The 54,257-nt window shown below is 72.0% G+C and carries 56 protein-coding genes, 1 tRNA gene and 2 pseudogenes (1 of these 59 running past the window's edge); 21 read left to right on the plus strand and 38 right to left on the minus strand.

What is annotated here, in order from left to right:
• Positions 1–849 precede the first annotated feature (849 nt).
• Positions 850–1,755, plus strand: coding sequence for an outer membrane protein (locus tag WDW90_RS16110; protein ID WP_336488481.1), 906 nt, complete (start codon positions 850–852; stop codon positions 1,753–1,755).
• 112 nt (positions 1,756–1,867) lie between these two features.
• Here the strand turns inward: WDW90_RS16110 and WDW90_RS16115 are convergent, their stop codons facing one another.
• The 5 genes from WDW90_RS16115 to cyoA all read right to left on the minus strand — a co-directional run bounded on the left by WDW90_RS16115 (position 1,868) and on the right by cyoA (position 6,941).
• On the minus strand, positions 1,868–2,623 hold the full coding sequence (locus WDW90_RS16115; RefSeq protein ID WP_431311051.1) for an SURF1 family protein: 756 nt from the start codon (positions 2,621–2,623) through the stop codon (positions 1,868–1,870).
• A gap of 66 nt (positions 2,624–2,689) precedes the next feature.
• On the minus strand, positions 2,690–3,097 hold the full coding sequence (gene cyoD / locus WDW90_RS16120) for a cytochrome o ubiquinol oxidase subunit IV (RefSeq protein WP_336488417.1): 408 nt from the start codon (positions 3,095–3,097) through the stop codon (positions 2,690–2,692).
• A complete protein-coding gene (gene cyoC, locus WDW90_RS16125) occupies positions 3,094–3,720 on the minus strand; it encodes a cytochrome o ubiquinol oxidase subunit III (protein WP_336488418.1) in 627 nt (208 codons plus the stop codon). Before cyoC ends, cyoD begins: the two co-directional genes overlap by 4 nt.
• 5 nt (positions 3,721–3,725) lie before the next feature.
• A complete protein-coding gene (gene cyoB / locus WDW90_RS16130; protein WP_336488419.1) occupies positions 3,726–5,729 on the minus strand; it encodes a cytochrome o ubiquinol oxidase subunit I in 2,004 nt (667 codons plus the stop codon).
• 45 nt (positions 5,730–5,774) lie between these two features.
• Entirely contained in the window at positions 5,775–6,941 is a 1,167-nt protein-coding gene (gene cyoA, locus WDW90_RS16135) for a ubiquinol oxidase subunit II (protein WP_336488420.1), read from the minus strand.
• Between the two features lie 348 nt (positions 6,942–7,289).
• On the opposite strand from cyoA, the gene WDW90_RS16140 reads away from it, so the two are divergent.
• Positions 7,290–8,624, plus strand: coding sequence for an MFS transporter (locus WDW90_RS16140; protein ID WP_336488421.1), 1,335 nt, complete (start codon positions 7,290–7,292; stop codon positions 8,622–8,624).
• Between the two features lie 70 nt (positions 8,625–8,694).
• Complete coding sequence (bla, locus tag WDW90_RS16145) at positions 8,695–9,741, plus strand: class A beta-lactamase (RefSeq protein WP_431311052.1); 1,047 nt, start codon at positions 8,695–8,697, stop codon at positions 9,739–9,741.
• Positions 9,742–10,164: 423 nt separating this feature from the next.
• Here bla and WDW90_RS16155 read toward each other — a convergent pair whose 3' ends face one another.
• The 6 genes from WDW90_RS16155 to WDW90_RS16180 form a co-directional block, all read right to left on the minus strand.
• Positions 10,165–10,407 carry a hypothetical protein gene (locus tag WDW90_RS16155; RefSeq protein WP_336488423.1) on the minus strand — a complete coding sequence of 81 codons (243 nt, stop codon included), beginning with the start codon at positions 10,405–10,407 and terminating at the stop codon, positions 10,165–10,167.
• Positions 10,408–10,702: 295 nt separating this feature from the next.
• Entirely contained in the window at positions 10,703–10,930 is a 228-nt protein-coding gene (locus WDW90_RS16160; protein WP_336488424.1) for a hypothetical protein, read from the minus strand.
• Positions 10,930–11,112 (minus strand): hypothetical protein, encoded by a 183-nt coding sequence (locus WDW90_RS16165; RefSeq protein WP_336488425.1) that lies wholly within the window; start codon positions 11,110–11,112, stop codon positions 10,930–10,932. Before WDW90_RS16165 ends, WDW90_RS16160 begins: the two co-directional genes overlap by 1 nt.
• Before the next feature lie 168 nt (positions 11,113–11,280).
• Positions 11,281–11,496, minus strand: a complete 216-nt coding sequence (locus WDW90_RS16170) for a hypothetical protein (RefSeq protein ID WP_336488426.1) — start codon at positions 11,494–11,496, stop codon at positions 11,281–11,283.
• Positions 11,497–11,623: 127 nt separating this feature from the next.
• Positions 11,624–12,040, minus strand: a complete 417-nt coding sequence (locus WDW90_RS16175; RefSeq protein ID WP_336488427.1) for a response regulator — start codon at positions 12,038–12,040, stop codon at positions 11,624–11,626.
• Positions 12,041–12,426: 386 nt separating this feature from the next.
• Positions 12,427–12,903 carry a CYTH domain-containing protein gene (locus WDW90_RS16180; protein ID WP_336488428.1) on the minus strand — a complete coding sequence of 159 codons (477 nt, stop codon included), beginning with the start codon at positions 12,901–12,903 and terminating at the stop codon, positions 12,427–12,429.
• A 314-nt stretch (positions 12,904–13,217) separates the two neighbouring features.
• Between WDW90_RS16180 and WDW90_RS16185 the strand changes: the two genes are divergently transcribed.
• The 4 genes and pseudogenes from WDW90_RS16185 to WDW90_RS16195 all read left to right on the plus strand — a co-directional run.
• Positions 13,218–13,484 carry a hypothetical protein gene (locus WDW90_RS16185; RefSeq protein WP_336488429.1) on the plus strand — a complete coding sequence of 89 codons (267 nt, stop codon included), beginning with the start codon at positions 13,218–13,220 and terminating at the stop codon, positions 13,482–13,484.
• A gap of 76 nt (positions 13,485–13,560) precedes the next feature.
• Positions 13,561–13,935: a hypothetical protein gene (locus tag WDW90_RS16190; RefSeq protein ID WP_336488430.1), complete on the plus strand. Its 375-nt coding sequence runs from the start codon at positions 13,561–13,563 to the stop codon at positions 13,933–13,935.
• Positions 13,936–14,334: 399 nt separating this feature from the next.
• Positions 14,335–14,670 carry a molybdopterin-dependent oxidoreductase gene (locus WDW90_RS40740; RefSeq protein ID WP_431311053.1) on the plus strand — a complete coding sequence of 112 codons (336 nt, stop codon included), beginning with the start codon at positions 14,335–14,337 and terminating at the stop codon, positions 14,668–14,670.
• A pseudogene (locus tag WDW90_RS16195) lies at positions 14,669–15,325 on the plus strand (molybdopterin dinucleotide binding domain-containing protein); the annotation flags it as partial. The gene WDW90_RS40740 and the pseudogene WDW90_RS16195, both read left to right, overlap by 2 nt.
• 143 nt (positions 15,326–15,468) lie before the next feature.
• On the opposite strand, the gene ada reads toward WDW90_RS16195, so the two are convergent.
• The 5 genes from ada to WDW90_RS16220 form a co-directional block, all read right to left on the minus strand.
• Positions 15,469–16,563, minus strand: a complete 1,095-nt coding sequence (gene ada, locus WDW90_RS16200) for a bifunctional DNA-binding transcriptional regulator/O6-methylguanine-DNA methyltransferase Ada (protein ID WP_336488431.1) — start codon at positions 16,561–16,563, stop codon at positions 15,469–15,471.
• 47 nt (positions 16,564–16,610) lie between these two features.
• Complete coding sequence (locus WDW90_RS16205) at positions 16,611–17,603, minus strand: DNA-3-methyladenine glycosylase family protein (protein ID WP_336488432.1); 993 nt, start codon at positions 17,601–17,603, stop codon at positions 16,611–16,613.
• A 35-nt stretch (positions 17,604–17,638) separates the two neighbouring features.
• Positions 17,639–18,691: a histone deacetylase family protein gene (locus tag WDW90_RS16210; protein WP_336488433.1), complete on the minus strand. Its 1,053-nt coding sequence runs from the start codon at positions 18,689–18,691 to the stop codon at positions 17,639–17,641.
• On the minus strand, positions 18,688–19,170 hold the full coding sequence (locus WDW90_RS16215; RefSeq protein ID WP_336488434.1) for a DUF3617 domain-containing protein: 483 nt from the start codon (positions 19,168–19,170) through the stop codon (positions 18,688–18,690). Before WDW90_RS16215 ends, WDW90_RS16210 begins: the two co-directional genes overlap by 4 nt.
• Positions 19,171–19,327: 157 nt before the next feature.
• The gene (locus WDW90_RS16220; protein ID WP_336488435.1) at positions 19,328–21,097 is read right to left on the minus strand and encodes a cache domain-containing protein; all 1,770 of its coding nucleotides are present in this window, start codon (positions 21,095–21,097) and stop codon (positions 19,328–19,330) included.
• Between the two features lie 380 nt (positions 21,098–21,477).
• Here WDW90_RS16220 and WDW90_RS16225 point away from each other — a divergent pair, with 380 nt between their 5' ends.
• The 3 genes from WDW90_RS16225 to WDW90_RS16235 all read left to right on the plus strand — a co-directional run bounded on the left by WDW90_RS16225 (position 21,478) and on the right by WDW90_RS16235 (position 23,147).
• Entirely contained in the window at positions 21,478–21,633 is a 156-nt protein-coding gene (locus WDW90_RS16225; RefSeq protein WP_336488436.1) for a hypothetical protein, read from the plus strand.
• Positions 21,634–21,874: 241 nt separating this feature from the next.
• A complete protein-coding gene (locus WDW90_RS16230; protein WP_336488483.1) occupies positions 21,875–22,855 on the plus strand; it encodes an ABC transporter substrate-binding protein in 981 nt (326 codons plus the stop codon).
• Between the two features lie 76 nt (positions 22,856–22,931).
• Positions 22,932–23,147: a DUF1127 domain-containing protein gene (locus WDW90_RS16235; RefSeq protein ID WP_336488437.1), complete on the plus strand. Its 216-nt coding sequence runs from the start codon at positions 22,932–22,934 to the stop codon at positions 23,145–23,147.
• An 81-nt stretch (positions 23,148–23,228) separates the two neighbouring features.
• Here the strand turns inward: WDW90_RS16235 and WDW90_RS16240 are convergent, their stop codons facing one another.
• Positions 23,229–23,465, minus strand: coding sequence for an isocitrate lyase/phosphoenolpyruvate mutase family protein (locus WDW90_RS16240; protein WP_336488438.1), 237 nt, complete (start codon positions 23,463–23,465; stop codon positions 23,229–23,231).
• Between the two features lie 80 nt (positions 23,466–23,545).
• Positions 23,546–24,292, minus strand: a pseudogene (locus tag WDW90_RS16245) (isocitrate lyase/phosphoenolpyruvate mutase family protein); the annotation flags it as partial.
• Between the two features lie 359 nt (positions 24,293–24,651).
• Here WDW90_RS16245 and WDW90_RS16250 point away from each other — a divergent pair.
• The 3 genes from WDW90_RS16250 (at position 24,652) to WDW90_RS16260 (ending at position 25,554) form a co-directional block, all read left to right on the plus strand.
• Positions 24,652–24,909: a hypothetical protein gene (locus WDW90_RS16250; RefSeq protein WP_336488439.1), complete on the plus strand. Its 258-nt coding sequence runs from the start codon at positions 24,652–24,654 to the stop codon at positions 24,907–24,909.
• 84 nt (positions 24,910–24,993) lie between these two features.
• Positions 24,994–25,239 (plus strand): hypothetical protein, encoded by a 246-nt coding sequence (locus WDW90_RS16255; RefSeq protein WP_336488440.1) that lies wholly within the window; start codon positions 24,994–24,996, stop codon positions 25,237–25,239.
• A 120-nt stretch (positions 25,240–25,359) separates the two neighbouring features.
• Positions 25,360–25,554, plus strand: coding sequence for a hypothetical protein (locus WDW90_RS16260; RefSeq protein ID WP_336488441.1), 195 nt, complete (start codon positions 25,360–25,362; stop codon positions 25,552–25,554).
• Between the two features lie 132 nt (positions 25,555–25,686).
• On the opposite strand, the gene WDW90_RS16265 is transcribed toward WDW90_RS16260, so the two are convergent.
• Positions 25,687–27,243, minus strand: coding sequence for a GGDEF domain-containing protein (locus WDW90_RS16265; RefSeq protein ID WP_336488442.1), 1,557 nt, complete (start codon positions 27,241–27,243; stop codon positions 25,687–25,689).
• 308 nt (positions 27,244–27,551) lie between these two features.
• Here WDW90_RS16265 and WDW90_RS16270 point away from each other — a divergent pair, with 308 nt between their 5' ends.
• Positions 27,552–27,848: a DUF6894 family protein gene (locus tag WDW90_RS16270; RefSeq protein WP_336488443.1), complete on the plus strand. Its 297-nt coding sequence runs from the start codon at positions 27,552–27,554 to the stop codon at positions 27,846–27,848.
• Positions 27,849–28,185: 337 nt separating this feature from the next.
• Here the strand turns inward: WDW90_RS16270 and WDW90_RS16275 are convergent.
• The 16 genes from WDW90_RS16275 to WDW90_RS16350 form a co-directional block, all read right to left on the minus strand.
• Positions 28,186–28,262, minus strand: a tRNA-Met gene (locus WDW90_RS16275).
• Between the two features lie 187 nt (positions 28,263–28,449).
• Positions 28,450–29,691 carry a tryptophan synthase subunit beta gene (gene trpB / locus WDW90_RS16280; protein WP_336488444.1) on the minus strand — a complete coding sequence of 414 codons (1,242 nt, stop codon included), beginning with the start codon at positions 29,689–29,691 and terminating at the stop codon, positions 28,450–28,452.
• A 135-nt stretch (positions 29,692–29,826) separates the two neighbouring features.
• Positions 29,827–30,477 (minus strand): phosphoribosylanthranilate isomerase, encoded by a 651-nt coding sequence (locus tag WDW90_RS16285; RefSeq protein ID WP_336488445.1) that lies wholly within the window; start codon positions 30,475–30,477, stop codon positions 29,827–29,829.
• Between the two features lie 16 nt (positions 30,478–30,493).
• Positions 30,494–30,859 (minus strand): lipopolysaccharide assembly protein LapA domain-containing protein, encoded by a 366-nt coding sequence (locus WDW90_RS16290; protein ID WP_336488446.1) that lies wholly within the window; start codon positions 30,857–30,859, stop codon positions 30,494–30,496.
• 19 nt (positions 30,860–30,878) lie between these two features.
• A complete protein-coding gene (gene ihfB, locus WDW90_RS16295; protein WP_336488447.1) occupies positions 30,879–31,187 on the minus strand; it encodes an integration host factor subunit beta in 309 nt (102 codons plus the stop codon).
• Positions 31,188–31,264: 77 nt separating this feature from the next.
• Positions 31,265–32,251, minus strand: a complete 987-nt coding sequence (gene sppA / locus WDW90_RS16300; protein ID WP_336488448.1) for a signal peptide peptidase SppA — start codon at positions 32,249–32,251, stop codon at positions 31,265–31,267.
• A gap of 336 nt (positions 32,252–32,587) precedes the next feature.
• Positions 32,588–34,303, minus strand: coding sequence for a 30S ribosomal protein S1 (rpsA, locus tag WDW90_RS16305; RefSeq protein ID WP_336488449.1), 1,716 nt, complete (start codon positions 34,301–34,303; stop codon positions 32,588–32,590).
• 396 nt (positions 34,304–34,699) lie between these two features.
• A complete protein-coding gene (locus WDW90_RS16310; protein ID WP_336488450.1) occupies positions 34,700–37,873 on the minus strand; it encodes an alkaline phosphatase in 3,174 nt (1,057 codons plus the stop codon).
• A gap of 462 nt (positions 37,874–38,335) precedes the next feature.
• Positions 38,336–38,863: a hypothetical protein gene (locus WDW90_RS16315; protein WP_336488451.1), complete on the minus strand. Its 528-nt coding sequence runs from the start codon at positions 38,861–38,863 to the stop codon at positions 38,336–38,338.
• Between the two features lie 114 nt (positions 38,864–38,977).
• Entirely contained in the window at positions 38,978–39,694 is a 717-nt protein-coding gene (locus WDW90_RS16320) for a DUF1013 domain-containing protein (RefSeq protein ID WP_336488452.1), read from the minus strand.
• Between the two features lie 190 nt (positions 39,695–39,884).
• Entirely contained in the window at positions 39,885–40,742 is an 858-nt protein-coding gene (locus WDW90_RS16325) for a lipase family protein (protein ID WP_336488453.1), read from the minus strand.
• Positions 40,743–40,846: 104 nt separating this feature from the next.
• A complete protein-coding gene (locus WDW90_RS16330) occupies positions 40,847–41,791 on the minus strand; it encodes a ribose-phosphate pyrophosphokinase (protein WP_336488454.1) in 945 nt (314 codons plus the stop codon).
• A 164-nt stretch (positions 41,792–41,955) separates the two neighbouring features.
• Complete coding sequence (locus tag WDW90_RS16335; RefSeq protein WP_336488455.1) at positions 41,956–42,183, minus strand: DUF4170 domain-containing protein; 228 nt, start codon at positions 42,181–42,183, stop codon at positions 41,956–41,958.
• Between the two features lie 142 nt (positions 42,184–42,325).
• Complete coding sequence (locus tag WDW90_RS16340) at positions 42,326–42,538, minus strand: TOBE domain-containing protein (RefSeq protein WP_336488456.1); 213 nt, start codon at positions 42,536–42,538, stop codon at positions 42,326–42,328.
• A 105-nt stretch (positions 42,539–42,643) separates the two neighbouring features.
• A complete protein-coding gene (gene xseA / locus WDW90_RS16345; RefSeq protein WP_336488484.1) occupies positions 42,644–44,167 on the minus strand; it encodes an exodeoxyribonuclease VII large subunit in 1,524 nt (507 codons plus the stop codon).
• A gap of 71 nt (positions 44,168–44,238) precedes the next feature.
• Positions 44,239–44,964: a hypothetical protein gene (locus tag WDW90_RS16350; RefSeq protein WP_336488457.1), complete on the minus strand. Its 726-nt coding sequence runs from the start codon at positions 44,962–44,964 to the stop codon at positions 44,239–44,241.
• Positions 44,965–45,089: 125 nt separating this feature from the next.
• On the opposite strand from WDW90_RS16350, the gene purD reads away from it, so the two are divergent.
• Positions 45,090–46,373 (plus strand): phosphoribosylamine--glycine ligase, encoded by a 1,284-nt coding sequence (gene purD, locus WDW90_RS16355; protein WP_336488458.1) that lies wholly within the window; start codon positions 45,090–45,092, stop codon positions 46,371–46,373.
• A gap of 273 nt (positions 46,374–46,646) precedes the next feature.
• Positions 46,647–46,787: a hypothetical protein gene (locus tag WDW90_RS16360; RefSeq protein WP_336488459.1), complete on the plus strand. Its 141-nt coding sequence runs from the start codon at positions 46,647–46,649 to the stop codon at positions 46,785–46,787.
• Positions 46,788–46,821: 34 nt separating this feature from the next.
• Here the strand turns inward: WDW90_RS16360 and WDW90_RS16365 are convergent, their stop codons facing one another.
• Positions 46,822–48,921, minus strand: a complete 2,100-nt coding sequence (locus WDW90_RS16365; protein ID WP_336488460.1) for a sensor domain-containing protein — start codon at positions 48,919–48,921, stop codon at positions 46,822–46,824.
• A gap of 168 nt (positions 48,922–49,089) precedes the next feature.
• On the opposite strand from WDW90_RS16365, the gene WDW90_RS16370 reads away from it, so the two are divergent.
• On the plus strand, positions 49,090–50,016 hold the full coding sequence (locus tag WDW90_RS16370) for an alpha/beta fold hydrolase (RefSeq protein ID WP_336488461.1): 927 nt from the start codon (positions 49,090–49,092) through the stop codon (positions 50,014–50,016).
• 57 nt (positions 50,017–50,073) lie between these two features.
• Here the strand turns inward: WDW90_RS16370 and WDW90_RS16375 are convergent, their stop codons facing one another.
• Positions 50,074–50,778 (minus strand): SDR family NAD(P)-dependent oxidoreductase, encoded by a 705-nt coding sequence (locus tag WDW90_RS16375; RefSeq protein WP_336488462.1) that lies wholly within the window; start codon positions 50,776–50,778, stop codon positions 50,074–50,076.
• 126 nt (positions 50,779–50,904) lie between these two features.
• A complete protein-coding gene (locus tag WDW90_RS16380) occupies positions 50,905–51,375 on the minus strand; it encodes a nucleoside deaminase (RefSeq protein WP_336488463.1) in 471 nt (156 codons plus the stop codon).
• Between the two features lie 167 nt (positions 51,376–51,542).
• Between WDW90_RS16380 and WDW90_RS16385 the strand changes: the two genes are divergently transcribed.
• From WDW90_RS16385 to rsmD, 4 genes are all read left to right on the plus strand, one after another.
• Positions 51,543–51,758: a CsbD family protein gene (locus WDW90_RS16385; protein ID WP_336488464.1), complete on the plus strand. Its 216-nt coding sequence runs from the start codon at positions 51,543–51,545 to the stop codon at positions 51,756–51,758.
• A 70-nt stretch (positions 51,759–51,828) separates the two neighbouring features.
• Complete coding sequence (locus tag WDW90_RS16390) at positions 51,829–52,005, plus strand: DUF1328 domain-containing protein (protein WP_109895258.1); 177 nt, start codon at positions 51,829–51,831, stop codon at positions 52,003–52,005.
• A 151-nt stretch (positions 52,006–52,156) separates the two neighbouring features.
• On the plus strand, positions 52,157–54,202 hold the full coding sequence (locus tag WDW90_RS16395) for a pseudouridine synthase (RefSeq protein ID WP_336488465.1): 2,046 nt from the start codon (positions 52,157–52,159) through the stop codon (positions 54,200–54,202).
• Positions 54,199–54,257, plus strand: partial view of a 16S rRNA (guanine(966)-N(2))-methyltransferase RsmD gene (gene rsmD, locus WDW90_RS16400; RefSeq protein WP_336488466.1) — the 5' end (the start) only. 502 nt of this gene lie beyond the right edge of the window; the window shows 59 of its 561 coding nt (coding positions 1–59); its start codon is at positions 54,199–54,201; its stop codon lies beyond the right edge, outside the window. The genes WDW90_RS16395 and rsmD overlap by 4 nt, the downstream gene beginning before the upstream one ends.

Genomic DNA, 54,257 nt, shown 5'->3' on the forward strand with positions numbered 1-54,257 from the left:
ACGCCCCAGATCCCAGACAACCCTAAAGCCGCCCAAAACCCAAAGCCGCAAGGACAACAGCCGTCCACGCTTCTCTTCCTCAGATTCAGTTGTCAAAGAACAACGGCCCCGACACCCGCCGGAACCACCCCGAAGACGACAGACCCGCCCGGCTCGCGCCGGACCCAAAGCCCGCCATCTGTCAGGAAAACCACCCCGCCAGCCGCCGGTCTCCCGGGGCCCGCCGCGGCGGTGGAGGGCGTCTAAGCCCCCGCCCCTCCCCTGTCAACCCCGGGACCCGGCAGCGCCGAAACCCGGAACCCGACACCCGACCGAACCCGAAGGCCCGAACCAGGAGACAGGCCAAACGACAGAGCATCCGGCTCGCACCGGATCCTCTCCGCTCATCCTGTCCCGGGAAGTGCACCGACACGCCAGACCAAAACCCGCGGCCAGCCGTCGATGAGCCGGATATAGACACGCAACCCTAAACCGTCAACCCGGAACGCGAGGCTCGGCGACCGCGGTGTCCGCGGCTCCCGCTCGGTGCCGGGACTGGTGTGGCCGACGCCGCGGCATTTGTCGCATCCGAGTCGACTGCTAGTATTGATGTAGCTCCGGCGTACGATATCGCACCGGATTACGAAGTTATATGGTACACTTTCCTACATTACCGGTAGTTTAGTTGTTTGTTAATGTGGCAGGGGAACAACATGGCTGGGTAAAGGCGTGCATTCTGGCGGAAATTCGCGAGATAGTCGGTCTGAAGCGATGTTTGTTGTTCGCGCGCACTAGGAGTTCTTCTCGCGGCGTGGTCCTTTAATAGCCTCAACGCCCCGCTGGGTCTCACAAGGGAATATAAAAGGTATGATCAAAAGACTTCTGCTCGCGAGCGGCGCGACGGCGCTCCTCTGCGGAGCTGCCGCCGCGGCGGATCTGCCGAAGCGCGAACCGCCGCCGATCTTCACGCCAGTGCCGGTCTTCACCTGGACGGGCTTCTACGCCGGCTTCAACGCGGGCTACGGATTCGACACCCGCAGCAACCAGGCCGCGACCGTGATCGGCGTGCCCGCGGGGCCGACGCCGGCCACCAGCGTCTTCCTCACAGGCGCCGGCGCGCCGGCCGCCGGCGTCCTCGCTTTCGGGGGCGGCCGCTCCCTCGACGGTTTCACGGGTGGCGGCCAGATCGGCTACAACTACCAGTTCACGCCGGGCTCTGGCTTCGTGATCGGCCTCGAGGCCGACGCGCAGTACGTGGATTTCGGGCGCGACCGCAACCGCTTCGCCTTCGCCACGGTGCCCGGCGGCGGCATCAACCCGGGCGTCCTGGCCTTCAACCCGAGCGGGCTGTCGGGCCTCGACTATTTCGGCACGGTGCGCGGCCGCCTCGGCTACGCCTTCGACCGGACCTTGTTCTACGGCACCGGCGGCTTCGCCTACGGCTCGGGCGGCGGCCGCCAGTTCGGCCTGCCCAACGGCTCGACCGACAACTTCCAGACCGGCTGGGCAGCCGGCGGCGGCATCGAGTACGCGCTCGCCAACGATTCCTTCCTGAACTTCTTCCGCGCCTCGGCGGTGACGTTCCGGGTGGAGGGCCTGTACGTGAACCTCGACCGCGGCAACCGCAACAACGGCGCCTTCGCGGTCACCCCGAACGGCACGGTGGTGGGCATCCTCTCGCCCGGCATCACGGTGTTCCAGGGTGGCGTGTTCCGCCGCGACATCGAGTTCGCGGTGGTGCGCGCCGGCGTCAACTACAAGTTCGGCTCCTACTGAGCGGGAGGCCGCAAACCTTTGGCCTAAGTGTCCCCAGCTCCCGATCAAACTGGCCGCTTAGCCAAACGGCGCCCCGGGGTCGCACCCCGGGGCGTTGCCGTCTTGGGCCCCGTCACGAACGCGCGCGCGCCCAGGCGTCGCGGAACAGCAAGGCGGCGCCGCCCGCCGCCATCAGGGCGAGCGCGAACCAGGTGAGCGCGTAGACGAGATGGTCGTTGCGGAAGGCGACGACCGTGAGCCCGCCGACCGGCAGGCCGCCCGGGTTGGGCGCCGCGTCGGCGTCGATGAAATAGGGCGCGACCGTCCCGAGGCCGCGGGCCGCCGCGATCGCCGCGACGTCGCGCGAGGTCCAGCGGTTCGCGGCGGGGTCGTTGGCGCGCAGGAAGGCCCCGTGCGGCTCGCTGATGCGCAGGAGCCCGGTGACCGTGGCCTCGCCCGCGACCTCCCCTGCCCTGCGTGTCTCCGCGTCGCGCCTGTCGGCCGGCACGAAGCCGCGGTTGACGAGCACGGTGCCGTCGGGCGTGCGCAGGGGCGTGATCACCCAGAAGCCGCCGCCGAGCTCGGTCACGGCCTGAACCAGGGTCTCGCTCTCGTGCAGGAAGGTGCCGCGGGCCCGCACGCGCCGGTAGGCGTCCTCCGGCGAGATCCGCGGCCAGGCGGCCGGTCCCGGCGCGGGCGCCGGCGCGGCGTGGATGCGGGATTCGACGCGGGCGATCAGGTCGAGCTTCCAGGCCCGGCGCTCGATCTGCCAGGTCCCCAGGCCGACGAGGCCCAGGACGGCGAGGAGCGCCGCAAGGCCGATCAGCGCGAGCGTCGCGGGGGAGCGGCGCGGGGCGCCGGGTCTCGGATCCGGTCCGGAATCGCTCACGGGGTCTCGTCGGCCTCCGATCGGCCGGAGCAGCCCGATCGCGGCTCCGGCCGGTTCTCCCGCGGCCTACCGGGCGGGCGCGGCGGGGATGTGGCTGTGCATGTCGTGGTGCGACATCGGCATCATGTTGGTGTTGAGATGGTACATCACCCAGAGCGAGCCGATCAGCGTGATCACCACCAGCGTCAGGGTGAAGATCAGCGCCAGGATGTTCCAGCCGCCCTCCGACTTCGTGTTCATGTGCAGGAAGCAGATCATGTGGACCACGACCTGCACCACCGCGAAGGCCATGATCACGAGGCCGGTGGTGCGGCTATCGCCGATCACGTCGGCCATGACGAGCCAGAACGGGATCGCCGTCAGGATCACCGACAGCACGAAGCCCGTCATGTAGCCGCGGAAGGTGGCGTGGCTCTCCGGATCCCCGTGCCCGTGGTGCGCGTCGTGGTGAGCGGTCTGCGCGCTCGCGCTCATTGCAGGACTCCCATCAGGTACACGAAGGTGAAGACGCCGATCCAGATCACGTCGAGGAAGTGCCAGAACATCGACAGGCACAGGAGCCGGCGCCGGTTCTCGACGATCAGCCCGCGCCCGCGCACCTGCACCATCAGCACGACGAGCCAGAGGATGCCGAGGCTGACGTGCAGGCCGTGCGTGCCGACCAGCGCGAAGAAGGCCGACAGGAAGCCGCTGCGCTGCGGGCCCGCGCCCTCGTGGATCAGGTGGGCGAACTCGTAGAGCTCGATCCCCACGAAGCCGAGGCCGAACAGACCCGTCACCGCGAGCCAGCCGAGCGTCACGGCCTGCCGGCTGCGCTCCATCTCCAGCATCGCGAAGCCGTAGGTGATGGAGGAGAGAAGCAGCATCGACGTGTTCACGGCGACAAGCGGCAGCTCGAACAGGTCCTTCGGCGAGGGGCCGGCCGCATAGTTCCGGCCGAGCACCGCGTAGGTGGCGAACAGGACCGCGAAGATGAGGCAGTCGCTCATCAGGTACATCCAGAAGCCCAGCATCGTGCTGCCTTCCGGGTGGTGCTCCTCGACGTGGAACGCCGGGGCCTCGGCGAGGCCCTGAATCGTCGATGCGTGCGTCGTCATGCTGATCAGGCCCGTCCGGAGAGCAGTGCGGTCCGCCGGCCCTCGGCCCGGACGACCGCGTCGGCCGGGATGTAGAAGTCGCGGTCGTAGTTGAAGGTGTGGCCGATCGCGACCGCGAGCATCGCCGCGAAGCCGAGGGCCGCCAGCCACCAGATGTACCAGATCATCGCGAAGGAGAAGACGATGCTGAGCGCGCCCAGGATGGCGCCCGTGCCGGTGTTCTTCGGCATGTGGATCGCCCTGAAGCCCTGGAGCGGGCGGCTGTAGCCGCGGCGCTTCATGTCCCACCAGGCGTCGCCGTCATGGATCACGGGCGTGAAGGCGAAGTTGTACTCGGGCGGCGGCGAGGCGGTGGACCATTCGAGCGTCCGCCCGTTCCACGGATCGCCCGTCAGGTCGCGCAGCTCCTCGCGCCTCAGGTAGCTCACGACGAGCTGGACCGCGAAGGAGGCGATGCCGAGCAGGATCAGGACGGCGCCGAGGGCCGCGATCACGAACCAGATCTGAAGCGAGGGATCGTCGAAGTGGTTGAGCCGGCGCGTCACGCCCATGAGCCCCAGCACGTAGAGCGGCATGAAGGCGAACCAGAAACCGGTGAGCCAGAACCAGAACGACAGCTTCCCCCAGAACGGGTCGAGCCGGTAGCCGAAGGCCTTGGGGAACCAGTAGGTGATGCCGGCAAGCATCCCGAAGAGCACGCCGCCGATGATCACGTTGTGAAAATGCGCGATCAGGAACAGCGAGTTGTGCAGGACGAAGTCGGCCGGCGGCACCGCGAGCAGCACGCCGGTCATGCCGCCGATGACGAAGGTCACCATGAAGCCGACCGTCCACAGCATCGGCACCTCGAACCGGATGCGGCCGCGGTACATCGTGAACAGCCAGTTGAAGATCTTGGCGCCCGTCGGGATCGAGATGATCATCGTCGTGATCCCGAAGAACGAGTTCACGCTCGCGCCCGAGCCCATCGTGAAGAAGTGGTGCAGCCAGACGAGGTAGGACAGGATCGTGATGACGACGGTGGCGTAGACCATCGAGGCGTAGCCGAACAGGCGCTTGCCCGAATAGGTCGAGACGATCTCCGAGAAGATGCCGAAGGCCGGCAGGATCAGGATGTAGACCTCCGGGTGGCCCCAGATCCAGATGAGGTTCACGTACATCATCGGGTTGCCGCCGAGGTCGTTCGAGAAGAAGTGCGTGCCGACGTAGCGGTCGAGCGACAGCATCGCGAGGACGGCGGTGAGGATCGGGAAGGCGGCGACGATGAGCACGTTGGTGCAGAGCGCCGTCCAGGTGAAGACCGGCATCTTCATCATGCTCATGCCGGGCGCCCGCATCTTCACGATGGTGGCGATGAGGTTGATGCCCGACAGCAGCGTGCCGATGCCGGCGATCTGGAGCGCCCAGATGTAGTAGTCGACGCCGACCCCCGGGCTCGCGGCCGGGCCCGACAGCGGCGGGTAGGCGAGCCAGCCGGTGCGGGCGAACTCGCCGACGAAGAGCGAGGCCATCACGGTCACGGCGCCGCTCACCGTCATCCAGAAGCTGAAGTTGTTGAGGAACGGGAAGGCGACGTCGCGGGCGCCGATCTGCAGCGGCACCACGAAGTTCATCAGGCCCGTCACCAGCGGCATCGCCACGAAGAAGATCATGATCACGCCGTGGGCGGTGAAGATCTGGTCGTAGTGATGGGGCGGCAGGTAGCCCTCGTTCGCCCCGAAGGCGATCGCCTGCTGGGCGCGCATCATCAGCGCGTCGGCGAAGCCCCGCAGCAGCATGATCAGCGCCAGGACGATGTACATGATGCCGATCTTCTTGTGATCGACGCTCGTCACCCAGTCGCGCCAGAGGGGTCCCCAGAGGCGGAAATACGTGATCGCGCCGAGCATCGCGGCGCCGCCGACGGCGACCGCGATGAAGGTCAGGACGAGGATCGGCTCGTGATAGGGGATCGCCTCGAGCGTGAGGCGCCCGAAGATCAGCGTCCGGAGGTCCAGGTTGGAGAACATCGGTCTCGCTCGTGTCGGCAGGAGCGGCGGCGGGGTCGCGCCGGCTCAGTGATTCATCTGTGCGGGGGCAGGACCGCCGTGCTGGTGGGCCGGCTCGGAATGGCCCTGGTGCGCGTCGGGGGCCTCGCCCGGCTCCCTGACCTCGGGGCCGGCGGCGTCGGGCTTCATGCCCTCGGGCTGCACGTCGCCCCTGGCGGGGCGGCCGGAGGCCGGGACGGTGGCGGCCTCCCCCTCGTGCCCGCCCCGCGCGTGGCGGTTGTCGTATTCGAGCCGCTCGCGGTTCGCGTGGCTCTCCTTGCCGGCGCCGCCTTGCGCGTCGATGTGCATCATCTCGCTCATGCACATCTTGCCCGGCACGGCGCACATGTTCAGGATCGCGTCGTAGAGGCCGCCATCGACCGAGGCGAAGTACTGCACGGGCTCCTGCTCGCTCGGCTTCTCGAGCTTCAGGTACGCCTCGCGGCTGAGCGCCTTGCCCTCGGCCCTGGCCTTGGCGACCCATCGGTCGAAGCCCGCCTGGTCGAGGCCGTGGAACTTGAAGGTCATCCGCGAGAAGCCGGAGCCGCTGTAGTTCGCCGAGAAGCCCTCGTAGACGCCCGCCCTGTTGATCACGGCGTGCAGCTTCGTCTGCATGCCGGGCATGGAGTAGATCTGACCCGCGAGCGCCGGGATGTAGAACGAGTTCATGATCGACGCCGAGGTGATCTTGAAGGTGATCGGCACGTCCACCGGCGCGGCGAGCTCGTTCACGGTCGCGATGCCGAGCTCGGGGTAGAAGAACAGCCACTTCCAGTCGAGCGACACGACCTCGACGGTGAGCGGCCTGACGCCCGCCGGCAGCGGCCGGCTCGCGTCGATGCGCGAGAGCGGCCGGAAGGGATCGAGCGTGTGGGTGCTGATCCAGGTGAGCGCGCCGAGCGCGATGATGATGGCGAGCGGGGCCGCCCAGATCACCACCTCGAGCTGCGTCGAGTGGTGCCAGTCCGGGTCGTAGGTGGCCCGCGTGTTCGAGGCACGGTAGCGCCAGGCGAAGAGCAGCGTCAGCGCGATCACCGGCACGATGATGAGGAGCATCAGGCCCGTGGAGGCGACGACGAGGTCGCGCTGCCGGGCCGCGATGTCGCCGGAGGGCTGCATCACCACCATGTTGCAGCCGGCGAGCAGGCCGAGCACGGGCACGAGGGCGAGTCCGCGAAGAAGTCTGAGACGCATCGGATCAATCGACGAGGGGCCGGGAGCGGCGTGCCCGTGCTGACCGTAGACGGCTCGCATCCGGGAATCGCGCGGCTTTACTGCGCTGCAACAAGCCGATAGGGCAAGTGCGCCGATGTCTCACCCGGGGGCTCGGCAAGCATAGCAGGGTTGAGCCTACAGGATATGTCGCCGGTTCGTGCCCGGGATATGTCGCGATCATCTGATCGCGCGTGCCGCTCGCGTCACGACGTCTCGCGCGGCGATGCTTTCCGGCCGGGTGAGCCTGCGCCATAATTCCGGTGACGGGACGGCCCGGCCGCGCCGGCGCCGTCGACACCATCGCCCCAGTAAAGCGAATCACCGACGATGAGCTCAGACTACGCCCTCCCCTCCTCCGCGCCGCTCGAGCGCGACGCGCGGCTCGTCTCGACCGACCACAAGGTCGCTCCGAGCGAGATCGCCGTGGGCGTCATCATCGGTCGCACCTCCGAGTTCTTCGACTTCTTCGTCTTCGGCATCGCCTCGGTGCTGATCTTTCCGAAGGTGTTCTTTCCCTTCGCCGAGCCGCTGACGGCGACGCTCTACGCCTTCGGGATCTTCGCCCTCGCCTTCGTGGCCCGGCCGGTCGGCTCGGTGCTCTTCATGGAGATCGACCGGCGCCATGGCCGCGGCGTCAAGCTGACGATCGCGCTGTTCCTCCTCGGCGGCTCCACGGCGGCGATCAGCTTCCTGCCGGGCTACGACCATCTCGGCCGCACCGCGATCCTGCTGCTGGCCGCCTTCCGGATCGGGCAGGGCCTCGCGCTCGGCGGCGCCTGGGACGGCCTCGCCTCGCTCCTCGCCCTCAACGCGCCCGAGAACCGGCGCGGCTGGTACGCGGCGATGCCCCAGCTCGGCGCGCCGCTCGGCTTCATGCTGGCCAGCGCCCTGTTCTCGTTCTTCCTGGCCAACCTCACGCCGGAGGACTTCCTCGACTGGGGCTGGCGCTACCCGTTCTACGTCGCCTTCGCGATCAACGTCGTCGCCCTGTTCGCGCGCCTGCGGCTCGTGGCGACCGACGAGTTCGTGAACCTGCTGCAGAAACGTGAGCTCGAGCCGGTGCCGGTCCACGAGCTCCTGCGCGCGCACGGGCGCCACGTCCTCATCGGCGCCTTCGTGCCGCTGGCGAGCTTCGCGCTCTTCCACCTCGTCACCATCTTCCCGATCAGCTGGATCACCCTGTTCACCGAGCGCTCGGCGGGCGAGTTCCTGATGGTGCAGTTCGCGGGCGCCACCATCGCGTGCGGCGCGATCCTGGCCTCGGGCCTGATGGCGGACCAGATCGGCCGCCGCACCATGCTGGCGATCTGCGCCGGCCTGATCGCGCTCTTCGCGCTCGGCAGCATCCTGGCCCCGATCCTGTTCGGCGACAGCATGGCCGGGCAGACGGTCTACGTCGTCGTGGGCTTCGGCCTCCTCGGCCTGTCCTACGGGCAGACCGCCGGCGCGGTCTCGTCGAACTTCGGCGCCCGCTACCGCTACACCGGCTCGGCGCTGAGCTCCGACCTCGCCTGGGTGCTCGGCGCCGGCTTCGCGCCCCTCGTGGTGCTCAGCCTGTCGAGCCGCTACGGGCTCGCCTGCGTCGGCCTCTACCTGCTCTCGGGCGCCGTCGCGACGCTCCTGGCGCTCGGCCTCAACAAGCTCGAGATGCGCGACGCCTGATCGGCAGGCGGGCAACGGCCCCCGTTCCCCGCGCGGGAGAGCTTGGCGCGTCCAGCCAGGGGAGATCGGCATGCTCACGCGGCGACGGCTGATGGTCTCGATCGGCGGGGCGCTGGCGGTGGGGCCTGGGCCGGCAGGCGCGGCGGCGCCGGACGATCTCGCCCGGCGCTTCGCCGCGATCGAGGGCCGCAGCGGCGGGCGCCTCGGCGTCGCGGTCCTCGACCTGCGCACGGGCGCCGGGGCGGGATACCGCCCCGACGAGCGCTTCCCGATGTGCAGCACCTTCAAGCTCCTGGCCGCCGCCGCCGTGCTGGCGCAGGTCGACGCCGGCCGGGAGGCCCTGGAGCGGCGCGTTGCCTACGGCGCCGCCGATCTCGTCGAGTACTCGCCCGTCACGAAGGCCCGGCTCGGGGAAGGCGCCATGCCGCTCGCCGATCTCTGCGAGGCGGCGCTGACGCTCAGCGACAACACCGCCGGCAACCTGCTCCTCGCGGCGATCGGCGGCCCGGCCGGCCTGACGGACTATGCCCGCTCCCTCGGCGATATGTGGACCCGCCTGGACCGGGTCGAGCCCGACCTCAACGAGGCGCGCCCGGACGACCCGCGCGACACCACGACCCCGGCCGCGATGCTCGCCGACCTGCGCCGGCTCGTCCTCGGCGACGCCCTCGCGCCGGCCTCGCGCGAGCGGCTGGCGGGCTGGCTCTCCGCCAACAGGACGGGGGGCAGCCGGCTGCGGGCGCGGCTGCCCGCGGGCTGGCGGGTCGGGGACAAGACCGGATCGGGCGATCGCGGCACCGCGAACGACGTCGGGATCCTGTGGCCGCCGGCCGGCGAGCCGATCCTGGTCGCGGCCTTCCTCACCGGCACGGATGCGCCGGCCGAGGCCCGCAGCGCGACGCTCGCGGCGGTCGGCGAGGCCGTCGCGACGCTGCCGCTGACCGCTCAGGCCGGCAGGGCCTCGGCGAGGCCGAACATCTCCCGCAGGGCCGGCAGCACGTGGTGGCGCACGAGCGGCGAGAGGTCGTCGGACTGCGCGGTCAGCGGCTCCCAGCGGAGCGCGTCGAGATTGCCGAGCGGCATCCAGGGATCCGCCTCGTCGAGGGCGCCCGCGTAGACGGTCGCCTCGATCAGCGTCTCCGGGTGAGCCACCGAGGCCGCCGTGAAGATCCCCAGCAGATCGAAGTCGTAGGAGACCACGGGCACGCCGAGCGCGTCCGCCACGTCGTGGACCACGCTCAGGCTGGTGCTCTCGCCCCGGCGGATCGCGCCGCCCGGCAACACGAATCTGTCCGTGCCGCGCTTGCGCACGAGCAGGACGCGGTCGTCGCGCAGCAGCGCGAGACCCGCGACGGCCTTGATGGAGACGGGGGACGAGGGGCTCGGTCGGCCCGGATGTGCGGACATGGTCTCACGCGGATAGCGGGTACGTGCGGATCCGGGAGATGTGTGTTCGCCCGCACGCCCGTCCAAGACCCTTCTCGAAGGCCCCCTCGAAGACCCTTGCGCGGGAGCCTCGCGAGGCCCCGCGCGGGCGCGGTCAGCCGGGCGAGCGCGGGACCATCGAGGCCAGGGCCGAGATGCCCTCCTGCAGGGCGGCGCCCGTCGCGGCCGCGCTCTCCGGGTGGAGCGCCGAGACGGCGACATGCATGCCGAGCACGGGAATGAAGACGAGCGCCATCATGAAGACGATCACCGCGATGCTGCGGTCGGGCGCCGCGGCGGCCTTCGCGGTGGTCTTGGCACGCCGCTTGGCGCGCCGGGAAGTCAGGGTCAGGAGCATGGCTCACCTCGTTCGACCGGCCGCCAGGGCCGGTCGCGGGCGAGCCGGATCACACGATCAGGCGCGGCTCACGCGGTCGGCCGAGGGCGGCACGGTCCGTCGACTACTGTCGTCGGGCATGGAGTTCGTGGATTCCTGTGGGGCCGCGCGACCGGGCCGGGGCCCGGACGTGCGGATGACGGGCTGATGATACGGATGCCCGGGTTCGTCAACCCTTAACGTCCGGCCTGTGGACGGGCGGCTCGGGCAGCACGGGGCGGCCGGGCGCCGCCCGCCCCGGCGCGGCGGCTACGGCTCAGTGGGACCGATCGGTGCGGTCGGGCGCGCGGCCCTCGCCGCTGTGGGTGTGGTGGCTGTCGCGCTCGCCGCCGCCGCCCGAGACGTGCGACTTCGAATCGTTGGTCGGGCTGCCCGGGGCGGGCCCGCGAGGCTCGGCCTGGGCGGGCTTCGACGCGTCCTGGTGGCTGCTGCCCGGGCCGCCATGGTGCCGGTCGGCGGCGGGACTCTTCTGCGAGGTGCTCATCACCGATCCTGCTGGTAGCCCTGATGCGTCGTGTTCACCTTCGCGTTCCCGGCCTGCCCGATCTTGTCCGGATCCTTGGTCTGGGCGTTCGCCGAGCCCGACGCGGCCGGCGCGGGCTGGGCGCTGCCCGGTCCCTTGTCGGAGCGGTTGGCGGGTGGGACGGGAGGGGGCTTCGTGGTCATGTATCCTCCGGTTGCATTGTGTGAGGCCAACTCAAGGGAGGTTGCTCTGTTCCGTACCGACGCCGAACGGATCTATGCAACCTTCAGTAGGTGGCGACGGGCGCCGTGAAGGCTTCGCCGCCGCGGCCCGTCCCGCATTGCCGGACAGACGCCGATCGGTCCCCGGCCTCACGGGCTCTCGTTCAGGCTCTGCAGGATCGACTGATAGGCACGCGCGACCGTGAGCGTGCACTCGACCTCGCGCAGCAAGCGCTCGGCGAGCACCGTGCAGCGCGCGCTCTCGCTGAGCCGCGCGATCAGCCTGACCTGATCGCGCCGACGTTCCTCGGTTTCCGCGACGAGCCGGTTCACGGCATCGAGCGGCTCCTCCAGCGACCCGTTCATGGTCCGCGCCTCGCCCCCGGGGCGACCGACTTGAACCATCCAACGGAGCAGGCAGGAGAGCGATCCCGCTCGCCAAGCGGCCGTACCAATCGCACCCGGCCGGGGCCGGCGCCAGAGGCGGCGCCGCTCAGCCCGGCGCGGCTGCTGCCCGCTCGGCGGCGATCAGCACGTCGAGGGCCCGCCACGGCTTCGGGAGATAGGTGGCGGCGGCCGGCAGATGGTCGAGCCGGTCCCCCAGGCCGCCCGAGGTCACCACCACCTTGATCCAGGGCCAGCGCGTGCTCACCGCCCGCGCGAGGTCGACGCCGTCGATGAGGCAGGGCAGCCGCACGTCCGTGAAGACCAGCGCGATCTCCTCCGCATGCGCCCGCAGGTGCTGGAGCGCCTCCTCGCCGCTATCCGCCTCGATGACCTGCAGGTCGGTTTCCTCCAGTACGGCAGCGGCAAGATCGCGGAGGTTGCGGTCGTCCTCGACCACGAGCGCCGCGCGGCACGATCGGGCGGCTCGGTCTCCGGCGGGGTGACCCATCGCGGCTTGACCCATTCACGTCTCCTCCGGTGAGCGCGCCGCGTCGGCGTGAGGCCCGCTCCCGAACAGGCTTGCATCCCGGGCGCTTCTGATGGTGCGGATGGCCGAGACCGGCCACCCGTGGAAGTCGGGCGGGCTCCGTCGCCGGCCGGACCGGGGCCCGGACAACCGGGCCCGGCCGCCGAGGCCGGGCCGACCCTGCGGGCCGCCGGCCCGATGCGGGCGCCCGGCTGCCCGAGGTCGATTCTGTACAAACTGCGGCAAACTGTCATCAGTTCAACCACAGATGGAAAAATTCGCGCCACGCTCCGCCGGTGCCGCGCCGCGGGCGACCCCGCTCGGAAACCAGGCGTTCGCCGAGTTCCGGACGTCCGGAGAACGAGCCGCGCGGGCGGCCGCGCTCAGGCCGCGCGCCGGCGCGGATATCCCTTGCGCCCGGCCAGGCGGGAATTGCGGTAGCGCGGATCCTGCGTCACCTCGCGCCGCACCCAGGGCGGCAAGGGCACGGGCTGGTCCTCCCGCTCGAGTTCGACCTCGGCCAGGATCAGGCCGGCGAGCGCCCCGTCGAACACGTCGACGTCCCAGGTCAGGCCCGCATGATCGATTCGGTAGCGCGTCTTCTCGAGGATGCGGTCGGGCGGAACGAGGCTGAACAGGAAGTCGGCGGTGGCGCGGGGCACCTCGCGTTCGTCCTCGGTCCGCATCGCGCCGACGCGCGGGCCCTTCCAGGTGAGGAAGGACCTCTCGCCCGCGATGCGGACCCGCAGCGTGCTCTCGTCGTCGGTGTGGAGGTAGCCCTGGCGGATGCGGATCCCGCTCCGGCAATGCCCCAGCACGGCCGGCGCGGTGAGGAACCTGCGCTCGATCTCAAGCTGCATCTGCCGCGCGATCCGTGGCGGGTCGTAGCCTCATGCGGGACACCTCCGCAGCGCGGGGCCGGGACGGACGGGACCATAGGCCCGGACGCCACCGCCGGCCAAGGCCCCTGCCCCGTCGACGGCGGGCGCTCCCCAACTAAGTCGGACGTGCGGAGTTGGTTGCCGGGAAGGGTAGCCACGCGCCGGGGCGCCTCCGGGCCCGGCGGAATCGGCCGGCTCCGAACCCTGCCCGATCGGCCGCGCATCGCCGAACCTTTGCCGCAGATGGCCGCGAGGCTGCGCGGCATCGACCATCACCCCGGAGCAGGACGCAGATGAGACACGCCATCACGATCGCGGCGGCCCTGGCGGCCCTGTCGGGCGCGGCTCTCGCGCAGGCCGCGCCCGAGTCCGGCAAGCCGACACCGGGCAAGCAGGCGCCGGGCAAGCCGACACCGGAATCGAGCCGTAGCCTCGACGAGGCGATGCCGGACGTCGATCCGGGCGTGCTCGCCCAGTGCCGGGACAGCGCCGCGACGAGAAACCTGAAGGGGTCCGCGCGCGATCAGTTCATCCGCGCCTGCATCGAGCCCGAGGATTGAGGCACCGTGCCCGGCGGCCGGAACCCGCCGCACCGCCGCGCGCGTTCCGCACGGTCCGCAAAAGGAGAGGATCGGCATGGACGCCAAGCTCGCAGACCATGTCCGTGCGGCCGCGGCCGACGCGCGCCGCCGCGCGATGGCCTATCCCGGCTCGGCCTCCGCGGACGAGCTTCCCTGGGCCGTCATCGCGGCCTTCGACGCGGAAGTCCGCGGCTACGTGGAGCGCGACCGCCGGATCGAGGACGAGCGGGACCGCGTGCTCATCGCGGCGGTCAAGCTCGCGGAAGCGCCGCCCGCTCCCGAGGGGGAGGATGCGAACCCGGCCCGCGGCCATCTCATCGACGCGATCGACTATCTCGAGCAGGCCGTCCTCCGGTTCGGCATCGTGAACTGGGAAGCCGCGAAGCGCGGCTTCGGCAGGCACGGCCAGCGCGTCGCGGCCAAGGCCTGAGGACGGGACCGGCTTTCCGCCGAACCGGCGGCCCGTTCGGCGCCCGGGCCGACCTTCGACGGTCATCCCGACCGTACGGACCGGTCCGCCGGCCGGGACCTCCGGGAGTGCGGGCGAAGCGCGCATCGCCGGGATCCGGCAGCAAATCTCCGGCCGGCCCGCATCGGCCGAACTATCTTGCAGCACTTCCGAAAGTGTGCAGCCTCAACCGTAAGGTTGAGCAAGGACCCCCGTCGCTTCGGCTGGCCTTCCGCGGGCCGGCGCGGTTTGCCGGAACCGAAGTGCGGTCGGCCTGCCCGGTGAGGGTCGAGGCCGGCCCCGGCGGGGCGGGGTCAGGCCGGACCGATGCGATCGAGGACACCCACCAAGTCTCGCCAAACGCGAATCCAGGGATCGAACATGCTCGAAGAATCCCACACCAAGCTCGGCGCCTGTCCGCATGATTGCCCCGACACCTGCTCGATGATCTACACGGTGGAGGCGGGCCGGCTCACGGATGTCTGCGGCAACCCGGACCATCCGATGACCCGCGGCGCGCTCTGCGCGAAGGTCAGGGACTTCGACAAGCACCATTACAATCCGGACCGAGTGCTCTACCCGATGCGCCGGAGCGGGCCGAAGGGGAGCGGGCAGTTCGAGCGCATCGGCTGGGACGAGGCCCTGGCGGAGATCCACCAACGCTTCAGCGACGTGATCGCGACCCACGGCCGGGAGGCGATCCTACCCTACAACTAACTGGGAGAGCCCGAAGCTCGGCGGCATCGGCATGAGCCATTTCCGCGAGCATGGCTGGTACCGGCTGAACCTCGGCGATCCCGAGACGCGCACGCCGCACGCGGACGGGAACTTCCCGACGCCGTCCGGAAAGTGCGAGTTCTGGTCGGAGACGGCCGCGACGACGGGCAACTTCGTCGCCCCGCCGTTCCGGCAGATGTACGAGGCCGAGCAGGGCGGCGAGCCGCTGGATCCCCTGCCCGGCTACGTGCCGGCCAACGAGCGGCCGGAGACCAACCCCGCGCAGGCGGAGCGCTATCCCCTCAACATCGTCTCGCCGAAGAGCCACGGCTTCCTGAACTCGCAATACGCCAACGAGGCACACAAGATCAGGGCCCAGGGCGAGCAGGCGATCCTGATCAATCCGGGCGACGCCCTGGTCCGCGAGATCACCGAGGGCGCGGTCGTCAAGGTGTTCAACGACCGCGGCGCCTTTCACGGGCAGGCCAGGGTCACCGACGACGTGCCGGCCGGCATGGTGGTGGCCTCCCTCGGCTACTGGCACTCCCTGAACCGCGACGGGGCGGTGAACGTCGTCAGCGCCTCGACCTACGGCGGCATGGGGCACTCGCCGACCTTCAGCGACAACCTCGTGCAGGTCGGCCTGGCGCAATGACACGGCGTCCGCCCGATTAAGGCGGACGCCGTGCCGGCGAGCCCGCGCGGAGACCGGGCGAAGCGCACATCCGCCATCCCGAAGGGATCAAGCAGCGGATTCGACAGGAGCCAGCGGCTCTGGGGCGGGCCCCGCCACGGCCTTCATCGGACCGCGCCTTCGCGGGCGAGCAGGTCGCGCTTGCGCTCGACGCCCCAGCGGTAGCCCGACAGCGAGCCGTCCGAGCGCACGACGCGGTGGCACGGGATCGCGACCGCGAGCCGGTTGGCGGCGCAGGCCCGGGCGACCGCCCGGACGGAGGCAGGCTCGCCGATGGCGCGGGCGATCTCCGCGTAGGTCGCGGTCGAGCCGGCCGGGATCGCCCGCAGGGCCGCCCAGACCCGCTGCTGGAAGGCGGTGCCGCCGATGTCGAGGGGCAGGTCGAGCCCGCGGCCGGGGGCCTCGACGAAGCCGATCACCCGCGCGACCCAGCCCTCGAAGGCGGCGTCGCCGCCCGACAGCTCGGCCTCGGGGAAGCGGTCCTGGAGGTCGCGCGCCAGGGCATCAGGGTCGTCGCCGAGCAGGATCGCGCAGACGCCCCGCTCGGTCGCTGCCACCAGGATCGAGCCCAGCGCGCACTCGGCCGCCGCGAAGCGGATGCGGGTGCCGGCCCCGCCCCGGCGGTAGGCGGAGGGCGGCATGCCGAGCCGCTGCGCCGCCCCGGCGTAGAACCGGCTCGCCGAGTTGTAGCCGGCCTCGTACACCGCCTGCGTCACGGAGCCCGCCTCCCGCAGGCCCGAGGCGACGCGGCCCGCGAGCCGTGCCCCCGCATAGGCCTTCGGGGTGATGCCGGTGACCGTCCGGAACACGCGGTGGAAGTGGAACGGGCTCATCCCGGCGGACCTGGCGAGATCGTCGAGAGCCGGCATCGTCTCGGCCTCGTCGATCAGCCGGCAGGCGCGGGCCACCGCCTCGGCCCGGCGCTCGGCCAGCGCCGGCTCGTTCGGCCGGCAGCGCCGGCACGGGCGGAAGCCCGCCGCCTCGGCCTCCGCGCAGGTCGCGTGGAAGGCGACGTTCTCGGGCCGGGCTTGCCGCGCGGGGCAGCTCGGGCGGCAATACACGCCGGTGGTCCTGACCGAGTATACGAAGCTGCCGTCGGCGCGCGGGTCGCGCGAGGCCAGCGCCGCCCATCTGGCCGCATCGCCAGCGGGTGCCGGGACGGGCGTCGTCGGTCGGGTGTCGAGTTCTGCGATCCGCATGGCGGCAGCTCCCTGATCGTCGCGCTGCGGCGCCCCTCGGCGCCGGCTCATGCGGACACCTTTGCGCCCGCCCCGGCCGGCCCGCATCCCGCTCCTTGCTCCGGAATCACCTTTGCCGCGCGCCGGGCTCCCGACGGCCGGGGCGGGCTCTCCGCGAGGCGCGCCGCATCGTGCGCCCACAGGTGCAGGACGGCGTAGGCCCGCCACGGGCGCCAGGCGGCGGAGCGGGCCTCGAGGTCCCGCGCGCTCGGGCGCCCGCCCGCGTCCGCGAGCGCGCGCAGCAGGCCGATGTCGCCGGTCGGCAGGGCGTCCGGCTCGCGCAGGGCCCGCATGGCGATGTACTGCGCCGTCCAGCCGCCGATGCCGGGAAGCGCCGTCAGGCGCGCGGTCGCCGCCGCGAGTCCCTGGCCCGGGGCGAGCAGGTCCGGTTCCGCGGCCGCCGCCGCGGCGAGCGCCCGGATCGCGGCGCCGCGGGCGCGCGGCATGTTGAGGGCGAGCGCGATGTCGGCCTCGGCCAGCGCCTCCGGCGACGGGAAGAGGTGGGTGAGGCCGGGCTCGGCGGCATCCTGTCCGAGGGGGGGGCCGAAGGCCGCGACCAGCCGGCCCGCGAGCCGCGTCGCGGCGGCCACCGAGACCTGCTGGCCGAGGATCGCCCGCACCGCGAGCTCGAACCCGTCCCAGGCGCCGGGGACCCGCAGGCCGGGCCGCGCGGCGACGAGCCCGGCCATGAGCGGGTCCGCCGAGAGCGCCGCGCCGATGACGGCCGGGTCGGCGGCGAGGTCGAAGATCCCGGCGACCCGGGCGGCGATGTCCGGGGCCGGGCCCGGCAGACGCACGGCGGCCGTGAGGGCCTCGCCCCGCGCCATCGTCACCGTCAAGGTCCCGCGGCGGCCGTCGACGGCGACGGTGCGGGCGTAGAGGCCGGGGCGCGCCGCCTCCACGCCCGGGATGGCCCGGGCGGCGAGATAGGCATGCACGCCCTCCCAATCGAAGGGCGGGCGGACGGGGAGCCGGAACGTCGCGGCCGGAATCGGCTGCATGGCTGGGCCTCGACTCGATCGGTGGCTCTGTCGCATCAGGAGGCCGCGGAGGCGAGCGCCCGCAGATGGGCCGCCGCCGAGCGCCCGAGGGCGTCGAGGCTGTAGCCGCCTTCCAGGAACGAGACGATCCGGCCGTCGCACCGCCGCTGCGCCACCGCCGCGATCTCGCGGGTCACCCCGTCGAAGTCGGCCTCCCGGAGGCGCAGGCCCCCGAGCGGGTCGCCCGCATGCGCGTCGAAGCCCGCCGAGATCAGGATCAGGTCGGGGCGGAAGGCGTCGAGGGCCGGCAGGAGGCGCCGGGACCACGCCTCGCGGAACGGCCCGCCGTCGTCGCCCGCCTCCAGCGGCGCGTTCCAGACATTGCCGACGCCCGTCTCCGAGGCGGCGCCCGTGCCGGGAAACCACGGCATGCGATGGCTCGAGCCGTAGAACAGGTCCGGGTCGAGCCAGAACAGGCCTTGCGTGCCGTTGCCGTGGTGCACGTCGAAATCGACCACGGCCACCCGCTCCATTCCGTGCCGCGCCCGGGCATGGAGGGCGGCGATCGCGGCAGCGTTGAACAGGCAGAAGCCCATGGCCCGCTCGCGCCCGGCATGGTGCCCCGGGGGCCTGACCTGGCAGAAGGCGTTGCGGATGCCCGAGCCCGGCTCCGCCACCGCGTCGACCGCGCGCAGGCCGGCGCCGACCGCCCGCAGCGCGGCCTCCCAGGTGCCGGCGGAGAGCACGGTGTCGCGATCGAGATGGATGGGCGGGTCCGCCGCGACCGCGCCGAGCGTCCGGACGCGTTCGAGATGGGCGGGTGAATGCGCGCGCAGGATCGCTTCCTCGACGTCACCGCGCAGCGGCGCTTCCTCGCGGCGCAGGGACGCGAAGTCCGGAGCCGCGAGGGCCTCGTCGACGGCCCGCATCCGCGCCGGGCGCTCCGGATGGCCGGCGCCGGTCTCGTGGCGGGCGAAGGCCGGATGCGTGATCAGGAGCGTGCCGCCGACCGCGCGCGCGGCGCCGCGGCCGGGCGCCGCGGTCGTCAGGCCGGCCAGCCCGGCGACCAGGGCGCGCCGCGTGAGGTCGATGGCGGGCACGCGGCTCACGGCGCCGGCGTCTTTCCGGCTTCCTTGCCGACGTCCTCCGCGCCGGGGCACGCGCCGACGCGGTGGCCGGCCTGCACTTCCGTCATGGTCATGTTCTTGCCGCCCATCTGCATGGCGATGCGGCCGCGGAAGGCGGTCGGCGCCAGGACATACCGGGCCGTCGCCCGCGCGGCGTTCCGGCCCGCGCAGGCGATGTCGAAGGTGAGCTCGTTGTCGTTCCGGCGCCGGTTCGAGATCGGGCATCCCGACAGCGGGTTGTTGTCGCTGAGCACCGCGATGCCGTGGTTGTTCGCGCCGGCCTCGGAGGTGAGGCAGAGGCGGGTGACCTTCCGGGCCGTCATATCGTCGAGATGGGGCAGTTCCAGCGTCACCTCGACCTCGTAGCTGCCGCTCTCCGGCATCGCCGGCCCTGCGGCAAGGACCGGCGCGGGCAGGAGCAGGGCGAGGCAGCCGACCTCGATCGGACCCGTTCGCGGCATCGTTCGGTCTCCCGTTCCGTCCCAGATGAGCACGGAGCGGATCCGGACGCGATCCGTTTCTTGCTCCCGAATTCGCCCGGTGCCGGGGCCGGGCGGGCTTTCGGCCACTCCCCGCGCGTTCCCTCGGCCGACATGCCCCTCGCCCGCAGGGACCGGCTCACCGACGACCTCCCGGAATGCCTGCGCTCCCGACGACGGCCGGGATGCTGCGAACGATGCTGTAGATCTCCACCCCCGTCTCCAGGCCCTTGAGCGCGCGCGGGCCGAGCGGGGCGATCTCGACCGGGCCCCGGACGTGGCCGGCCAGGGTGGTGTCGATCAGGATCTGCTCGTCCTTCGCGGCCGAGCAGAGGCGCGAGGCCAGGTTCACCACGGGCCCGATCGCCGTGTAGTCGAACCGGCTCTCGTACCCGATCCGCCCGACGGTGGCCGGCCCCATCGCGGCTCCGACCCCGAATCCGATCGCGTATCCCCTGGCCCGCCAGTCCGCGACGAGGGGCTGGACGACGTCCTGCATGGCGATCGCCAGCCGGACCGCGGTCAGCCCGGGCTCGGAACAGGCGACCGGTGCGTTGACCAGGACCATCAGCCCGTCGCCCGCGAAGTGGATCAGGGTGGCGCCGTGGGCGGCGATCACGCGGCCGAGCGCATCGAAATACTCGGCCAGCACCTGCAGGACCTCGTCCGGAGCCGACTTCGCCGAGAATGGCGTGAAGCCGCGCAGGTCCCCGAAGATCACCGCGACCTCGACGCGCCGGCCCTCGAGCACGCCGTCGTCCCCGGCCCGATCGATGAGTTCGGCGACCTGGGGGGCGAGGAAGCGCCGCAGCCGCGCGATGCGCTCCTGCCGCTCCTGCGACAGCGCGAGCTCGACCGCCATGGCGTTGAAGCGCGCCGCCAGCCGGCCCAGCTCGTCCGTCGACGCGATCGCGATGCGGTGGTCGAAGCGCCCCGCGCCGATCTGCTCCGTTCCATATTCGAGCTGGCGGATGGGACCCGTCATCCGGCGGGCCAGCCAGAAGGCCAGCAGGCCCGCGAAGGCCGTGCCGGCCAGGAGCAGGGCCCCCGTGCGCCAGAGGGCCCCGTAGATCGGGCCGAACGCCTCCGCCAGCGGCTGGTTGACGACGACGGTCCAGTCGACGCCCGGGACCAGCGCCATGGCGGCGATGACCGCCGCACCCGCGGCGTTCCTGCCGATCGCCGACCGGCCCTCCCGGCGGATCGCGTCGCGGAGCATCAGGAGCGGGCGCGCCGCCGCCACGTCGCCGCCGCGCAGAACCAGGCTGATGTCGGGATGCGCGATCAGCCGGCCCGGCCCGTCCAGCACGAAAGCCTGGCCCGTCTGCCCGACATGGATCGCCGAGATCACGTCCCAGATCAGCTTGAGGTTGATCTCCGCGATCGCGATGCCGACGGCGGCGCGGTTGCCCGCGACGGCGATCGTCATGAAGGGCTCGGAGCCGCGATAGTAGATCACCGGTCCGTACCAGACCCGGGCCGCCCTGGCTCCGGCGACGGCGGGGTCGGCGGACCGGTCGCCGCCGCCCACCTGGTTGAGGCCGATCCGCGAGATGTGCAGCCGCTCCCGGCCGGTGCCGTCGACCAGCGTGAGGCTCACGATGGCCGGCACCTGCCTGAGCAGCCGCAGCGCGTCGAGCCTCTGGCCCTCCTCGGCCCCGGCGGTCCAGGGGAGCTGGACCATCCAGCCGAGCTGGTCCCTGATGCCGTCGAGGAAGCTCTGGATCCGGGACGCAGCGGCCTGCGCCTCGATCCCCAGCAATTCGTTCAGCTGCGCCCGCTGATCCCGGTAGCCGAACCAGGCCTCCGTGCCGCCATTCGCCAGCAGCGGCACGACCACGGCCGCGAAGAGCGCGAGGAAGTACTTGCGGAGAAGGGAACGGCCGGCCCTGGCCGGAGAGCCGGTCATCGCCGCTGAACCCGTCCCACCTGCGCTGGGTGCGCTCGCTGCCTCACTCGGTCACCTCATCGGCTGGCACGCCGTAGGGGCCCGGGGCCTGGCCCTGCCCGCCCGCCGGGATCGCGTCCGGCGGTCCCTGCCCTGCGCCGGGCGGCCGGGCCGGATCGCCGTCTCGCGCCGCCTCGTGCGGCGGCCTCAAGCCGTGCGGGGATTATGCCACGCGCGGGAATCCGCGTCAGGGGCGCGTCCGCGCACGAAACCTCAGGGAATGGCGCCTGCGCCCGGGCAGCGGGATCCCGGCAGGCCCCTCGGGCCTTGCCTGTGTGAGGCGCATCACGGTCCCGGCCGGATCGCGGGCGCATGCATCTCCGGCACGATGGAGGTGACCCATGCGCACCACGCCTCACCGGAGGGGGGACGGCACGATCCTCGCGCTCCTGGCGATCGCGCTCGCCCTCGCCGCGGTCTCCGCGGCCAAGTCGCTCTTCGACGCGCAGACCCGCGAGATCGAGCGGAGCCTCCGGCAGCTCGGCGCGGCCCCCTGAGCCGAGCCCCGGCGCGGCCCTGGCGATCGTCGTCGCGATCGCGCCGGGCGGTCCGTCCCGGGCCTGCGCTCGACCGCGGCCGCCGGTACGCCGGAGCGGATTGGTCGGCCGCGTCCGCGCCGCTATGCTGCCCGCACGCGGTTCGGGGCTCGGTGAGCATGCCATGGCGACGACGCGGCACCGGCTGGTCCGGCATCGGGCCTGCGCCTCGGGCCGGCCCCGGCGACGGGACGCCGACCCGATGCGGCGGCGCGACGTCATCCTGCTGCTCGGCGGCGCGGCCGCATGGACGCGTCCGGCGCGCGCGCAGCAGCCGATATGGCCGGTCATCGGGTATCTGGGCCTCGAATCGCCCGCAGCCTATGCCAGCCGCCTCAGCGCCTTCCGGGCCGGTCTGGCCGAGGTCGGGTACGTCGAATCCCGCGATGTCGCGATCACGTTCCGGTGGGCGCAGGGGCAGTACGACCGTCTGCCGGCGCTCGCGGCCGATCTCGTCGCCCAGCGCGTCTCGCTCATCGCCGCGCCCGGCGGCGCGCCCGTGGCGCTCGCCGCGAAATCGGCGACGACGACGATCCCGATCGTCTTCGAGATGGGCGGCGATCCCGTCGCGCTCGGTGTGGTGGACAGCCTGTCGCGCCCGGGCGGGAATCTCACGGGTGTGTCGAGCTTGAGCGTCGAGGTCTCGCGCAAGCGGCTGGAATTCATGCACGAGGTGCTCCCGAACGCCGCCGCGATCGCCGTCGTCGACAACCCGACCAGCCCGACCGCGAACTCGCAGCTGCGCAACCTCCATGCCGCGGCCGAAGCCATCGGGGTCCGCCTCCAGGTCCTGCATGCGAGCAACGAGCAGGAGCTGGAGGCGGTCTTCGCGGCCCTGCCGGAGCAGCGGGCGAGCGGCCTGGTGTTCACCTCCGACCCGTATTTCGCGAACCGCAGCCGCCAGCTCGCCGCCCTCTCGCTGCGCCACGCTGTGCCGGCCATCACCCAATCCCGCGACTTCCCGATCGCCGGCGGCCTGATGAGCTACGGCGGCGATTTCGAGCAGTCGCACCGCCAGGCCGGGATCTACGCCGGACGGATCCTCAAGGGCGAGAAGCCCGCCGACCTGCCGGTCCAGCTCGTCACGAAGGTCGAGCTGTTCATCAATCTCCAGGCCGCCAACAGCCTCGGCATCACGGTCCCGCCCTCGCTGGTCATCGGTGCCGACGTGGTTCTCGAATGAGACGCATGCTCGGCGCCGCCGCCCCCGCCAAGCGCGGCCGCGCGCTGCCGGCCGAGGTGGGGATCGCCGCCCGAACGTGATCCGCATCACGGATCGGGCCGCGCCGATCGGGCATCCCCGCGGCTTCGCGTTTGAGGGCCGCACGATGTTGGCGCCGATGATCCATGTCTTTCAGTCCTGGCGGCAGCGGCGGACCGCGCATCGGGAGCTTGCGGCGCTCGATGACCGCCTGCTCGAGGATATCGGCTTGAACCGCTACGAGCTGACGGAGCGCCGCGCGCTGTTCTGGTGATCGCCCGGGGTCGGCCCGGGGCACCGCGAGCGGACGGCCTGTCGGTCAGGGGCCGGCTCCGCCGATCGGGCCGGCGTCCCGTCAGGCGAAGCCCGCGAACACGGCGTTGAGGCGCGAGGCGGGCACCGCGCCCGCCAAGCCCTCGAAGGAGCCGTCCCTCATCGGCCCGGCCGCGGCCAGCATCCCGCCCCAGGCGGCGCGTGCGAGCGAGCCGCCGACGCTGATCCGGCGCACGCCAAGATCGGCGAGCTCCGCCATTCGCTGCGCGGGATCCATGACCAGCACGTTGAGGGGCTTCGGCGCCACGGCCCGGACCATCGCGGCGATGTCGTCGGCCCCGCGCGCACGCCCGGCGCGTAGAGGCAGTCGGCACCGGCCTCGGCGAAGGCGACGAGCTTGTCGATGGCCGGCGTCAGCGCCGCCGGGTCGATCAGGAGCCCCTCGGTGCGCGCCACCAGGATCACGTCCCCGCCCGCGCCGTCGATGGCCGCGCGCGCGGCCCGGATGCGCTCCACCGACAGGGCAAGGTCGTGGAGGCCGGCCGGGGTCCCGTCCCGATCCTCGATCGACAGGCCCGCCACGCCGGTCCCGACCGCCAGCGCGACGTTCTCGGCCACCCTCTCGGGATCGATCGCGAAGCCCGATTCGAAGTCGGCGTTGACCGGCAGGTCGACGGCCGCGCACAGGATCGCGAGGTGCCCCAGAACGTCGTCCCGCGTCACCGCGTAGTCGGGCCGGCCCGTCGTCCAGGCATAGCCGGCACTCGTCGAGGCCAGGGCCGAGAAGCCGAGGCTCTGCAGCATCCGGGCGCTGCCGACGTCCCAGGGGTTGGGCAGCACGAAGCAGCCGCTCGCGTGCAGGGTCCGGAAGGCGGCGCGCGTCTCGGGCAGGGGGCGGGTCATCTCGGCCTCCGTCGTGGGGATCGATCGCGCGCCGGGCGTCCGGGACGCCAGGATGGGCCGGCGAGCCGGACCGTCGAGGCCGGGACCGCGAGGGCCGTGTCGGCCAGGGCCGCCAAGGATCGCGGCATGTCCTCTCCTCCCTCGATCCTGCTCCGGCGTGATCGCGGTGTCGGGCTGGGATGGGACGTCGGCGGACGGGCTTCGTCCAGCGCCGCGGCCCGGATTTCCTGCGGGAACGGCCATGCGCGGTGGCGATTGTCACCGCTTTCGCGAGCCTGCGGCGAGGTCCCGGCCCCGGAGCCGCCCCGGATCAGCCCCCGCTGACCGCGAGCCTGCGCGCGCAGGCGATCGACCAGCCCGGGAAACGCCGTCGCAGGTCCGCGATGCGCGGCCGGTGCCCCAGATCGACCGGTGGATCGACCTTCTCCCGCGACACGCGGAAATGGAGCGCGTGGCCTGGGCGGCGGGCCGATCGAGGCAGCGGCCGAGGAGGGCCTTGCGGACGGTACGCTCCCTACGGCCGCCCGGATCGCCACCATCCTGCCCAGAACGTCCGCGCAGCTTCGGTCTCACAGGGCTCGGCAGTTGCGTAGGAGAGCGGCATGGCAGGACAGGCCCACGAAGCCTTCGCGGGCGTGCTTCGGTCCGCCTGGGAATTGGCGCAGGCCGTGCGGGACGAGACCGGCACGATCGTCGAGTTGCGCCTGACCACGCTCGGATTGACCGCGCTGGCGAGCGACGCCGTCTGCGGGCGAATGGCGACCGTCTCCTGGCACGACCTGGCCCGGGCGGACGACCTGCCCGGCCTGCTCTCTCGCGCGATCCGCGAGGTTGCAGGACGGCCGGGCGCGCCCGCCTGATCACGGCGGCCTCTCCTCGTCCCGCCGGGCCACCGGCGGACGCGATGCAGGCGTCAGGGAGCGGCCCGCAACGGAGGGCGTGAGATGAGCGAACACTCCATCAGCCACGCGGAAGCCCTCGAGATGGCGCGGCACAAGGCGACCGACTCGAACCTGGCGCGCCGCTACATCGAGCTTCACGCCGAGCATGCCCGGCTGCGCGAGGCGGCAGAGGCGGCGCGCGGGCAGATGTGCCGGTCCCTCGCCCGGGACCCCGCCTATGCCCACGCCCTCGACGCGCTCGACGCGGCCCTCCGGTCGCCGGTCTCCTGGGACGAAGCCTCGACGTGACGGGCCGCCCGCGCGGCCGTTCCGGTCCCCGGCCGCGGACTGGGCCTCATCGGAGCGGGCTCGCTGGCCAGCGCTGCCTGGGCGCGGACGGCGGCCGATGGCGGCAGCGCCGAGGGCGGCATGAACAGCCCGGGCGGCGTGACGAGCAACTCCGAGAAGGGCATGGAGCGCTCTCGCGGCTCGGCCACGGGCGGCTCGATGACGGCTGGCGGCATGGGCGCTGAGAGCACGACCGGCTCGACCGGCGGCCACGGCGGCGGCGACAACACGAGCACCGGCGGCACGCGCGGCGGAGCCGCGCCGGGCGCTCGCTGAGCCTGCCCTTCGACCGAGCCGAGCGGAGAGGGCCGGGTGATCCGGTGCTCCGTCTCGCGTGCTTCCGGCGGCCTCCGTCCCGTCCGACGACGGGGTCCATCGCCGCCTCTCCGGGCCGGGACGCTCTCCGAGCTAGGAGCGGCCGTGCATGGCCAGGCGCCTGCGCGCCGCCGCCGGCACGGCAACCTCGACCCGATTGCGGCCGAGCTGCTTGGCCTCGTACAACGCCCCGTCGGCCGCGGCGATCAGCGCCGCGGGATCGACGGCCGGGATCAACGGGGCCTCTGACAATCCACAGCTGACCGTGACGACGCCCTGCGAGCTCGCGGCGTGCGGTGCCCTCTGGCCCGCGACGGCTACTCGGATGCGGTCGGCGACGCGCTCGGCGCCCGCGGCATCCGTATCGGGCAGGATGACCGCGAACTCCTCGCCGCCGATCCGGCAGGCGATGTCGTGCGTCGGATCGGTCGCAGCCGCGATCGAGCGGGCGATCAGCTTCAGCGCCTCGTCGCCCTCCTGGTGGCCGTAATGATCGTTGAAGCCCTTGAAGTGGTCCGCATCCAAGAGGATCAGCGAGAGCGGCTGCCGCGTGCGCACGGACCTCCGCCATTCGCGTGTCAGCGCCTCGTCGAACCTGCGCCGGTTGGCCAATCCGGTGAGGGCGTCGGTCGCTGCAAGCGTCTCCAGCTCGGCGTTGAGGGCGGCCGTGACCTGTTCGGCCCGCCGTCTGTAGGTCAGCTCGCGGCCGAACAGCCACGTCAGGATCACGGTCGTCGCGCAAAGGCTGAGAACGACGAAGCCGAGGCCGAGCGCCTTGCGCTGCCAATCGGCGTAAATGTCCCGGGGCGGGACAGCCATGCTGAGTTGCAGAGGGTAGTCGCCTATATGCGTGAAGACGAAGTTCCGATCGCCCTCCCCCAGCATGGCGGGCCCGACGAAGCTGCCGTTCTTGGCCCTCAGGACGTCCCGGTAGCTCGCGCTGTCGGCCACGCTGGCGCCGATCTGACGCGGATCGAACGGCTCGCGCATGGCAATCGTGCCGCCCGGTCCGTACAGGGTGACGGTCCCGGCATGGTCGGCGCCGGCGGCGGTGAAGAGGCCCCGGAAGTAGTCGAGGAAGATGGCTCCGGCGGCGACCCCCGCAAACGATCCGTCCGGATTGGAGATGCGCCGGCTGAGCATCAGCACCCACCGTCCGCTCAGGCGCGAGATCGAGGGCGGGCTGACGCGCAACTCGTCGTCCGCATGGGTGGCAAAGTACCGGAAGTACTCGCGATCGGCGCTGTTGAACCCCGGCGGCATGGCCGAGTGGGAGGAGATGACGGCGTTTCCGGCTGCGTCGAGCACGATGATGTTGCCGAACCCGAGTGCGGTCGCGGCGCGGCCGAACAGGATCATGTGACGCAGTTCGGGATCGGCCCCCGCGATATCAGGCCGTTTCATGCCGTCGACGACGGCGCGCAACGAGAGATCGTACAACTCGATGTTGCGGGCGATGTCGCGACCGAGAACCTGCACGAGGCTGCGGGCGGTGATCTCGGCGCGCCGCGCCGCGTCCAGGCGCATCTGCCAGAGCATGAAGGCCGAGACCGCGCAGAGGCCGATGACCGACAGCAGGTTGAAGGCACCGAGCCACGCTGCCGATCGGGTCCAGCAAAAGGGGCGCCTCACCGCGGGCGTCGCTGACATGGCAAAGGGTCCCGCGTTCATGCTCGGAGCAAACCCTATGGCGGCTTGATGAAGGAGTTACGCATGGCGCCGGATGCGCCCGGCCTTGCCGGTGCGTTAAGCGTTCACCATGAATCCCGTGCTGACCGGTGCAGCCGCCGGTCGCCTCCAGTCACGGGCCGTCGGCCGTACCATTTGGTACAATCACGAGCTGCCAAGAGATATTGATTTATGTTTGCATCATGTATAACAAAATCTGACTGATTGATTCGCTCTGTATTTGCGAAGTTGACCACCCTAAAAATCAGGCTTTTCGAGGATGACGCTTGATGGCGCGGTACTTCTTTGACGTGTGCGACGCCTCGTTGTCCGCATGCGATGACATTGGCATCGAGTGCCCGGATCAGGCGGTGGTCTTCGACGAGGCATTGCGGGCACTCTGCGAGATCGTGGCGGATCGGCCGGGCCGGTATATGGCCCAAGGGCTCTCGGTTGCCGTGCGCGACGCGGCGGATCGCGTCGTGCTGACCGCGGCGTTGAATCTGCAGGCGTCGTGGCATGGCACGGAATCCGCCACCGAGGCTGCGAGGCAAGCGCCCGGTCGGGCGAGGCTCGCGCGCGGATGACGTCCGCGTCGGTCGCCTCGATGCCGGCCATCGCCTCGATTGACCCCATCTCCACCGATTCCACGAAACGCGACGAAGACACGCTCCGTTGGATGGATCAGCTGCGCTCGGATCCGAGATACTTGCGGCAATGAAGTAAAATAATGGCTCGATGATTTTAAATCGCGCGGAACCGGCTCGCGATGAGCGCGGTGCTCGGCCCTGAAAGTCACGATCTGACCTGCCGGAGCGGGCATCAGTTTCCGGCTTGTTGCGGACACTCCGCGCGGCCGCCACGCTGCGATCCTTCCGGGCACGGAAAAGCCCGCTAAGCCTTTGGCCTAGCGGGCTCAATTAATGGTAGCGAGGGAGGGATTTGAACCCCCGACACAAGGATTATGATTCCTCTGCTCTAACCAGCTGAGCTACCCCGCCCCAAGCCCGGGCCGCCACGCGAGGCGGCCGTCCGGAGACCCGGCGGTATAGGGAGATCGACGCGCCGGTGTCAACGCTGGCGCGGGCCGGGATCGCGGATTTCCCGGTCCCCCGCGACATCCGGTCGATCGCCGCGCAAGGCCGATTTACACCTCGCGGGCGCCGCGCGGATCGAGCGGGGGCCGCCTCACAGCCGCGTGCCGAGGATCTCGGCGACCTGCGGGATGTCCTTGTCGCCGCGTCCCGAGAGGTTGAGCACCATCAGGTGGTCGGCGGGCTTGGCCGGGGCGATCTCCAGGACCTTGGCCAGCGCGTGGGCGGGCTCCAGGGCCGGGATGATCCCCTCGAGCATCGAGCAGAGCTTGAACGCCTCCAGGGTCTCGCCGTCGGTCGCCGACAGGTAGGTCACGCGGCCCGCCTCGTGCAGCCAGGCATGCTCGGGCCCGATGCCCGGATAGTCGAGCCCGGCCGAGATCGAGTGCGCGTCGGCGATCTGCCCGTCCGCGTCCTGCAGGAGATAGGTCCGGTTGCCGTGCAGCACCCCCGGCTTGCCGCCCGTCAGCGAGGCCGCGTGCAGCCCGGAGGAGACGCCGTGGCCGGCGGCCTCGACCCCGTAGATCTCGACCTCGCGATCGTCGAGGAAGGGGTGGAACAGGCCCATGGCGTTCGAGCCGCCGCCGATGCAGGCGATCAGCGAGTCGGGCAGCCGGCCCTCCTGCGCCAGCATCTGCTCCCGCGTCTCGCGGCCGATGATCGACTGGAAGTCGCGCACCATCGCCGGGTAGGGGTGCGGGCCCGCCACGGTGCCGATGCAGTAGAAGGTGTCGGCGACGTTGGTGACCCAGTCGCGCAGCGCCTCGTTCATGGCGTCCTTGAGGGTCTTCGTGCCGGACTCGACCGGGACCACCTCGGCGCCGAGCATCTTCATGCGGAAGACGTTGGGCGCCTGGCGCGCCACGTCGACGGCGCCCATGTAGACCACGCATCGCAGGCCGAAGCGCGCGCACAGCGTCGCGGTCGCGACCCCGTGCTGGCCCGCCCCCGTCTCGGCGATGATCCGCGGCTTGCCCATGCGGCGGGCGAGCAGGATCTGGCCGAGCACGTTGTTCACCTTGTGCGAGCCCGTGTGGTTCAGCTCCTCCCGCTTGAAGAAGACCTTCGCGCCGTGGCCCGGCCGGGCGCCCGCCCGCAGGTGCTCGGTGAGGCGCTCGGCGTAGTAGAGCGGGCTCGGCCGGCCGACGTAATGCGCGAGGTAGGAATCCATCTCCGCCTGGAAGGCCGGGTCGGCCTTGGCCTCGGCGTAGGCGGCCTCCAGGTCGAGGATCAGCGGCATCAGGGTCTCGGCCACGAAGCGACCGCCGAAGATGCCGAAGCGGCCGCGCTCGTCGGGGCCGGTGCGGAACGAGTTCGGGGTGGGGGCGAGGGTCACGCGGGCAGTCCTTCGAAGGTTCGGCGCCGGCCCGCGGCCGCAAGCGGCGCGGCCGGCGCTCTCTGCGGGAAGGCTCTAAACCCGCGAGGGGCGCCACCACAATGCGTCAGAGGCGACGAGTCGGGAAATCGCCTGTCAGGGGCCGGGCCGCAGCGCGGCCAGGAAGGCCCGGATCCGGGCCGGATCCTTCTCGCCGGGCCGGACCTCGACGCCGGAGGAGACGTCGACGGCGGAGAGCCCCGTGCGCCGAACAGCCTCGGCGACCGTCTCGGGCGTCAGGCCGCCAGACAGCATGGTGCCTTCGGGCAGGTCGGCGCCGCGCAGGATATCCCAATCGAAGGCGCGGCCGTTGCCGCCGGGCAGGTCCGCGCCGGGCGGCGCCTTGGCGTCGAGGAGGAGGCGGTCGGCGACGCGCCGGTAGGCCGCGACCGCGCCGAGATCCGCCCGGGCCGCGACGCCGAGCGCCTTCCACACGGGCCGGCCGGCAAGGTGCCGGATCGCCGCAACCCGCTCCGGGCTCTCGCGCCCGTGCAGCTGGATCAGGTCCGGCTCGACCCGCTCGACCGCCGCCGCCACGAGGGCGTCGTCGGGATCGACGAGGAGGAGGACGCGCCCGGCCCGGCCCTTCGCGCGGCGCGAGAGCGCGCCGGCGCGCGCAAGGTCGAGGTGGCGCGGGCTCTTCGCGAAGTGCACGAGGCCGATCCAGTCCGCCCCGGCCTCGAGCGCGGCCTCCAGCGTCGCGTCGGTGCCGAGGCCGCAGATCTTGACGCGGATGTCCGGGGTCACGGCCTCTCCGACATCTTCAGCGCGGGGCCGGCAGGGCGGCGCGGCTTCCCGCCGCGCCGTAGGGGGCGGTGGTCTCGGGAGCCGGCGCGTAGGTCCTGAGGCGGGCGGTCTCGCCCTCGAGGCGCCGGATCTCGCGGCGGCGCTCGCGGGACTTGCGGCGGGAATCGCCCTGGCCGAGCCAGGCGCCGACGCCGCCCACCACGATGCCGAGGGCGACCGCGACGAACAGCACCACGTAGAGCGGCAGGGTCAGGCTGAAGACCGGCGCCTCGGGCGAGAACGGGTCGAAGGACAGCCGCACCGCCTCGCGGTTGGCCACCGCCAGCAGCACCACCAGGATGGCCACGGGAAGCAGCACCAGACCCTTGAAGAAGCGGACCATCGATCTCTCCGAAAAACGTTCAGTTGGGCGCGGCGCCCTCGCCGATCCCGGCCGTGTTGAGGCGCTGGCGCATCTCCTTGCCGGTCTTGAACACCGGGATCGCCTTCTCGGACACGGCAACGGCCGCGCCCGTGCGCGGGTTGCGTCCGCGCCGCGCGTCGCGACGCTTGACCGAGAAGGCGCCGAAGCCGCGCAGCTCCACCCGGTCGCCGCGGGCGAGCGCGTCCGCGATGGTGTCGAGGATCGCGTTGACGAGGGTCTCGACGTCGCGCTGGTAGAGATGGGGGTTCTGCTCGGCGATCTTCAGCACAAGCTCTGACTTGATCATGCGGCGGTCTTCTCGAAATGTCCGGGTCGAAATCTCTCGGCGAAATCTATCGGCAGATCCCTGGGCTCTCCGGCGCCTCAGCGCGACGGGTCGGCCGGGGCCGGGCGCCACAGGGCGAGGAGCCCGCCTTGCGCGATCCCGCCGGTCTCCGCGCCGAGCGCCCGGACGGCCTGGCCGAGCCCGTCGAGGCCGAGGAGGTCGGCGCCGGCGCCGAGCGCCGACCAGAGCCTGAAATCGCTCTCGCTGCGCGGCTTCCAGTCGCGCACCGGCAGGTTCTTGGACACCTTGCGCTCGCTCTCGAGCCAGGTGATCGCCTGGCGCTCGCCGCCGAGCTCGTCCACGAGCTTCAGGGGCACGCTCTGGCGGCCGCTGAAGACCCGCCCGTCCGAGACCACCGAGAGCTGCTTGTCGTCCAGGCCGCGCCGCTCGGCGACGAGTCCCTTGAACCAGCCGTAGGTGTCGCCGACGACCGCCGCGAGCGCCGCCCGCGCCTCCGGCGAGGTCGGGGTGAAGCCCGACGGCTCGGCCTTGAGCGGCGAGGACTTCACGGACTCGACCTTGACGCCGACCTTGTCGAGCAGGCCCGACACGTCGGGGTACTGGAACAGCACGCCGATCGAGCCGACGAGGGAGGTCTCGCGGGCCACGATGTGGTCGGCGGCGATGGCCGTGATGTAGGCGCCGGACGCCGCCGTGCCGTCCACGAAGGCGACGATCGGCTTCTTCTCGGCGAGCTGGCGCAGGTTGCGGAACAGCTCCTCGGAGCCCGTCGTGGTGCCGCCCGGCGAGTTGATCGAGACGACGACGCCCTGCACGGCGGAGGATTCGCCGACCCGCTTCATCAGCTTGGTGGTCGCCTCGCTGCCCGCGATGAAGCCCGAGACCGAGATCCGGGCGATCTGCGGCTGCACCGCCCCGAACAGCGAGCCCTCGGTGCCGGCCCGCACGCGGAAGCCGACGGCGCCTGCGGCCACCACGAGGCCGCCGATGCCGAGCACCCGCCAGAGGGAAAGCTTGCGGCGCAGGCGGCGTCGGTCGATCAGAAGTTCGGCGTCAGCGGCCATGCGACGGTTCTCTCCCACGCGCCCGGCCGTCCCGCGCCGGTCCAGTTGTCGCGCCCTCGGCGTCCCGCCTCCCGGCCTGCCCGCGCCCTGCCCCCGGTACGGAGCAAGTCATTGGTTTGCCTGAGACTCGCGGATAGCCCCGGGGGCGTTCCCGCGTGCCGTGTTCTAGCCCCGCCCGATGCGGACCGGCAAGGGGGCCCGGCGCGACGAAGGCCGCCATCGGCCGCCGCGAACGGGAAACCCGCGCGGGACGGACGGGGTCCCGCGCGGGTTCGAAGGCCGCGACCGCGGCAGGGCCCGGCCGGCGGCAGCCGGCCGGAGCCCGGCGACGGGCTCTTACTTGTCGTCGCTGGTGCGGGCCTTCTTGAAGGCCGCGCCCAGGATGTCGCCGAGCGAGGCGCCCGAATCGGCCGAGCCGAACTGGGCCATCGCCTCCTTCTCCTCGGCGACCTCGAGCGCCTTGATGGAGAGCTGGACGCGGCGCGCCTTGCGGTCGAACTGCACGACGCGGGCGTCGAACTTCTCGCCGGCCGCGAAGCGCTCGGGGCGCTGGTCGCCGCGGTCGCGGGCGAGCTCGGCCCGGCGGATGAAGGTGGAGAGGTCGGTGTCGACGATCTTGACCTCGACGCCCGAATCCTTGACCTCCGTCACCTCGCAGGTCACGACCTGGCCCTTCTTGATCTCGCCGGCCTCCGCGAAGGGGTCGCCGCCGAGCTGCTTGATGCCGAGCGAGATGCGCTCCTTCTCGACGTCCACGTCGAGAACCTGGGCGCGCAGCATATCGCCCTTCTTGAACTCCTCGATGACCTGCTCGCCCGGACGGTTCCAGTCGAGGTCGGACAGGTGCACCATGCCGTCCACGTCGCCGTCGAGGCCGATGAACAGGCCGAACTCGGTCTTGTTCTTGACCTCGCCCTCGACCTCGGAGCCGACGGGGTGCTGCTCGGCGAAGGCCTCCCAGGGGTTCTGGAGGGTCTGCTTGAGGCCGAGCGAGATGCGGCGCTTGACCGGATCGACCTCGAGGATCTGCACCTCGACCTCCTGGGAGGTGGAGACGATCTTGCCCGGATGGACGTTCTTCTTGGTCCAGCTCATCTCCGAGACGTGGATCAGGCCCTCGATCCCCGGCTCCAGCTCCACGAAGGCGCCGTAATCGGTGATGTTGGTGACGCGGCCCTTGAGCTTGGCGTCGACCGGATAGCGCTGGGCGATGCCCTCCCACGGATCGGCGAGCAGCTGCTTGATGCCGAGCGAGATGCGGTGCGTCTCGTGGTTGATCTTGATGATCTTGACCTTGACCGTCTGGCCGATGGTCACGACCTCGGACGGGTGGTTCACGCGGCGCCACGCCATGTCGGTGACGTGCAGGAGGCCGTCGATGCCGCCGAGATCGACGAAGGCGCCGTACTCGGTGATGTTCTTGACGACGCCGTCGATGACCTGACCCTCTTCGAGGTTGGCCACGAGCTCGGAGCGCTGCTCGGCGCGGCTCTCCTCGAGCACCGTGCGGCGCGAGACGACGATGTTGCCGCGGCGGCGGTCCATCTTGAGGATCTGGAAGGGCTGCGGCGTGCCGAGCAGCGGCGTCACGTCGCGGACCGGGCGGATGTCGACCTGAGAGCGCGGCAGGAAGGCCACGGCGCCGTCGAGGTCGACGGTGTAGCCGCCCTTGACCTGGTTGAAGATCGTGCCGGTGACGCGCTCATTGGCCTCGAAGGCCTTCTCGAGCTTGACCCAGCTCTCCTCGCGCCGCGCCTTGTCGCGCGAGATCACGGCCTCGCCGAGCGCGTTCTCGATGCGGTCGACATAGACCTCGACCTCGTCGCCGACGGCGAGATCGCCCTCGCGGCCCGGGCCGTTGAATTCCTTGAGGGCGACGCGGCCCTCCGTCTTCGCGCCGATGTCGATGACGGCGACGTCCTTCTCGATCGCGACGACGCGACCCTTGACGACGGAGCCCTCGGTGATCTCGTGGCTGAGGAAGGATTCCTCGAGCAGGGCCGCGAAATCCTCGCGGCTCGGTGCGCGCTGCACAGCGGTACCAGCAGTCATTCTGTCTCCTGAATGGCCCTTCGGGGGCCGGCGTCGGCGGCTCGTGTTGCGGGTAGCCCCCTCGCATCGCCGCCCGGGGCCGGATGAGGCCTGAACGGGCTTCGCCTCCCGTGGGGAGGGCCGACGCATTCTCAGAGCAATGGTCGAGGGCGATTCTCCCGGCGGTGCGCCGGCTGGGCTCGGGGGAGCCGCGAGCCTGGAGCGATCCGTCCGGACAATCGGGCGTTCCATATCCGATCCGCCCCCGAACGGCAACCGGCCGCGCCGAGGCGTGGCCGGCCGAAGCCCGGTGCCGTCCGGTCGCGTCCGGTCCCGTGCCGCCGCGGCCCGGCCTCGCCCGGATCATGCCGCGCTTTGACCGAATCGGCTAAAACGCGGAAAACATGATCGGATCAATCAGTTGGAGCCTGCTTTGAGCGGAAAGCCGTTGCCGCTTTCTCGCGGTAGGCTCTGCCCGACGGATCCGGCGCCGAAGCTGGCGTCGGCGAAGGGGTTGCGGCCCTCGTAGATCCCGAATTGCAGGTAGTGCTGCATCGGGTCGATGCCGGCCGCCGCCACGTCGCGGTTGGCGGCGATGTAGGCCGAGGAGTCGAAGCCGACGGAGGGGTCGCGGCCCTCCTTCCAGCCGTTCTGGTCGTAGTGCGCGAGCGGGTTGATGCCCGCCCGCGCGACATCGGCGTAGGCCGCGAGATAGCCCTTGGTGTCGAACGCCGCGTTCGGGTCGCGCCCCTCCTTCCAGCCGAAGCTCTCGAAATGCTGGCGGGCAAAGGCGAAGCTGTCGCCGCCCGCCGAGAGCGCGGCCTTGGCCACGTCGGCGTTCGACAGAAGGTAGTACTCTGCGTCGAAACCCTTGGCCGCACCGAGATCGGACGCCTTGCCGATCGCCTTGCCGATCGCCCGGCCCTCCTCCTGTCCGGATTGCAGGTAATGCGCCAGCGGGTCGATGCCGGCGGCGCGCACGTCGGCGTTGCGGGCGAGGTAGAGCTCGTTGTCGAAGCCGGCGCCGGGGTCGCGCCCCTCGCGCCAGCCGTTCTGGTCGTAGTGGCTGAGCGGGTTCAGCCCGGCGCGCGCCACGTCCGGATTGGCCGCGAGATACCCGTTGGTCGAGAACAGCGCGTCGGGGTCGCGCCCCTCCTTCCAGCCGGACTGCTGGTAGTGGGTGTCCGCATCGATCCCGGCGGCGGCCACGTCGCGGCTGGTCGCGAGGTAGAACAGGTCGTCCACGAGGGGCGAGCCGTCGGCGTTGTCGATCACGCGGTCCGAGAACTGGACCTGCTCGATCCCCCGCAGGGTGTCGGTGCCCTCCGGTCCCGTGACGATGATGGCCCCCGAGGCGCCGAGGCTGATCTGCGCCGCCCCGAGGGCATAGGCGAAGATCGCCCGGTCGATGCCGGCGCCGCCGTTGATGGCGTCGTCCCCGGCGCCCCCGATGAAGCTGTCGTCGCCGGCCGCGCCGTTGAGGACGTCGTTGCCGGCCCCGCCCACTAGGAAGTCCGCGGCGCTGCCGCCCGTCACCGTGTCGTTGCCCTGGCCGGCATTGACGTAGTGGCTCTGCGCCTCGCGGCCCGCCACCGGGCCGAGCGCGTCGCTGCCCGAGGTGCCGAGCGCGACCACCCGGAAGGCGTCCCCGCGCTGCGTGCCGGCCACGAGGTCCCGCACGTCGAAGGTGAGGCCGGTGGTGGCGGCCACGAAGGTGATGCCCTCGTCGTCGAAGCGGCTGACGGGCCCGGTCAGCGCGTCGCCGGCGCCCTCCGCCTGCAGGCGGACGGCGAGGCCGCCGTCCTGGTTGGCGCCGGTCTGCCCGTCATTGGCGTTGCCGTTGCCGACCTCGGCCGAGGTGAAGGTCAGACGGACCTGCCCGGGCGCCGCGGCCGAGATGTCGGCGCGGTCGCTGCCCTCGCCGAGATTCGTCCGGTCGGCCCCGTCCGTCGAGACGTTGAACAGCACGGTGTCGTTGCCGGTCCCGCCCGTGATCACGTCGTCGCCGGTGCCGCCGCTGATGACGTCGTTGCCGGCCCCGCCGTTCAGCGTGTCGTTGCCGCCGCGCCCGTCGATCACGTCGTTGCCGTCGAGGCTGTCGCCGGCCTCCGAGCCGATCAAATTGTCGTTGCCCTCGCTCACCGCCGTGGCGCCGAGGCGCGCCTGCGCGAGCAGGTAGTTGCCGAGTTCCGCCTCGTCCGTGAAGGCGCGGCCGCTGCCGATCACCTGGCCCTGCGGGTTCGTGAAGGAGTCGCGCTGGTCGGCGAGCTGCGGCAGGCCGGCCGAGCCGGCACCCGCCGCGAAGAGCGGGATGATCTGGTTCGAGTGGTTGGTGGAGAAGAACAGTCCCTCCGGCACGCCGTCCCCGTCCCGGTCGGGCTGCACGGGCTGGTAGGGGATCGTGGCGCCCTCGGGGCCAAAGAACAGGTGGTCGTGATCGGCGGTGACGATCAGCAGCGTGTCCTCGAAGGTCGCCCGGCTCGTCGGCGCGTTGATGAAGTCGACGACCGTCTTCACGGCGTTGTTGAAGTCGATGTACTCCTCGATCATGCGGCCGCGGTTGTTCGCGTGCATGGCGCGGTCCACGGCGCCGCCCTCGATCATCAGGTAGAGGCCGTCCGGATCGGCGTTCAGCTTGTTGAGCGCCGCGAGCGACAGTTCCGAGAGGGTGGCGGAGGATTCGAGCCGCGGCACGCTGAACGGGATCTCGGTGGCGTTCGGCGCGGCCGCGCCCGAGCGGTTGAAGTTGTTGCTCGTGAACGCCTTCGAGATCATGGCGAGGCGCTCGGCCGTCGGCGTCCCGGTGCCGGCGGCCTGGATCGCGGCGCGGTCCTGCAGCAGGTCCCAGCTCGCCCCGTCCTGCGAGCGGTAGGTGTCGGCCTTCAGCGAGTTCCAGAGATCGGCACCGATCCACTGGTAGTCGGGCGCGGTGCGCAGGCGGCCGTTATCGTCGTAATCCGGGTTGCCGGTGCCCGCGATGACGTCGAGCGTTCCCGAGCCGAACATCTCGAGCGCGATCTGGTTGGCGTTGGCGCGGCTGATGTTGTGGGCGCCGCCCGTTGCCGAGGGGGTCGCGTCGCTGAACTGCACCGTGGTGACGACGCCGGTGGCCTTGCCCTGCTGCTTGGCGAGCTCGGCGATCGAGTACAGCTCGGCGCCGTTGCCGTCGACGTCGATGGCGTTGTTGTAGGTCTTGTCGCCGGTGGCGATCGACGAGGCGGTGTTGCCGGAATCCGGATAGGTGTTGCGGTTCCACTCGTAGCCCGCGAAGGCGCGCGGCTGGCCGTTCGGATCGAGCCCGGAGACCCGCGCGAAGTCGTAGTTCCTGACCGGGTCGTAGACCACCGCCGGGTTCTGGGCGAGGCCGGTCTCGCCGGGCACCGGCGTGGTGCGGGTGTCGAGCGGATAGACCGATTGCGCGGTCGCCGCGAAGGTCGGCCCGTCGGCGATCAGCACCGTCCCGGCCGCGCCCGCGCGGGCGTCACCGTCGGCCAGGCCCTTCAGGTAGAGGCGGGTCGCCTCCAGCGTGTTGAAGCCCGCCCCGTCGGCGATCATGATGACGATGTTCTTGATCGGTCCTGCATTGGCCATGACGACGCGCAGCCTCCGTTGCGGGCGTGAACGAGGCGCGCCTGTTGTCGTCCTGGACCGCCCCGTCTTGTCGCGGCCGATGCGTGATCTGCGTGGGCCACCGAAAGCTGATAGGGCCGGTTTTGCGACGGGCCGATGAAACTTTGCCGGCAGACCGCGCGGCGATGATCTGAATATCGCCGTGATCGACCGGCCGAAACCGCGAGCGCTCGCGTATTCGCGTCCGCACGTCTTGAATATACATTTAATCCGCGTCGACGCCGGGCAAAATGACGCGCGTTCCCGCTGCCGGCGCGGCGTCGGGCCTCGCCGGTCGGCGCGGCATGGGCGGCAGGTTCCGGCCTCGCGGACGAGGGATCGGCCGCCCCGGCTCAGTCGACAAGGGATCGGCCGCTTCCGGCCCAGTGGTCGAGGGATCGGCCGCTTCCGGCTCAGTCGACAAGGGATCGGCCGCTTCCGGCCTCAGTGGGCGGGGGCGTTCCTGAGCCAGACCGCCGAGGCGATCGCGAGCGGCTCCAGCGGCAGCACCACGCGGCCGTGCCGCCGTCCCCACAGCTTCAGGCCGTCGAACTCGACGGCCCGGATGGTCAGCCAGGAGCCGAAGGGGAAGGTCGCCTCGGTGCCCTCGCCGGGGCCGAAGCATTCCTCGAAGGCGATCGGGTCGACCATGATCTGATCGTATTTCTGCAGGTGCTCCAGCATCGAGACCTTGGAGCGGAACAGCCCGCGGTCGCGGTTGAAGGAGGCGAAGCAGGGCTCGACCTCCGAAAGCGTCACCCGGATCTTGCTGCCGATGCGCAGATAGGGCGGGTTCGGCCCCGCCTCCCCGAAATTCGCCGGGCTCCAGCCAGCCTCGATCATCAGCGACTGGGCGAGCGTGACCGGCTCGGGCGGCGCGGCGGCCCGGAGCCCGTCCGCGATGTCGGCCGGGGCCGGGCCGGGCGGGCCGCGGACCGCGCCGGCATCGATGTCGCAGCCGGGAGAGGCCATGGGGCGTCTCTTCCTGTCGTCAGCGTCGCGGCCTGCACTATCGCGCAGGGCGGGACGCGTGGCGACCCTCGATTTCGAGGCAGGCCGGAAGGATGATTCCGGTCGGGTGCGGGCCTACGCCTCCTCGTCGTCCTCGTCGGTCCGGCGCATGCCCTTGAGCTTGGCGAAGACCGAATCCGCGTCGAGGCGCTCGTCGCGGCCGCCGGCGCGATGGTCGTCGGCCTCCTCGTGCCCGGCCTCTGGCGCGGTCGAGACCTCGGCGGGCAGCAGCGAGGCGCCGGCATCGGCCGCCACGGCGGGGCGGTCCTTGGCGGCGCGCTGCACCTCGAAGTCGAGGTCGATCTGCGTGCACAGCCCGAGCGTCACCGGGTCCATCGGCTGCAGCGAGCCCGAGTTCCAGTGGGTGCGCTCGCGGATCTGCTGGATCGTCGACTTGGTGGTGCCGACGAGCCGGATGACCTGCGCGTCCTTCAGCTCGGGATGGTTGCGCAGCAGCCAGAGGATCGCGTTCGGGCGGTCCTGGCGCCGGGAGAGCGGGGTGTAGCGCGGGCCCTTGGTGGTGCGCTTCACCTCGGGCAGCTTCACCTTCGACACGGCGACCTTAAGGCGGTAGCTCGGCGACTTCTGCGCCTTCTCGATCTCGTCGCGGGTGAGCTGGCCCGTGGTGATCGGGTCGAGCCCCTTGATGCCTGCCGCCACCTCGCCGTCGGCGATGCCCTTCACCTCGAGGGGGTGCAGCTTGCAGAAGTCGGCGATCTGCTCGAAGGCGAGCGAGGTGTTCTCGACGAGCCACACGGCGGTCGCCTTCGGCATCAGCGGACCCTGGGACATCGGGGCAACTCCAACGAATGGGCGGGGACGGGCTCGGGGCTCGCGCGGACGATGGTCCGCGGGCTCCGGCCCGGCTTTCCGAGGGTCCGGAGCATCCCGTCTCACGCTGTAAAAGGGGAATGCCATCTATATAGGTTCCAAGGGCTTCCGCGCAATCGGGATCGACCGCCCGTCCCGGACGCGGGCCCCCTCAGGCGCCGAGGAAGGCGAGCGCGATCTCGGAGAATTCCGGCGTGCGCAGGTAGCCGTAGGATTTGTGGCGGTTCGGCGCCCCGTCCGGGCGGCGATAGGCGTTGTGCACCGGCACGTCGAGGGCCCGGGCGCCGCGGGAATTCGGCGCGAAATCCTCGCCGAGCCGGGCCGCCACCGTGGCGACGTCTCCGGGGTCGGAGAGGTTCGTCCAGGCCCGCGCGCTGTCCGGCATGCGGGCCTGCCCGTGCTCGGCCTCGATCTCCTGCCGCACCTCGACGAGGCCGAGCGGCGCCCCCAGGGTAACGAGGTGCTCGACGCGCACGCCCCGCCCGCCCCGGTCGAGCAGGCGCAGGCAATCGTAGGCGATGATCGCGCCCATCGAGTGGGCGGCGAGGAGGATGCGCCGCCCCCGGTGCCGCGCCAGGCAGGCGGCGAGCCGCGACCGGGCGGCTTCGCGGAAGTCCCGGTCCTTGTGGTAGTTCCAGAGGTCGTCGAGCCGGTACTCGAGGATGGCGTCGTCGAGCAGGGTCAGCCCCGTGGCGCTCTCGACCCGGCCGAGCGTCCGGTAGAGCCGGCCCGTCAGGCTGGTGCGGCCGGCATCCGCCTCCGGATCGAAGCGCGGGAAGGCGCCGACCCCGTCCACGGCCCGGTAGGGTTCGAGGTTGCGCCCCCCGGCGAGCGGCTCGTCGTAGCGCAGGTCCGCCCAGTAGACGAAGTCGAACGTGAAGTCGGCCGCGGCCGCGGCGGCGTTGCGGGCGAAGCCTTCCGCGATCGCCGCCCGCCACCAGCGGGCCTTCTCCTCCTCGGGCGGCTTGTTGGCGAGCCCGTGGATGCCGATGATGACGCTGCCGCCCATGAAGCCCGGCGGGCCCCCCTCCCCGTCGTATCCCGGGCGGGAGATAGGGCGGTGGGACGCAATGCCCATGCGGCCGGCCTGCGGCCGAACCGCCGCGCCGGCCTTCAGTCGAACAGGCTCGACACGCTCGATTCGGTGGCGGTGCGCCCGATCGCCTCGCCGAGCAGCGGCGCGATGGTGGCGACGCGGATGTTGCGGGCGAGCTTGACGGCCTGCGTCGGCTGGATCGAGTCGGTGATGACGAGCTCCTTCATGCGCGAGGCGGCGATGCGCGAGACCGCGCCTCCCGACAGGACCCCGTGGGTGATGTAGGCCGAGACGTCCCGGGCGCCGGCATTGAGGAGGGCCTCGGCCGCATTCACGAGCGTGCCGCCCGAATCGACGATGTCGTCGACGAGGATGCAGGAGCGCCCCTCGACCTCGCCGATGATGTTCATGACCTCCGATTCGCCGGGCCGCTCGCGGCGCTTGTCCACGATGGCGAGGGGCGCGTCGATGCGCTTGGCGATGGCGCGGGCGCGGACGACGCCGCCGACGTCGGGCGAGACCACCATGCGGTCGCCGCCCGACAGCCGCTCCTTGATGTCGCGCACCATCACGGGGGCCGCGAAGAGGTTGTCGGTCGGGATGTCGAAGAAGCCCTGGATCTGGCCGGCATGGAGGTCGAGGGTCAGCACCCGGTCGGCGCCCGCTTCCGTGATCAGGTTGGCCACGAGCTTGGCCGAGATCGGGGTGCGGCCCGAGGTGCGCCGGTCCTGCCGGGCATAGCCGAAATACGGGATCACCGCCGTGATGCGCCGCGCCGAGGAGCGCCGCGCCGCGTCGATCATGATGAGCAGCTCCATCAGGTGATCGTTCGCGGGGAAGGACGTCGACTGGACGATGAAGACGTCCTCGCCACGCACGTTCTCCTGCAGCTCGACGAAGATCTCCATGTCGGCGAAGCGGCGCACCATGCACTTGGCGAGCGGCAGTTCGAGGTAGGCGGCGATGGCCTCGGCCAATGGTCGGCTGGCATTGCCGGCGATGATCTTGATCGAGGACTTCATGCCGGCACACTCACGTCGGGAATCCCGGGCCGAGACTTGAGACGATACGCAGGACTTGGAAACGGGCCCGCTGCCCGGTCGCGCGGAACGGACGGGCGGGCTCATATCAGCGGCGGGGAAGTGTCACAATGCCTTCACGGGATTCGGCCTCCCCGCTGCACAGCTCACGGCTCGAGCAGCCGGTGCAGGTGAACGATGAAGTAGCGGGTCTGCGCGGAATCGACGGTGGCCTGGGCCTTGGCCTTCCAGGCCGACTGGGCGGAGGCGTAGTCGGGGAAGATGCCCACCACGTCGAGGCCCTTCACGTCGCGGAAGCGGACGCCTTCGAGGCTCTGCAGCTCGCCGCCGAAGACGAGGTGGAGCTTCTGGTCGCTGTCGATCGTCGTGGTCATGGTCCTCACCTCCGGCACCCGGTCCGCGTCGCGGGCGGCTCCGAAGCAAGGTTCGGGCTCGGGCCGGGCCGCGGGCAGCCGGTCGCAAACGCGGGAGCGCCCGTCAACCGGTGCGCCCGGAGGGCAGGGTTGCGAATCCCGGTCAGGGCCGCACGAGCAGCACGTTCATCGCCTTGGCCACGACGTTGACGCGGTCGCCCTGCCGGAGATCGAGCGCGCGCAGCGAATCGAGCGTCATCACGGAGGTGATCCGGTACTCGGTCCCGACGATCCGGGCCTCGACCTGCGCCATCAGCGTGCCGTGCTTGATCTCGACCACCTCGGCCGGGATGTCGTTGCGGGCGCCGTGCTTCATCGGGATGTCCTCCTGTGCTGGAGGTCCGATCTGGCGCCGCGGCCGGCGCCGGCAAGGCGTCGCGGCGGCAGACCCGCGCCACGGAGCCGCAAACCGCGCCGTCACTCAGAACAGGCTGCCCTGGCGCGCGGCGGGCGCCTCGCCGGCGGGAGGCTTGTCGGCTGGCTTGCCGGCCTGCCTGCCGGCTTGCTTCGGCGCGCGCGCCGGCCGCGGCGCCGGGACGGCCTGCGCCCCCTCTCCGTCCGGCTCGGCCCGGGCCGAAGCGCTGCCGTCGGCGAAGGTGAGCCGCAGGCGCTCGCCGGGCCGCAGCGCGGCCGCGCTGCGCACGCTCGCGCCGGCCTCGTCCCGGACGAGCGCGTAGCCGCGGGCGAGCACGGCCTTGTAGCTCAGCGAGCCGAGCAGCCGGTCGAGGCCGGCGAGCGCATCGGCCCGGCGGGCGACGTGGTGCGCGAGCGCGGTGCGGGGCCGGTGGTCGATGGCCGCGAGGCGGGCGCGGGCGCGCGCGAGGCCGAGCTCGGGCGGGTGGCGGGCGAGGCGCTCCAGCACGCGGGCCAGGCGCTCCCGGAAGGTGCGGGCGTTGCCGGCCAGCGCCGGCCGCAGCCGCGCCTCGGCGAGGTCGAGGCGCTGGCGCTTGGCCGCCAGGAACGCCTCGGTGCCCGGCATCGCCCGGAGCGTCGCCCGCAGGTCGCTGCGCTCGCGCTCGAGCTTGCGCCCGATCGCGCCGCGCTGGCGCCGGGCGAGGTCGTCGACCCCGGCGACGAGGTCGAGGCGGACCGGCACCGCCATCTCGGCGGCGCCCGTCGGGGTCGGCGCGCGCCGGTCGGCGGCGTGGTCGATCAGCGTCGTGTCGGTCTCGTGGCCCACCGCCGAGATCAGCGGGATCCGGCTCTCGAACGCGGCGCGCACCACCGCCTCCTCGTTGAAGGCCCAGAGATCCTCGATCGAGCCGCCGCCGCGGGCGACGATGAGCACGTCCGGCCGCGGCACCGGCCCGCCGGGGGACAGCGCGTTGAAGCCCCGGATGGCGGCGGCGACCTCGTCGGCCGCCCCCTCCCCCTGCACCCGGACCGGCCAGACCAGCACGTGGCGCGGGAAGCGGTCCTCCAGCCGGTGCAGGATGTCGCGGATGACGGCCCCGGTCGGCGAGGTGACGACGCCGATCACGCGCGGCAGGTAGGGGATCGGGCGCTTGGCCTCGGCCGCGAACAGGCCCTCCGCCGCGAGCGCGCGCTTGCGCTCCTCGAGCAGCGCCATCCAGGCGCCGATGCCGGCGGGCTCCAGGCTCTCGACGACGATCTGGTAGGAGGACTTGCCGGCAAACGTCGTGATCTTGCCCGTCGCGACGACCTCGAGCCCCTCCTTCGGCTTCTGACGCAGGCGGTTGAAGGTGCCCTTCCAGACCACCGCGTCGATGCGGGCGTTGCCGTCCTTGAGCGAGAAGTAGGCGTGGCCCGAGCCGTGCTGGCCGCGATAGCCCGAGATCTCGCCGCGCAGGCGCACGTGGCCGAAGGCGTCCTCCAGCGTCCTGCGCAGGGCCGCCGCGAGGTCGCCGACCGACCACTCGGTCTGGTTCGTCGCGGCCTGGTTCGGATCGGGCGCGGGCTGCGTCAGGGCGGCGAGGATGGACATGGGCGCGAGGCTAGCGCCGGCCGCCGGCCCGGTCGAGGGCGCGGGCGCCACGCTGCCGGCCCGAGCGCGATTCACCAGAGGGAAAACTCGGTGGCGAAATCCGTGGCCTTGAGGCGCCGGCAGGTCTCGGGCTCGGCCCGGCAATCGGCCTGGGGCACGAGGCCGAGGCGCCCGCCCTCCCCGGCCTCGAAGCGCAGTCGCACCGGCCCGTCGTCGGCCCGGGCATAGGCGAGGCTGACCTCGACGCGCAGGAAGTCGAACTGCGTGCGGTCGGCGTACAGGATGAGGTCGCGCGAGACGGCCTCCCCCGGGTTGAGGTCGGAGGGTTCGGCGGGCCCGTCGGCGGCGCCGGAGAACAGGTTGCCCTGCCGCAGGATCACGGTGCCGGGCTCGCTCAGCGCGTAGTCGCGCGCCGCGCCGACGCTCGCGGATCCGGCGAGGCCCGCCTCGAAGGCCCGCGCGCGGCCGGGATCGCTGCCGAACCGGGCGCTGATCCCGACGACGGCGCTGATCCCGACGACGTTGTAGGTCAGGCCGAGGATGCGCACGCCGGTGCGCCCGACATTGGTGCGGGTGAGAGTGGAGCGGATCGCGACCCGGTCGCCGCGCTCGCCCGCCCTGACGAGGTCGGTCTTCACCGAGACGGCGGGCGGCTCCAGCCCCGGCTTGATCCGCGCCTCGTAGATGAAGGTGTAGACCGCCCAGGCGCCGGCCGCGACGATCGCGAGCGTCTGGACGAGGCTCGCGGCCCGCTCGATGGTGAAGCGCGGCTCCCCGCCGCGTGCTGCCCGCGTCATCGCGCCGCTCCTCTCTCCGACCGCGACAAGTCGCGGGGCGGCGCGGCCGTTCCCGTGCACGGCGCGGGCCGGGGGCGCGGATTCTCCTTTCCTCTGGGCCGGTTTTTGAGGAAAACCCCGGTCCCATGAACATCCTCCTGATCGGCTCCGGCGGCCGCGAGCACGCGCTGGCCTACGCCCTCGCCAAGAGCCCGCTCTGCACCCGCCTGTTCACCGCGCCCGGCAATCCGGGCACGGCGCGGCACGGCGAGAACCGGCCCGACCTCAGGGTCTCGGACCACGACGCCGTGCTCGCCTTCTGCGAGGCGAACGGCGTCGGCCTCGTGGTGGTCGGGCCGGAAGCGCCATTGGTGGCGGGCCTCGTCGACGACCTCACGGCCGCCGGCATCCGCGCCTTCGGGCCGACGCGGGCCGCGGCCCGGCTCGAGGGCTCGAAGGGCTTCACCAAGGATCTCTGCGCCGAGTACGGCATCCCCACCGCCGCCTTCGCGCGCTTCTCGGCGCTCGAGCCGGCGCTCGCCTACCTGCGCGGCAGGGGTGCGCCGATCGTCGTCAAGGCGGACGGGCTCGCGGCCGGCAAGGGCGTGACCGTGGCCGAGACCCTCGACCAGGCGGAGAGCGCCGTGCGCGCGCTCTTCCAGGAGGCCGGCGCCGAGATCGTGATCGAGGAATGCCTGACCGGCGAGGAGGCGAGCTTCTTCGCCCTCTGCGACGGCACCCGCGCGGTCCCGATCGGCACGGCGCAGGACCACAAGCGGGTCTTCGACGGGGACCGCGGCCCGAATACCGGCGGCATGGGCGCCTACTCGCCGGCCACCATCGTGACGCCGGCCCTCGAGCGGCGGGTGATGGACGCCATCATCGCGCCGACGCTGAGGGGCATGCGCGAGCGCGGCACGCCCTTCACCGGCATCCTCTATGCCGGCCTGATGCTGACCGAGGACGGGCCGAAGCTCATCGAGTACAACACGCGCTTCGGCGATCCCGAGGCGCAGGTGCTGATGCCGCGCCTCTCCTCGGACCTCGTCCCGGCCCTGCTCTCGGCCTGCGACGGCGACCTCTCGGGCGTCGCCCTCGAATTCGACGAGCACCGGGCGGCGCTCACCGTCGTGATGGCGGCGGCGGGCTATCCCGGCACGGTGGTGCGCGGCTCGGACATCCGGGGCGTCGAGGCGGCGGCGGCGAGCGACGCCGTCTTCGTGTTCCAGGCCGGCACCCGCCAGGAGGGCGGCCGGCTCCTGGCCGATGGCGGCCGGGTGCTCGCCGTCACGGCCCTCGGCGACAGCGTCATGGAGGCGCAGGCCCGCGCCTACGCGGCGGTCGCCCGCATCGACTGGCCGGAGGGTTTCTGCCGCCGCGACATCGGGCGGCGCGCCGTCGCCCGCGAGGTGGCGGGCGGGGGCATCTGAGGCCGCCTCCGCGCCGGCCGCCGCTCCGGCGCGGGTTCGGCGAGGACCCGCGTCGCGACGGGCGCCAGTTCGCGACGGGCGCCAGTTCGCGACGGGCGCCAGGTCGCGGGACCCAGCCGCGGGAACGGGATCGTGACCGCGCCGCCGCACCCGGGCCGGAAAGTGCGCGGCCGTACGCGCGGGGTAACGCCGCGTTCACTCTGTTCCGGCCGTATGGAGGCGGGCGCTCCCGGCGGAAGCGGGGCGCCGGCCCCAGTTTGGAAAGACCCGTCGATGTCCGAGGCGCTCGCCCAACTCCTGATCATGGTCGCGTCCGTCATCGGCGGCATCCTGTTCATGGACGCGCTCGACGCGCCGGCGCGCCGGATGGCCCGCCGGGTGGCCGTCCTCTCGAAGTCGCTGCAGGGCAAGTAGGCGCCGGCGCCGCGGCACGGGGCGGCGGCCGCGCTCAGGCGGCCCGGAGCCGGCGCTCCTCCCGCAGCAGCGCCGCGATCTCGTGGGCGGGCCGGGGCGGGCTGAACAGGAAGCCCTGCATCTCCTGGCAGCCCTCGGCGCGCACGGCGGCGAGCTGCTCCTCCGTCTCGATGCCCTCGACGAGCGTGGTGATGCCGAGGCTCGCGCCGAGGCTGACGAGCGCCCGGATGATCGCGGCCGCGTCCGGGGCGAGCCCGGCGTCGCGCACGAAGGAGCGGTCGATCTTGATCTTGTCGAAGGGGAAGCGGCGCAGGTAGCTCAGGCTCGAGTAGCCGGTCCCGAAATCGTCCATCGCGATGCGGATGCCGGTGCGCCGCAGGAGATGCAGCGTCTCGAGATTGGCCTCGGTATCATCGAGGAGCACGCTCTCGGTGATCTCGATCTCCAGCCGCTCGGGCCTGAGGCCGCTCGCGGCGAGCGCCATCAGCACCACCTGCGCGAAGCTGCGGTGGCGCAGCTGCACGGCGGAGACGTTGACGGCGACGCTGACATCCGTGTCCCAGCCCGACGCGTCGCGGCAGGCCTGGTTCAGCGCCCACTCGCCGATCGGGACGATGAGCCCGGTCTCCTCGGCCACCGCGATGAAGGTCGCGGGCGCGATGAGGCCCCGTTCCGGGTGGCGCCAGCGCAGCAGGGCCTCGACCCCGGTCACGGCGCCGCTGCCGAGATCGACGAGCGGCTGATAGTGCAGCTCGAAGGCGCCCTCCGCCAGGGCCTCGCGCAGCTCCCGCTCCAAGAGGCGGCGGGCCTTGGCAGTGTCGTCCATGGCGGGCTCGAACAGGCAGGCCTGCCCGCGGCCGTTGCCCTTGGCGTGGTAGAGCGCGGTGTCGGCGTCCCGCAGGAGCCGGTCGACGTCGTCCGCGTCCCTCATCGCCATGGCGATGCCGACGCTCATGCCGATCTCGACCGTGACGCCGGACAGCTCGTAGGGCGCGCTCACCACGGCGATCAGGCGCTCGGCCAGGGTGACGGCCCCTTGCTCCTCGGCGACCCGGTGCAGCACCGCGAACTCGTCGCCGCCGAGGCGGGCCACGAGGTCGCCGGTGCGCACGTTGGCGCAGAGCCGCTCGGCCACGGCCTTGAGCAGGGCGTCGCCGACGCCGTGGCCGTGGCTGTCGTTGGCGGCCTTGAACCGGTCGAGGTCGAGGCAGAGCATGGCCAGGCGCCGCCCCTCGTCCCGGCGCCCCTCCCCCATCAGCTCCAGGCCGTGCTCGCGCAGGGCGGTGCGGTTCGGTAGGTCGGTCAGCGCGTCGTGGCGCGCCATGTGGGCGATGCGCGCCTCGTTCCGGCGCCGCTCGGTGATGTCCTCGAAGGTCGAGACCCAGCCGCCGCCCTCGAGGGTGCGGTAGCAGATCGCCAGGATGCGCCCGTCGGCGAGCTCGCGGTGGATCGGGGCCCGCTCGTCGGCCTGGAGGGCGAGGCGGGTCCCCTCGCACAGGCTGTCGACCGTGACGTCGCGCCGGTAGCAGCCGCGGGCCACCAGGATCTCGCAGATCTCGCGCTGGGCCATGCCGGTGAGCGCCGCCTCCGGCTCCAGGCCGAAGATCTCCCGGTAGCGGTGATTGCAGACGACGAGGCGCGACCTGGCGTCGAACATGCACAGGCCCTGCGTCATGTTGCTGAGCGCCGCCTCGAAGCGGCGGTTCTGCTCCAGAAGCCGCTCATGCGACGCCTGCACATCGTCCAGCGCCGCCGCGAGCGCGTCGCGCGCGTCGCGCTCGCGGCTGACGTCGGTGCCGATCCCGCGATAGCCGAGGAAGGTCCCGTCCGGGGCGAAGCGCGGCTCGCCGCTGATCCGGAACCAGCGCGTGCTCCCGTCGGGATGCGCGTAAGGATAGTTGAAATCCCGGAAGCCCTTCCGCCGCGCCAGGGCGCCGAGATAGGGTTTCCAGAAGGCCGTGTCGTGCAGATTGGCCGAGATCGACTCGCGCGGGCGCCCGATCAAGTCGTCGATGTCACGGCCGAGGAGATGTGCCATGCTCGGGCTGAGATAGGTGAAGCACTGGCCGGCATCCGTTTCCCAGAACCAGTCCGAGGCGACCTGCGCGAAATCTTCGAGACGTTGTGCTGGCATCGAACCACCGGCAAGAACCAGATCATCCTGCCGGCGATGTCTTAAGAATCAATTCTGCGATAGGCCCGGATGCGCGTACAACTGTGTCGGGTATCCGGGAGCCGTGCGCCGTCCCGCGTGTTGACGTCGGGCCGCGCGGCGCCAACCTGAGCGGACGGGAGGGCGATCATGGCCGACGACGTCCAGGCGGACCTGTTTCCGGGCTTCGAATCCCTCTGGCTCGACGGGCCCGGCGGCCGCGCCTTCGCGCGCGCCGGCGGGCCGGCGGATGCGCCGCCGCTCCTCATGCTGCACGGCTTCCCCCAGACGCACGCCATGTGGCACCGCCTGGCGCCGGCGCTGGCGCGCGACCACCGGGTGATCTGCCTCGACCTGAAGGGCTACGGCTGGTCGGACGCGCCCGCCGGGGACGCGGCCCACGAGACCTACGCGAAGCGCCGGCAGGGCCGCGAGATCGTCGCCCTGATGGAGCGGATCGGCCACGTCCGCTTCGCGCTCGCCGGGCACGACAGGGGCGCGCGGGTGGCCTACCGGCTCGCCCTCGACGAGCCCGGCCCGGTGGCGCGCCTCGCCCTCCTCGACATCGTGCCGACGCTGGTCCAGTGGGAGCGCATCGAGGCGCATCCGGGCATGAATCCGCACTGGCCGTTCCTGGCCGGCCCGGCGCCCGGGCCGGAGACCGAGATCCGCCACCGCGGCCCCGATTCCTACTACGAGGGGTTGCTGCGCGCCTGGACGAGGGCCGGCGACCTCCAGGCCTTCGCGCCCGCCGCGCTCGATCTCTACCGCCAGTCCTGGAACGTGCCCGAGCGGATCCACGCCATGTGCGAGGATTACCGGGCCGGGGCCGCCGACGGACCGGACCGGGCGGCCGACGCGGCCGACCTCGCGGCGGGCCGCACCCTGGCGATGCCGGTGCTGGTGCTGGCGAGCGACGCCTATCTCGAGCGCGGCAAGCCCGAGAGCGCGCTCGCCGCCTGGCAGCGCACCTTCGCCCCGCACGCGACCGGGGCGGTGATCGCGTCCGGCCACTTCCTCGCCGAGGAGAACCCGGAGGCGACGCTGCCGGCCCTGCGGGGGTTCCTGGGCGCGTGACGGCACCGGCACGGGGAGGGCCGCCCGCACCGGAAGGGCGCCCGATCCCGTCGGGCCTCAGAACCTCTCGACCCACGGCCTCAGCGCCACCTCCGAGGTCCAGGCGCTGCGGTCCTGCCGGAGGAGGTCGAGATAGGTCCGGGCGATCGCGTCCGGGTCGAGGGTGCTGTCCGGCGCGTCGGCGGGCTCCGGCCCCCGGGCCGGGTTCCGGATGGCGCCGTCGATCACGACATGCGCGACGTGGATGCCCTGCGGCTGCAATTCCCGCGACAGGCTCTCGGCGAGGCCGCGCAGGCCGAACTTGCCCATGGCGAAGGGGGCGGAGCCGGCGAACCCCTTCACGCTCGCGGAGGCGCCCGTGAACAGGAGGGCGCCGTGGCGGGCCGGCAGCATGCGCCTGGCCGCCGCCTGCGCCACCAGGAAGCCGCCATAGGCCGACACCAGCAGGGCCTCGCGCACCGCCTCCGGGTCGAGGTCGGCGACCGCGCCGCGCAGGCGGCCGCTCGCGTTGTAGACCACCACGTCCGGATGCCCGCCGAGCGCCGGCTCGACGCGGGCGAACAGGGCCTCGACCGCGGCCGGGCGGCTCGCGTCGCAGGCCTGCAGCACCGCCCCCGTCTCGGCCGCGAGACCGGCCAGCTTGCCGACATCGCGCGCGGCGAGCCCGACGCGCAGCCCCTCGGCCGCGAACAGGCGGGCGAGCGAGGCGCTGAGCCCCGAGCCGCTGCCGACGATGAGGGCGCGGTCGTAGCGCGGGACCATGGGCGACTCCTCGATCGATTCAATTGGTTGGAGCATGCTCTGAGCGAAAAACCGTCGCCACCTTTTCGCAGCATGCTCTCGGATCTCCCGAAACCGCTGCGGCAACGTCCGGGCCGTGCCCGCGGTTCAGCCCCGGCGCCGGCCGAAGAAATCGCGCAGCAGCGCGGCGGCTTCCGCCTCGCGGAATCCGCCGTAGACCTCGGGCGCGTGGTGGCAGGTCGGCTGGTTGAACACGCGCGGCCCGTGCTCGACCCCGCCGCCCTTCGGGTCGGGGGCCGCGAAGTAGAGGCGCCGGATCCGCGCGAAGGAGATCGCGCCCGCGCACATCGGGCAGGGTTCGAGGGTGACGTAGAGGTCGCAGCCGCTCAGGCGCTCGTCGCCGAGCGCCGCGCAGGCGGCCCGGATCGCCAGGATCTCGGCATGCGCGGTCGGGTCGCTGAGCGCGCGCGGCCGGTTGTGGGCGACCGCCAGGATCTGTCCGTCCCGCACGATCGCTGCACCGACCGGCACCTCGCCCTCCCCGCCCGCGCGGCGGGCCGCCGCGAAGGCGAGGGCGAAGGGATCGTCGGCGGGTCCGGGCGGGATCGGAGCGGTCACGGCACCGCTTCTAGTCTCCCGTCCCCGCCCCGGGAAGCGGGCCGTGAGGCCTGCGGCGGCCGGACCGCCTGGGCTGATTGCCATGTTAATCGACGGAACATCGCCCGGACGCGTCCGTTCTGTTCCCCAAGGCGGCCAGGCCGCAACCACAACGCGAGGATCGAGCGATGAGCAGCACCACCGACAAGCTCAAGGGCGCCGCCAACGAGGCGGTCGGCAATGCCAAGCAGGGACTCGGCGAGGCGACCGGCAACAAGCGGATGCAGGCCGAGGGCAAGACTCAGGAACTGAAAGGCGCCGCCCAGCGTACTGTGGGAGACGCGAAGGACGGCGTGAAGAGTGCCGCCGACGCCGCGAAGGATGCCGCCGACAGGAAGCTCTGAGCGGCGCCGACCACCCGGAACCGGCGGCCAAGCTTCGTCGTTAGCGGCATCATCAGTCACGGAGGACACCATGATCGGTTGGGCAGTCACATTCCTCGTCGTCGCGGTCATCGCGGCCCTGCTCGGGTTCGGCGGGATCGCCGGTACCGCGATGGAGGCGGCCAAGATCGTCTTCTTCGTCGCGATCGCCCTGTTCCTCATCTCGGCCGTGTTCGGCGTGATGCGCGGGCGCTCGCCGAGGCTCTGACGCGGCCGGGCCCGAGGACCCGACGACACGGAAAGGCGGCCTCTGGGCCGCCTTTTCGCGTTCCGGACCGCCGGGACGGCCCCGGACAAGGCCCCGAACAAGGCCTCGAAGACGTCTCGCGCCCGCGGACCCGCTCTGTTATGGGGCTCGCATGAGCGACATCCCGAACGAGAACGCCCGCGAGCCGGACGCGGCGCGCGAGCCCGATCCCGCGGCGGAGGCGGCCGCCGGCCCGACCTGGAGCCCGGCCACCGACGCGAATTCCGAGCCCGCGCCCGGCGACGAGGGACTGGAGCGGCGACCGCGCTCCGAGCGGCCGCAGGCGGGCAGGCGCGGCGGCGAGGCGCCCCCGCGGCGGCGGGGGGCCGCCGCCCACCAGGATGCCGGCGCGGCGCAGGAATCCCGGGCACAGCCGTCCAAGGCCAGTAAATCCAAGACACAGACATCCGAGACCGGCGAGATCGAGGCCGCACCCGAGGGCGAGCGCATCGCCAAGGCGATCGCGCGCGCCGGCATCGCCTCCCGCCGGGACGCCGAGGCGATGATCGCGGAGGGACGCGTCACCCTCAACGGGCAGGTGCTCGACTCGCCCGCCATCAACGTGACGGAGGCCGACCGCATCACGATCGACGGCGAGCCCCTGCCGGCCCGCGAGCGCACCCGCCTGTGGATCTTCCACAAGCCGCGCGGCCTCGTCACCACGGCCCGCGACCCGGAGGGGCGCCAGACCGTGTTCGAGGCCCTGCCGGAGGACCTGCCGCGGGTGGTGGCGGTGGGCCGCCTCGACATCAACACGGAAGGGCTGCTGCTGCTCACCAACGACGGCGGCCTCGCCAAGGTGATCGCGCATCCCGATACCGGCTGGCTGCGCCGCTACCGCGTGCGCGCCCACGGCGACACCGACCAGGCCGCGCTCGACGCGCTGCGCAAGGGCGTCACCATCGACGGCATGGCGTACGGTCCCATCGAGGCCCATCTCGACCGGGTGCAGGGCGACAACCTCTGGCTGACGCTCGGCCTGCGCGAGGGCAAGAACCGCGAGGTCAAGCGCATCCTCGAGCATCTCGGGCTGGCCGTGAACCGGCTGATCCGCCTCTCCTTCGGGCCGTTCCAGCTCGGCGACCTCGAAGCCGGCCTCGTCGAGGAGGTGCGCACCCGGGTCCTCAAGGACCAGCTCGGAGCGAGCCTCGCCGCGCAGGCGGGGGTCGATTTCGAGAGCCCGGTGCGCGAGCCCATCGAGCCGTTCGGCTCGCCCAAGCAGGCCGCCAAAGAGGCCGCGAACCAGGCCGCGGAAACGTCCAGGGAGGCCGGCCGGGCGCGGCCTGCGCGCGGCCGGTCCGCGGGCGAGGACCGCGCCCCGGCCTTCGGCCGTCCGGCCCGTCCGCCGACCCCTGCCCGGGTTCCGACCGGCGGCATGGGGGCCGGGCCGCGCCGCTCGGTCTGGCGGGCCGACGAGGCCGGGGAGACCGGCTTCACGCGCCCGGCCAAGGTTCCACGCCGCGGCGCCGACCCGCGAAGCGAGCGGGCCGGCGCCGCCGAGCGCGGGCGCGAGCGCGTCGGCGCGATCAGGACCGGCGAGCGCCGCGTCGTGGTGGAGCGCCTCATGGCGAGCCCGCCCGAGCCGCTGCCCGAGCCGCACCGCCGCACCCGCTTCCGCAAGCTCGACGAGGCCGCCCCCGCGCGGGCCCCGCGCCCGCCGCGCCGTCACGAAGAGGCCGGCGGGAGCGCGGAGCGTCCGCGCCGCGAAGCCAGCTTCCGGCCGCGCCCCGGCGAGGGCGGCGAGCGGCCGCCCTCCCGCCGCGACCGCGGCGGCGAGGAGCGGGGCTACGGGGGCGGGGCCGGCAGGCCGGGCACCGGGTTCGGCGACAAGCCCCGCTCGGGGTTCGGGGGCGAGCGCTCGGGCGGCTTCAAGGGTGCGTCGCGGTCCGGCGGTGCGGCCGAGCGCGGTGGGCCGCGCGGCGGCTCGGGCGGTCCCAAAGGCGATTTCAAGGGCGATTTCAAGAGCGGCGCCAGGGGTGACTTCAAGCGCGATTTCAAGGGCGGCGGCGCCCGGGACGGCAAGCCCGGCGGGTTCAAGGCGGGCGGGTTCAAGCCCGGCAGCGGCAAGCCCGGAGGTGGCAGGCCCGGTGGCAGGCCCGGCAGCGGCAAGCCCGGGGGCAGCAGGCCCGGCGGGCGCCCGCCCCGCGGCGCCCGGTGAGGATCGTCGGCGGTGACCTGCGGGGCCGCCGCCTCGCAGCGCCCCGCTCGGACGC

Source organism: Methylobacterium nigriterrae (assembly GCF_037106235.1).
Lineage (GTDB): Bacteria > Pseudomonadota > Alphaproteobacteria > Rhizobiales > Beijerinckiaceae > Methylobacterium > Methylobacterium nigriterrae.

Coding starts and splice junctions, on each gene's coding strand:
- WDW90_RS16360 (WP_336488459.1), top strand. CDS start 46,647: ATGTCCGAGGCGCTCGCCCAACTCCTGATCATGGTCGCGTCCGTCATC.
- cyoD (WP_336488417.1), bottom strand. CDS start 3,097: ATGAGCGCGAGCGCGCAGACCGCTCACCACGACGCGCACCACGGGCAC.
- WDW90_RS16170 (WP_336488426.1), bottom strand. CDS start 11,496: ATGAACGGGTCGCTGGAGGAGCCGCTCGATGCCGTGAACCGGCTCGTC.
- WDW90_RS16180 (WP_336488428.1), bottom strand. CDS start 12,903: ATGCAGCTTGAGATCGAGCGCAGGTTCCTCACCGCGCCGGCCGTGCTG.
- WDW90_RS16340 (WP_336488456.1), bottom strand. CDS start 42,538: ATGAAGCACGGCGCCCGCAACGACATCCCGGCCGAGGTGGTCGAGATC.
- WDW90_RS40740 (WP_431311053.1), top strand. CDS start 14,335: ATGCTCGAAGAATCCCACACCAAGCTCGGCGCCTGTCCGCATGATTGC.
- WDW90_RS16250 (WP_336488439.1), top strand. CDS start 24,652: ATGGCAGGACAGGCCCACGAAGCCTTCGCGGGCGTGCTTCGGTCCGCC.
- cyoB (WP_336488419.1), bottom strand. CDS start 5,729: ATGTTCTCCAACCTGGACCTCCGGACGCTGATCTTCGGGCGCCTCACG.
- WDW90_RS16290 (WP_336488446.1), bottom strand. CDS start 30,859: ATGGTCCGCTTCTTCAAGGGTCTGGTGCTGCTTCCCGTGGCCATCCTG.
- rpsA (WP_336488449.1), bottom strand. CDS start 34,303: ATGACTGCTGGTACCGCTGTGCAGCGCGCACCGAGCCGCGAGGATTTC.
- sppA (WP_336488448.1), bottom strand. CDS start 32,251: ATGGCCGCTGACGCCGAACTTCTGATCGACCGACGCCGCCTGCGCCGC.
- cyoC (WP_336488418.1), bottom strand. CDS start 3,720: ATGACGACGCACGCATCGACGATTCAGGGCCTCGCCGAGGCCCCGGCG.
- WDW90_RS16365 (WP_336488460.1), bottom strand. CDS start 48,921: ATGCCAGCACAACGTCTCGAAGATTTCGCGCAGGTCGCCTCGGACTGG.
- WDW90_RS16215 (WP_336488434.1), bottom strand. CDS start 19,170: ATGCCGCGAACGGGTCCGATCGAGGTCGGCTGCCTCGCCCTGCTCCTG.
- WDW90_RS16390 (WP_109895258.1), top strand. CDS start 51,829: ATGATCGGTTGGGCAGTCACATTCCTCGTCGTCGCGGTCATCGCGGCC.
- WDW90_RS16240 (WP_336488438.1), bottom strand. CDS start 23,465: ATGGTCCGGGCCGTGGCGCCGAAGCCCCTCAACGTGCTGGTCATGGAT.
- WDW90_RS16190 (WP_336488430.1), top strand. CDS start 13,561: ATGGACGCCAAGCTCGCAGACCATGTCCGTGCGGCCGCGGCCGACGCG.
- WDW90_RS16385 (WP_336488464.1), top strand. CDS start 51,543: ATGAGCAGCACCACCGACAAGCTCAAGGGCGCCGCCAACGAGGCGGTC.
- WDW90_RS16160 (WP_336488424.1), bottom strand. CDS start 10,930: ATGAGCACCTCGCAGAAGAGTCCCGCCGCCGACCGGCACCATGGCGGC.
- WDW90_RS16375 (WP_336488462.1), bottom strand. CDS start 50,778: ATGGTCCCGCGCTACGACCGCGCCCTCATCGTCGGCAGCGGCTCGGGG.
- WDW90_RS16315 (WP_336488451.1), bottom strand. CDS start 38,863: ATGGCCTCTCCCGGCTGCGACATCGATGCCGGCGCGGTCCGCGGCCCG.
- ihfB (WP_336488447.1), bottom strand. CDS start 31,187: ATGATCAAGTCAGAGCTTGTGCTGAAGATCGCCGAGCAGAACCCCCAT.
- xseA (WP_336488484.1), bottom strand. CDS start 44,167: ATGTCCATCCTCGCCGCCCTGACGCAGCCCGCGCCCGATCCGAACCAG.
- WDW90_RS16265 (WP_336488442.1), bottom strand. CDS start 27,243: ATGTCAGCGACGCCCGCGGTGAGGCGCCCCTTTTGCTGGACCCGATCG.
- WDW90_RS16320 (WP_336488452.1), bottom strand. CDS start 39,694: ATGTCCCAGGGTCCGCTGATGCCGAAGGCGACCGCCGTGTGGCTCGTC.
- ada (WP_336488431.1), bottom strand. CDS start 16,563: ATGCGGATCGCAGAACTCGACACCCGACCGACGACGCCCGTCCCGGCA.
- WDW90_RS16155 (WP_336488423.1), bottom strand. CDS start 10,407: ATGCTCCTGACCCTGACTTCCCGGCGCGCCAAGCGGCGTGCCAAGACC.
- WDW90_RS16325 (WP_336488453.1), bottom strand. CDS start 40,742: ATGGGCGGCAGCGTCATCATCGGCATCCACGGGCTCGCCAACAAGCCG.
- WDW90_RS16205 (WP_336488432.1), bottom strand. CDS start 17,603: ATGCAGCCGATTCCGGCCGCGACGTTCCGGCTCCCCGTCCGCCCGCCC.
- WDW90_RS16335 (WP_336488455.1), bottom strand. CDS start 42,183: ATGACCACGACGATCGACAGCGACCAGAAGCTCCACCTCGTCTTCGGC.
- WDW90_RS16140 (WP_336488421.1), top strand. CDS start 7,290: ATGAGCTCAGACTACGCCCTCCCCTCCTCCGCGCCGCTCGAGCGCGAC.
- cyoA (WP_336488420.1), bottom strand. CDS start 6,941: ATGCGTCTCAGACTTCTTCGCGGACTCGCCCTCGTGCCCGTGCTCGGC.
- WDW90_RS16185 (WP_336488429.1), top strand. CDS start 13,218: ATGAGACACGCCATCACGATCGCGGCGGCCCTGGCGGCCCTGTCGGGC.
- WDW90_RS16225 (WP_336488436.1), top strand. CDS start 21,478: ATGCGCACCACGCCTCACCGGAGGGGGGACGGCACGATCCTCGCGCTC.
- WDW90_RS16165 (WP_336488425.1), bottom strand. CDS start 11,112: ATGACCACGAAGCCCCCTCCCGTCCCACCCGCCAACCGCTCCGACAAG.
- WDW90_RS16220 (WP_336488435.1), bottom strand. CDS start 21,097: ATGACCGGCTCTCCGGCCAGGGCCGGCCGTTCCCTTCTCCGCAAGTAC.
- WDW90_RS16310 (WP_336488450.1), bottom strand. CDS start 37,873: ATGGCCAATGCAGGACCGATCAAGAACATCGTCATCATGATCGCCGAC.
- WDW90_RS16230 (WP_336488483.1), top strand. CDS start 21,875: ATGCGGCGGCGCGACGTCATCCTGCTGCTCGGCGGCGCGGCCGCATGG.
- WDW90_RS16260 (WP_336488441.1), top strand. CDS start 25,360: ATGAACAGCCCGGGCGGCGTGACGAGCAACTCCGAGAAGGGCATGGAG.
- WDW90_RS16255 (WP_336488440.1), top strand. CDS start 24,994: ATGAGCGAACACTCCATCAGCCACGCGGAAGCCCTCGAGATGGCGCGG.
- WDW90_RS16270 (WP_336488443.1), top strand. CDS start 27,552: ATGGCGCGGTACTTCTTTGACGTGTGCGACGCCTCGTTGTCCGCATGC.
- purD (WP_336488458.1), top strand. CDS start 45,090: ATGAACATCCTCCTGATCGGCTCCGGCGGCCGCGAGCACGCGCTGGCC.
- WDW90_RS16175 (WP_336488427.1), bottom strand. CDS start 12,040: ATGGGTCAAGCCGCGATGGGTCACCCCGCCGGAGACCGAGCCGCCCGA.
- bla (WP_431311052.1), top strand. CDS start 8,695: ATGCTCACGCGGCGACGGCTGATGGTCTCGATCGGCGGGGCGCTGGCG.
- WDW90_RS16370 (WP_336488461.1), top strand. CDS start 49,090: ATGGCCGACGACGTCCAGGCGGACCTGTTTCCGGGCTTCGAATCCCTC.
- WDW90_RS16395 (WP_336488465.1), top strand. CDS start 52,157: ATGAGCGACATCCCGAACGAGAACGCCCGCGAGCCGGACGCGGCGCGC.
- WDW90_RS16350 (WP_336488457.1), bottom strand. CDS start 44,964: ATGACGCGGGCAGCACGCGGCGGGGAGCCGCGCTTCACCATCGAGCGG.
- WDW90_RS16330 (WP_336488454.1), bottom strand. CDS start 41,791: ATGAAGTCCTCGATCAAGATCATCGCCGGCAATGCCAGCCGACCATTG.